41 protein-coding genes and 1 pseudogene are annotated in these 42,706 nt (G+C 70.5%); 17 read left to right on the top strand and 25 right to left on the bottom strand.

Annotated elements, in window-relative coordinates; translation table 11 throughout:
- The coding region (locus Q8S40_RS13720; protein ID WP_305670834.1) for an FAD/NAD(P)-binding protein at nt 1-471 on the bottom strand (471 nt) is incomplete at its 3' end.
- Between the two features lie 281 nt (nt 472-752).
- Between Q8S40_RS13720 and Q8S40_RS13715 the strand changes: the two genes are divergently transcribed.
- The 8 genes from Q8S40_RS13715 (at nt 753) to Q8S40_RS13680 (ending at nt 12,713) form a co-directional block, all read left to right on the top strand.
- Nucleotides 753-1,517, top strand: a complete 765-nt coding sequence (locus Q8S40_RS13715) for an ImuA family protein (protein ID WP_305670833.1) — start codon at nt 753-755, stop codon at nt 1,515-1,517.
- Between the two features lie 163 nt (nt 1,518-1,680).
- Nucleotides 1,681-3,180: a DNA polymerase Y family protein gene (locus Q8S40_RS13710; protein ID WP_305670832.1), complete on the top strand. Its 1,500-nt coding sequence runs from the start codon at nt 1,681-1,683 to the stop codon at nt 3,178-3,180.
- The gene (locus tag Q8S40_RS13705; protein WP_305670831.1) at nt 3,177-6,488 is read left to right on the top strand and encodes an error-prone DNA polymerase; all 3,312 of its coding nucleotides are present in this window, start codon (nt 3,177-3,179) and stop codon (nt 6,486-6,488) included. Before Q8S40_RS13710 ends, Q8S40_RS13705 begins: the two co-directional genes overlap by 4 nt.
- Before the next feature lie 99 nt (nt 6,489-6,587).
- Nucleotides 6,588-7,559 (top strand): tripartite tricarboxylate transporter substrate binding protein, encoded by a 972-nt coding sequence (locus Q8S40_RS13700; RefSeq protein WP_304814233.1) that lies wholly within the window; start codon nt 6,588-6,590, stop codon nt 7,557-7,559.
- Nucleotides 7,559-8,533: an NAD(P)-dependent oxidoreductase gene (locus Q8S40_RS13695; RefSeq protein ID WP_305670830.1), complete on the top strand. Its 975-nt coding sequence runs from the start codon at nt 7,559-7,561 to the stop codon at nt 8,531-8,533. Before Q8S40_RS13700 ends, Q8S40_RS13695 begins: the two co-directional genes overlap by 1 nt.
- A 416-nt stretch (nt 8,534-8,949) precedes the next feature.
- On the top strand, nt 8,950-9,468 hold the full coding sequence (locus tag Q8S40_RS13690) for a cold-shock protein (protein WP_304814235.1): 519 nt from the start codon (nt 8,950-8,952) through the stop codon (nt 9,466-9,468).
- A 169-nt stretch (nt 9,469-9,637) separates the two neighbouring features.
- Nucleotides 9,638-10,618, top strand: a complete 981-nt coding sequence (locus tag Q8S40_RS13685; RefSeq protein WP_305670829.1) for a tripartite tricarboxylate transporter substrate binding protein — start codon at nt 9,638-9,640, stop codon at nt 10,616-10,618.
- Between the two features lie 529 nt (nt 10,619-11,147).
- A complete protein-coding gene (locus Q8S40_RS13680) occupies nt 11,148-12,713 on the top strand; it encodes a LysM peptidoglycan-binding domain-containing protein (protein WP_305670828.1) in 1,566 nt (521 codons plus the stop codon).
- Here Q8S40_RS13680 and Q8S40_RS13675 read toward each other — a convergent pair.
- The gene (locus tag Q8S40_RS13675; RefSeq protein WP_305670827.1) at nt 12,626-13,072 is read right to left on the bottom strand and encodes a hypothetical protein; all 447 of its coding nucleotides are present in this window, start codon (nt 13,070-13,072) and stop codon (nt 12,626-12,628) included. The genes Q8S40_RS13680 and Q8S40_RS13675 overlap by 88 nt on opposite strands.
- 44 nt (nt 13,073-13,116) lie before the next feature.
- Between Q8S40_RS13675 and Q8S40_RS13670 the strand changes: the two genes are divergently transcribed.
- The 4 genes from Q8S40_RS13670 to Q8S40_RS13655 are packed head-to-tail and all read left to right on the top strand — an operon-like array spanning nt 13,117 to nt 15,452.
- The gene (locus tag Q8S40_RS13670) at nt 13,117-13,806 is read left to right on the top strand and encodes a phosphatidylserine decarboxylase (protein ID WP_304814513.1); all 690 of its coding nucleotides are present in this window, start codon (nt 13,117-13,119) and stop codon (nt 13,804-13,806) included.
- Nucleotides 13,803-14,684: a phosphatidylcholine/phosphatidylserine synthase gene (locus tag Q8S40_RS13665; protein WP_305670826.1), complete on the top strand. Its 882-nt coding sequence runs from the start codon at nt 13,803-13,805 to the stop codon at nt 14,682-14,684. Before Q8S40_RS13670 ends, Q8S40_RS13665 begins: the two co-directional genes overlap by 4 nt.
- 50 nt (nt 14,685-14,734) lie before the next feature.
- A complete protein-coding gene (locus Q8S40_RS13660; protein WP_305670825.1) occupies nt 14,735-15,019 on the top strand; it encodes a DUF427 domain-containing protein in 285 nt (94 codons plus the stop codon).
- 4 nt (nt 15,020-15,023) lie between these two features.
- Nucleotides 15,024-15,452 (top strand): tyrosine-protein phosphatase, encoded by a 429-nt coding sequence (locus Q8S40_RS13655; RefSeq protein ID WP_305670824.1) that lies wholly within the window; start codon nt 15,024-15,026, stop codon nt 15,450-15,452.
- Here the strand turns inward: Q8S40_RS13655 and Q8S40_RS13650 are convergent.
- The 5 genes from Q8S40_RS13650 to Q8S40_RS13630 all read right to left on the bottom strand — a co-directional run bounded on the left by Q8S40_RS13650 (nt 15,424) and on the right by Q8S40_RS13630 (nt 20,041).
- The gene (locus Q8S40_RS13650) at nt 15,424-16,338 is read right to left on the bottom strand and encodes a DMT family transporter (RefSeq protein ID WP_305670823.1); all 915 of its coding nucleotides are present in this window, start codon (nt 16,336-16,338) and stop codon (nt 15,424-15,426) included. The two genes, Q8S40_RS13655 and Q8S40_RS13650, sit on opposite strands and share 29 nt — an antisense overlap.
- A 119-nt stretch (nt 16,339-16,457) precedes the next feature.
- Nucleotides 16,458-16,988 (bottom strand): hypothetical protein, encoded by a 531-nt coding sequence (locus tag Q8S40_RS13645; protein WP_305670822.1) that lies wholly within the window; start codon nt 16,986-16,988, stop codon nt 16,458-16,460.
- A 2-nt stretch (nt 16,989-16,990) separates the two neighbouring features.
- Complete coding sequence (locus Q8S40_RS13640; RefSeq protein WP_305670821.1) at nt 16,991-18,226, bottom strand: CaiB/BaiF CoA-transferase family protein; 1,236 nt, start codon at nt 18,224-18,226, stop codon at nt 16,991-16,993.
- Entirely contained in the window at nt 18,223-19,032 is an 810-nt protein-coding gene (locus tag Q8S40_RS13635; RefSeq protein WP_305670820.1) for a CoA-transferase, read from the bottom strand. The genes Q8S40_RS13640 and Q8S40_RS13635 overlap by 4 nt, the downstream gene beginning before the upstream one ends.
- A 166-nt stretch (nt 19,033-19,198) precedes the next feature.
- On the bottom strand, nt 19,199-20,041 hold the full coding sequence (locus Q8S40_RS13630; protein ID WP_305670819.1) for a CoA transferase subunit A: 843 nt from the start codon (nt 20,039-20,041) through the stop codon (nt 19,199-19,201).
- Between the two features lie 93 nt (nt 20,042-20,134).
- Between Q8S40_RS13630 and Q8S40_RS13625 the strand changes: the two genes are divergently transcribed.
- The 3 genes from Q8S40_RS13625 (at nt 20,135) to Q8S40_RS13615 (ending at nt 22,001) form a co-directional block, all read left to right on the top strand.
- Nucleotides 20,135-20,686, top strand: coding sequence for a GNAT family N-acetyltransferase (locus Q8S40_RS13625; protein WP_305670818.1), 552 nt, complete (start codon nt 20,135-20,137; stop codon nt 20,684-20,686).
- A gap of 40 nt (nt 20,687-20,726) precedes the next feature.
- Complete coding sequence (locus Q8S40_RS13620; RefSeq protein WP_305670817.1) at nt 20,727-21,425, top strand: DUF3047 domain-containing protein; 699 nt, start codon at nt 20,727-20,729, stop codon at nt 21,423-21,425.
- A 72-nt stretch (nt 21,426-21,497) separates the two neighbouring features.
- Nucleotides 21,498-22,001 carry a flavin reductase gene (locus Q8S40_RS13615; protein WP_304814495.1) on the top strand — a complete coding sequence of 168 codons (504 nt, stop codon included), beginning with the start codon at nt 21,498-21,500 and terminating at the stop codon, nt 21,999-22,001.
- 68 nt (nt 22,002-22,069) lie between these two features.
- Here Q8S40_RS13615 and Q8S40_RS13610 read toward each other — a convergent pair whose 3' ends face one another.
- The 4 genes from Q8S40_RS13610 to Q8S40_RS13595 all read right to left on the bottom strand — a co-directional run bounded on the left by Q8S40_RS13610 (nt 22,070) and on the right by Q8S40_RS13595 (nt 26,747).
- Nucleotides 22,070-22,897: a carbohydrate ABC transporter permease gene (locus tag Q8S40_RS13610; protein ID WP_304814494.1), complete on the bottom strand. Its 828-nt coding sequence runs from the start codon at nt 22,895-22,897 to the stop codon at nt 22,070-22,072.
- On the bottom strand, nt 22,894-23,796 hold the full coding sequence (locus tag Q8S40_RS13605) for a carbohydrate ABC transporter permease (RefSeq protein WP_305670816.1): 903 nt from the start codon (nt 23,794-23,796) through the stop codon (nt 22,894-22,896). The genes Q8S40_RS13610 and Q8S40_RS13605 overlap by 4 nt, the downstream gene beginning before the upstream one ends.
- 17 nt (nt 23,797-23,813) lie before the next feature.
- Nucleotides 23,814-25,076 carry an ABC transporter substrate-binding protein gene (locus Q8S40_RS13600; protein ID WP_305670815.1) on the bottom strand — a complete coding sequence of 421 codons (1,263 nt, stop codon included), beginning with the start codon at nt 25,074-25,076 and terminating at the stop codon, nt 23,814-23,816.
- Between the two features lie 108 nt (nt 25,077-25,184).
- A complete protein-coding gene (locus tag Q8S40_RS13595) occupies nt 25,185-26,747 on the bottom strand; it encodes a sulfatase-like hydrolase/transferase (RefSeq protein ID WP_305670814.1) in 1,563 nt (520 codons plus the stop codon).
- Between the two features lie 65 nt (nt 26,748-26,812).
- Here Q8S40_RS13595 and Q8S40_RS13590 point away from each other — a divergent pair, with 65 nt between their 5' ends.
- Nucleotides 26,813-27,772 carry a tripartite tricarboxylate transporter substrate binding protein gene (locus Q8S40_RS13590; protein ID WP_305670813.1) on the top strand — a complete coding sequence of 320 codons (960 nt, stop codon included), beginning with the start codon at nt 26,813-26,815 and terminating at the stop codon, nt 27,770-27,772.
- Between the two features lie 31 nt (nt 27,773-27,803).
- On the opposite strand, the gene Q8S40_RS13585 is transcribed toward Q8S40_RS13590, so the two are convergent.
- The gene (locus tag Q8S40_RS13585; RefSeq protein ID WP_304814519.1) at nt 27,804-28,922 is read right to left on the bottom strand and encodes a branched-chain amino acid ABC transporter substrate-binding protein; all 1,119 of its coding nucleotides are present in this window, start codon (nt 28,920-28,922) and stop codon (nt 27,804-27,806) included.
- 82 nt (nt 28,923-29,004) lie between these two features.
- Nucleotides 29,005-29,307: a 4a-hydroxytetrahydrobiopterin dehydratase gene (locus tag Q8S40_RS13580; protein WP_305670812.1), complete on the bottom strand. Its 303-nt coding sequence runs from the start codon at nt 29,305-29,307 to the stop codon at nt 29,005-29,007.
- 59 nt (nt 29,308-29,366) lie between these two features.
- Between Q8S40_RS13580 and Q8S40_RS13575 the strand changes: the two genes are divergently transcribed.
- Nucleotides 29,367-29,768, top strand: coding sequence for a metallopeptidase family protein (locus Q8S40_RS13575; protein ID WP_304814485.1), 402 nt, complete (start codon nt 29,367-29,369; stop codon nt 29,766-29,768).
- 27 nt (nt 29,769-29,795) lie between these two features.
- On the opposite strand, the gene Q8S40_RS13570 is transcribed toward Q8S40_RS13575, so the two are convergent.
- The 12 genes and pseudogenes from Q8S40_RS13570 to Q8S40_RS13515 all read right to left on the bottom strand — a co-directional run.
- Nucleotides 29,796-30,878, bottom strand: a complete 1,083-nt coding sequence (locus tag Q8S40_RS13570; protein WP_304814483.1) for a branched-chain amino acid aminotransferase — start codon at nt 30,876-30,878, stop codon at nt 29,796-29,798.
- Nucleotides 30,879-31,046: 168 nt separating this feature from the next.
- On the bottom strand, nt 31,047-32,630 hold the full coding sequence (locus tag Q8S40_RS13565; protein ID WP_304814481.1) for an ABC transporter substrate-binding protein: 1,584 nt from the start codon (nt 32,628-32,630) through the stop codon (nt 31,047-31,049).
- Nucleotides 32,631-32,751: 121 nt separating this feature from the next.
- Nucleotides 32,752-33,261: a F0F1 ATP synthase subunit B gene (locus tag Q8S40_RS13560; protein WP_304814480.1), complete on the bottom strand. Its 510-nt coding sequence runs from the start codon at nt 33,259-33,261 to the stop codon at nt 32,752-32,754.
- 11 nt (nt 33,262-33,272) lie between these two features.
- A complete protein-coding gene (locus Q8S40_RS13555; protein WP_304814478.1) occupies nt 33,273-33,773 on the bottom strand; it encodes a F0F1 ATP synthase subunit B' in 501 nt (166 codons plus the stop codon).
- A gap of 92 nt (nt 33,774-33,865) precedes the next feature.
- Nucleotides 33,866-34,093, bottom strand: a complete 228-nt coding sequence (locus tag Q8S40_RS13550; RefSeq protein ID WP_304814477.1) for an ATP synthase subunit C family protein — start codon at nt 34,091-34,093, stop codon at nt 33,866-33,868.
- Nucleotides 34,094-34,175: 82 nt separating this feature from the next.
- Nucleotides 34,176-34,931 carry a F0F1 ATP synthase subunit A gene (locus Q8S40_RS13545; protein ID WP_304814475.1) on the bottom strand — a complete coding sequence of 252 codons (756 nt, stop codon included), beginning with the start codon at nt 34,929-34,931 and terminating at the stop codon, nt 34,176-34,178.
- A 58-nt stretch (nt 34,932-34,989) separates the two neighbouring features.
- Entirely contained in the window at nt 34,990-35,289 is a 300-nt protein-coding gene (locus Q8S40_RS13540; RefSeq protein ID WP_305670811.1) for an AtpZ/AtpI family protein, read from the bottom strand.
- Between the two features lie 119 nt (nt 35,290-35,408).
- A complete protein-coding gene (locus Q8S40_RS13535; protein ID WP_305670810.1) occupies nt 35,409-37,301 on the bottom strand; it encodes an ABC transporter ATP-binding protein in 1,893 nt (630 codons plus the stop codon).
- 169 nt (nt 37,302-37,470) lie between these two features.
- Nucleotides 37,471-38,457 carry a tripartite tricarboxylate transporter substrate binding protein gene (locus tag Q8S40_RS13530; protein WP_305670809.1) on the bottom strand — a complete coding sequence of 329 codons (987 nt, stop codon included), beginning with the start codon at nt 38,455-38,457 and terminating at the stop codon, nt 37,471-37,473.
- Nucleotides 38,458-38,527: 70 nt separating this feature from the next.
- Entirely contained in the window at nt 38,528-40,879 is a 2,352-nt protein-coding gene (locus tag Q8S40_RS13525; RefSeq protein WP_305670808.1) for a bifunctional diguanylate cyclase/phosphodiesterase, read from the bottom strand.
- 10 nt (nt 40,880-40,889) lie between these two features.
- Nucleotides 40,890-41,369, bottom strand: coding sequence for a molybdopterin-dependent oxidoreductase (locus Q8S40_RS13520; RefSeq protein WP_305670807.1), 480 nt, complete (start codon nt 41,367-41,369; stop codon nt 40,890-40,892).
- 106 nt (nt 41,370-41,475) lie between these two features.
- Nucleotides 41,476-42,706, bottom strand: a pseudogene (locus Q8S40_RS13515) (chromosome segregation protein SMC); the annotation flags it as partial.

Genomic DNA, 42,706 nt, shown 5'->3' with positions numbered 1-42,706 from the left:
CGCCACCAGCCCGTCCCGGCCACGGCGGATGCGCGTGGCGGTGACGCCGTTGGTGACCGGCAGCGCCAGCACGCGGCGCAGCCAGACCAGGTAGTCCTGCCACATCGCGCGCGGGATCTTGCCCAGCGCCTGCCAGCCCGGCTCGCCATGCTGCGCCGTGTACCAGGCGCGGAAGGTCAGCGAAGGGATGTCCTGCGCCGGCCCCACCAGGTGCTTGGGCGATCGCAGCGTCTGCATCCGGGCATAGGTGACCCACGGGCCTTCTCGCCCCGCCGGCGCCGCCTCCAGCACCCGGTGGTGGGTGATGCCGAGTCGCGTCAGCGCGAAGCTGGCGGACAGGCCGAGCATGCCGCCGCCGAGCACCAGCACATCCAGCGCCCCATCCGGCCGCGGCGGCACCCAATTGGCCGGCGGCAGGTTCAGCGTGGCGAGATCCTGGCGCAGGCGGGATTCGAGCTGGTCCAGCGACAAGGCGAATTCTCCAGGAGGTCGGGCACGGGGCCTTGCTGCACATAACGCAACGCCGGGCTTCCACCTGTCCAGTCTCACGCGCCCGGTTATGCGAAAATGGCATCGCAAATATATCCGGCCAGATGCGGGGTGGCGGGATGCGAGCGCTTTCAGAACCCTGCCCGCCATCCTGCAGGCCGCGCGCCAGCCAGGCCGGCGAAGCGGCGCTTTGCAGGGCTGTGTTGTTCTTGATTTGTTCGGGTCACTCGGCCATCGTCGCGCCGATGCAGCCCGCCCAGACCATGACACCGAACCAGTCTCCACTGGACCCGGCCCCGCTCGACCAAGCCACCGTCCTGGCCGCCCTGCGCGCGCGGGTGGCGCGGCTGGAAGGGCTGGGCCGCGCCCGGCATGGGATGGACCCGGTGCCGGTCGCCGCGGGCATTCCCCTGCCCGGCGGCGGCCTGGCGCGGGCGGCGATGCATGAGGTGGCGGCCATCTCCCCTGGCGCGGCGGCGGCCTTCTGCGCCGTGCTGCTGGCCCGCAGCGGCGGCACCGTGCTGTGGATTGCCAGTGGCGGGCCGGAGGGGTTGCAGGCCTGGCCCCCCGGCCTCGCCCGCTGTGGCCTGTCGCCCGCCAATCTCGTGCTGGTGCGGGCGGAGCGCTGGGCGGATGCGCTCTGGGCGATGGAGGAGGCGCTGCGCTGCCCCGCCGTCACCGGCGCGCTGCTGGCTGCGGAGGATGCGGCGCGGCTAGACCTGACCGCGACTCGCCGCCTGCAACTGGCGGCCGAGACCGGCGGCGCACTCGGCCTGCTGCTGCGGCCGGATGGGCCGAACCCGGACCCGAGCGCCGCGGCCAGCCATTGGCGGGTCGGGCCACTGCCCTCCGGCGGCGGCGGGCATGGGCTGGAGGATCCGCGCTGGCAGCTGGAATTGCTGCGCGCCCGCGGCGGCCGGCCGGGCGGCCCCTGGGCGGTGACCTGGCGGGCGGCCTCCGGCACGCTGGATCTGGAGGAGGCGGAGGTGCCGGTCGTGGAGACGCGGCGCGGCCAGCGCGGCCGATGATACCAAATCCCGCGGACCGTGACCGATCCGCCCTCAATCACTGCATAAGCGGCGGGCGCCATTCGGCGCCTTGGCCGGCGTCGTGCGTGGAGCACGCCTGCGCGTGCGTGGAGCACGCCTGCGCGGTGACGCCGGCCGCAGGTTCCGTTCCATGAAATTCGGCATGGCCCGCCGCTTCCTGGCGCTGCATCTGCCGGACCTCGCCACGGCGCGCATCCGCCGGGCGGAGCCGGGCCTGGGGGATTCGCCGCTCGCCACCTGGGAGGCCAGCGGCAGCCGGCGCCTGCTGGTGGCGGTGGATGCCGCCGCCGCGGCGCTCGGCCTGGCGCCTGGCCAGGCGCTGGCCGATGCGCAGGCGATCGCGCCCGGATTGCTGCTGCGCCCGGCGGACCGGGAGGGTGATGCGCGGGCCTTGCGCGGCCTGGCGCTCTGGGCCCGGCGCTACACGCCGCTGGCGGCGATCGACCCGCCGAAGGGGCTGATCCTCGACATCACCGGCTGCGACCACCTGTTCGGCGGCGAGGCCGCGCTGCTGGGCGATGCGCTGGACCGGCTGCGGCACAATGGGCTGGCCGTGCAGGGCGCCGTGGCCGGGGCGGCAGCCACCGCGGCGGCGCTGGCCCGGTCCCGCGCCGACCAGCCCATTGCGGTCTCCGGCATCGAGGCGGCGCTGGCCGCGCCCTTGCCGCTCGGCCCGGCGCTGCGGCTGGACGCCGCGGCGCTGGAGGCGCTGGCCCGGCTCGGCCTGCGCCGGGTCGGGGATCTGCTGGACCAGCCGCGCGGCCCGCTGGCGCGGCGTTTTGGCAAAGCGCTGCTGGATGGTCTGGACGCCGTCACCGGACGCCGCCCGCATGCCATCCAGCCGGTGCAGCCGCCGCCCGAGCTGGTCGAGTCGCTCGATCTGCTGGAGCCGCTGATCACCCGCCCGGCCATCGATGCCGCGCTGGACCGGCTGCTGGCAGGGCTGTGCACGAAGCTGCGCCTGGCGGGACTCGGGGCGCGGCGGCTGGCGCTGCTCGCCTGGCGGGTGGATGGCACGGTGCAGGAGGTGGCGATCGGCACCGGCCAGCCGAATCGCGACCCGGCACATCTGCGGCGCCTGTTCGCCGAGGGGCTGGGCGGGCTGCAACCCGATCTCGGCTTCGAACGCATGGCGCTGGAGGCCCGCGCCACGGACCGGATGGAAACCGGCGCCCAGACCAGCCTGGGTCTCGGCGCGCGGCAGGATCGGGCGGCGCTGGCGGAATTGCTGGACCGGCTCGGCCAGCGGGCGCGGGTACAGCGCGTGGCGCCGTTAGCGAGCCATTGGCCGGAACGCAGCGTCGCCGCGCTGGACCCGCAGGCGGTGCCGCCACCGCCGCCGCCCGGCTGGTCCCGGCCGGAGCAACCTTTGCTGCGCCTGCGCCGCCCGAAACCGCTGGAGGTGGTGGCCCTGCTGCCGGATGCGCCGCCCGCCAGCCTGCGCTGGCGCGGCGCTTCGCAGCGCGTGCTGCAGGCGGAAGGGCCGTTGCGGCTGGAGCCGGAATGGTGGCGCGCCCAGGGGCGTGATGCCGCTGGCGCGGAACGGCGCGATGCCTATCGGGTGGAGCTGCCCTGCGGCACGCGGCTACTGGTCTGCCGTGGTGGCACCTCCGGCTGGCGGCTGCATGGCTACCTGCCGTGAGCGGCGGCCGCCCCCAAGCCGAGTCCGGCTATGCGGAGCTGGCCGCGCGGTCGCATTTCTCCTTCCTCGACGGCGCTTCCCACCCCGCGGAGCTGGCGGCGACGGCGGCGGCGCTGGGGCTGGCGGGGCTGGGGATCTGCGACACCAACAGCCTGGCCGGCGTGGTGCGCGGCCATGTCGGCGCGAAGCAGGCAGGGCTGCGCTTCGCGGTCGGCTGCCGGCTGGTGCTGAACGACGGCAGCGCCTGGTATGCCTGGCCGACCGATCGCGCCAGCTATGGGCGGCTGACCGCGCTGCTGTCCCAAGGCCGCATGGCCGCACCAAAGGGCGCGTGCTGGCTCGATCGTGAAAACCTGTTCGCCGCCGCCGAGGGTTTTGTCCTGGCCGCGATTCCGCCGGCGGAACCCGATGGCCGGCAATGGCGTGCCGATGCCGCCGCCTTGCGCGACCGGCTCGCCTTGCCGCTGCTGCTGGCGGCTTCCTGCCCCTATCTCGGCCGCGACCAGCAGCGGCTGGATGAACTGGCGGCGATCGCGGGCGATGCGCTGCTCGCCACCGGCGATATCCGCTACCACCATCCGGATCGTCGCCGCCTGGCCGATGTGCTCAGCGCCATCCGGCTCCGCACCACCGTCGATGCGCTGGGCCATGACGCGGAGCCGAATGGCGAGCGCCACATCAAGCCGCCCGCTGAAATGGCGCGGCTTTTTGCGCGCCACCCGCAGGCGCTGGCCAATACGCTGCGTGTGCTGGACGCCACCGCCGGCTTCTCGCTCGACCAGCTGCGCTACGAATACCCCGACGAGGTCATGGAGCCGGGCCGCACGGCGCAGCAGACGCTGGAAGATCGCGTGGCGGAGGCGCTGGCCGCGCAGCCGCATGGCGTCACCGCCAATCTGCGCGGCCGCATCGACCATGAGCTGGAGCTGATCGGCCGCCTCGGCTACGCGCCGTATTTCCTGACGGTGCATGAGATCGTGCGCTTTGCCCGCAGCCAGGGGATTCTGTGCCAGGGGCGCGGCTCGGCGGCGAATTCCAGCGTCTGCTACGTGCTCGGCATCACCGCCGTCGATCCCGACAAGCACGACCTGCTGTTCGAACGCTTCGTCTCCGCCAGCCGCGGCGAGCCGCCCGACATCGACATCGATTTTGAGCATGAGCGGCGGGAGGAGGTGATCCAGCATCTGTACCACCGCTACGGCCGCCATCGCGCCGCGATCTGCGCCACCATCATCCGCTACCGCGCCCGCAGCGCGATCCGCGAGGTGGGCCGCGCCATGGGGTTGACGGAGGATGTCACCGCGCGGCTCGCCAAGGCCAGTTGGGGACCGGGGCGCGAGATCGGCTTGCAGCAACTGGCGGAAAGCGAAGGGCTGGATACCTCCGACCCGCGGCTCGCCATGACGCTGGAGCTGGCGGAGGAATTGCAGGATGTGCCGCGCCATGCGGCCACCCATGTCGGCGGCTTCGTCATCACCCGCGGCCCGCTGACGGAACTCGCGGTCGTCACCAATGCGGCGATGGAAGACCGCACGGTGCTGGAATGGGACAAGGACGATATCGAGGCGCTGGGCATCCTGAAGGTGGATGTGCTCGGCCTCGGCATGCTGTCCTGCATCCGCCGCGCCTTTGGCCTGATGCAGCAGCATCTGCACAAGGATCATACGCTGGCGACGCTGCCGAAGGATTGCGCGGAGACCTACGCCATGCTGCGCCGCGCGGATTCGGTGGGCGTGTTCCAGGTGGAAAGCCGGGCGCAGATGAACATGCTGCCGCGGCTGAAGCCGGACAAATTCTACGACCTGGTGGTGCAGGTGGCGATCGTGCGGCCGGGGCCGATCCAGGGCGACATGGTGCATCCCTATCTGCGCCGCCGGCAGGGCATCGAGCAGCCCGAATATCCTTCCCCAGGCCCGGAGCATCCGCAGGATGAACTGAAGAAAGTGCTGGAGAAGACGCTGGGCGTGCCGCTGTTCCAGGAACAGGCGATGAAGCTCGCCATCGTCGCCGCCGGATTTTCGCCGGATGAAGCCGATCTGCTGCGGCGGTCGATGGCGACCTTCAAGATGACGGGCGGCGTTTCGAAGTATCGCGACCGGCTGGTGCAGGGCATGGTGCAGCGCGGCTACAAGGCGGAATTCGCCGAGCGTGTGTTCAGCCAGATCGAGGGTTTCGGCAGCTACGGCTTTCCCGAAAGCCACGCCGCCAGCTTCGCGCATCTGGTCTATGCGTCGAGCTGGATCAAATGCCACCATCCGGCGGTCTTCGCCTGCGCCCTGCTGAACAGCCAGCCGATGGGCTTCTACGCCCCGGCGCAGATCGTGCGCGATGCGCGCGAGCATCAGGTGGAAGTGCGGCCCGTCGATGTGAATGCCAGCGACTGGGACTGCACGCTGGAGCCGGGTGCTACTGGCCTCGCGCTGCGCCTCGGCCTGCGGCTGGTGACCGGGCTGGCGGAGGCGGAAGCCCAGGCGATCGTCGCGGCGCGGGAGGCGCGCAATGGCGCGCCCTTCACCTCGGTGGAGGACCTCGCCTGGCGCAGCGGCGCCGGTAAGCGGGCGCTGGTCAACCTCGCCGCCGCGGATGCCTTCGCCCATGCCAGCCTCAACGGCGCCGGCCTGGCGCGGCGCGATGCGGCGTGGGAGGCGCGCGGCGTGCCCTCCGGCCCGCGCGACCTGCCGCTATTCGCCATCGCGCAGGATTCCGTCGCCGCCGCGCTGGCCGATGAGGCGCCGCTGCTGGCCGAGCCGCCGCCGCTTCTGCCCGCGCATACGGAAGGCGAGGCGGTGGTGGGCGACTACCTGGCCACCGGCCTGACGTTGCGCCAGCACCCGCTGGCGCTGCTGCGGCCTGAGCTTGCCGCGCGCGGCTGCGACGATACGCAACGCCTGGCCATCGCGCGGGCCGGCACGCGGCTGCGCCTGCCCGGCCTGGTGCTGATGCGCCAGCGGCCCGGCTCGGCCAAGGGCGTGGTCTTCCTGACCATCGAGGATGAGTTCGGCAACGCCAATATCGTGGTGTTCCAGGACATCTCCACCCGCGACCGCGCCGCCCTGGTGGCCGGCCGCCTGCTGCTGGTGGAAGGCGTGCTGGAACGGGAGGACCAGCATGCGGAGGTGCCGATCCTGCACGTCATCGCCCGCCGCCTGGTCGATTGGTCCGCCCTGCTGGACAGCCTGCCGCAACGCGAAGGCAGCTCCGCCTGGGCCGAACGTGCGCTGGGCCGCGCCGATGAGGTGCGGCGGCCCGATCCCGGCGCCCGCGCGCCGAAACGCGCCCGCCTGCCGCCCAGCCGCGACTTTCGGTAACCCCGCCGATGGCCGGCGGCCTTGCCGCCCCGCCGCAGCGGGCGCGATGATGCCACCACTTGGCCCGCGAGAGGCCGGAAATCGGGAGAAACCAAGGCCATGAAACGCCGCACCATCCTTCAGGCCGCCGCAGCGGCGCCGCTGCTTGCCGCGCCCGCCACCCTGCGGGCGCAGACCTTTACCCAGACGGTCCGCCTGATCGTCCCGTTCAACCCGGGCGGCACCAGCGACATCCTGGCCCGGCTGATTGCCCCCTCGCTCGGCCAGAAGATCGGCCAGTCGGTGGTGGTGGAGAACCGCGCCGGTGCCGGCGGCAATATCGGCGCCGACCTGGTGGCGAAAAGCCGGCCGGACGGGCACACCATGGTGCTGCTGGATATCTCCGTGCTCGCCACCAACCCGCATCTGTTCCCGCGCCTGCCCTTCGACAGCCTGCGCGACCTGGCGCCGGTGCAGATGGTGGTCTACGCGCCCTATATCCTGGCCGTGAACAACGAATTGCCGGTGCGGAACGCGCAGGAGCTTGCCGCCTACGCCAAGGCCAATTCGGGCAAGCTGAACGCCGCCAATTCCGGCACCGGCACGCTGACCCATCTGGTCGCCGCCTCGCTGGCCAATGCCTGGGGTGGGGAGGTGACCCACATCCCCTATCGCGGCGGCGCCCCGGCGCTGACCGCGCTGGTGACGAATGAGGCGAATCTCACCATGGCCGGCGCCACCCAGTCCCTGCCCTTCGTGGTGAACAACCAGATGCGCGGCGTCGCGGTGACCGGCAGCAAGCGCCTGGAGGCGCTGCCCAATTTGCCGACCTTCGCGGAACTCGGCTGGCCGGAGCCGCAATCCGGCACCTGGCAGGGCATCCTCGCCCAGGGCAGCACGCCCGCCCCCATGATCGCGCGGCTGGAGCGGGAGATCGCCGAGGTGCTGGCGGAGCCCAACATCGTCCGCCGCATCGGCGAGCTGGGCGGCGAGGTCCGTGCCGAGGGCGCCGCCACCTTCCGCCGCATCCTGACCGAGCAGACCGAAAGCTACGGCCGCATCATCCGCGCCAACAACATCCGGATCGAGTGATGCCGCCGACGCGCCTGCATGTGCAGGTCAACCCTGCCTCCTCCCTCGCCGCCGCCTTCACCGAGGCGCGCCTGCGCGCGGCGGCGGCCCCGGGGCAGGTGACCATCAGCTTCGGGCAGACGCCCGAGGCGCTGGAGGCGGGCCTGGCCGCGGCGGAGGTTCTGCTGCTGGCGGGCCAGTCGCCGCTGCACGACCTGCCCCGCCGCGCGCCGCATCTGCGCTGGATCAGCTACACCAGCGCCGGCGTGGAATGGCTGCTGCAAGCCGGGCTGCCCGAGGCCGTCACCCTGACCAATGCCAGCGGCACGCATATTCCGAAGGCGGCGGAATTCACGCTGCTCTCGGTGCTGATGCTGAACAACCAGATGCCGCACTTCGCCACCGCCCAGCGCGAACGCCGCTGGGCGCCGAAGCCGGCCGGCACGGTCGCGGGCAGGACGGCGCTGATCCTCGGCATGGGGGCGCTCGGCGGTGCCGCGGCGCAGGCACTGGCGGGCCAGGGCATGCGGATCATCGGCAACAGCCATTCCGGCCGGCCGCATCCGGATGTCGCGGTGATGACGCGCGGCGGGGATTTCCGCGCCTATCTGCCGGACACCGACGTGCTGATCATCACCCTGCCGCTGACACCGGCAACCCATGGCCTGATCGGCCGGGCGGAGCTGGACCTGCTGCCGCCACATGCCGGCGTGGTCAATCTCGGCCGCGGCGAGATCCTGGATGCGGACGCCCTGGCCGCCAAGCTGCGTGACGGCAGCCTGGCCGGCGCGGTGCTGGACGCGCTGCCCCAGGAACCGCTGCCGCCGGAAAGCCCGCTCTGGGACACGCCCAACCTCGTCATCACGCCGCATTGCGGCCTGTATGATCCGGGCGACTACGCGCCGCGCTGCCTCGATGCCTTCTTCGCCAATCTGGCGCGGTTCCGGGCAGGCGAGCCGCTGCACCAGGTGGTGGACCCGGCGCGCGGCTATTGATGCCGCGCCAGGGCGCGTTTGCCGGCCGCCAGACACGCGCGGGAGGTGAAACGGCCTAACCGGGACGCAATCGACCTGGAAAAGACCGTGAATCCTCAACACAATCCGCTTCCCGCGTTGAAGCCGGGCGTTCGTCGACTATACTGACCGTCAGGCCGGTGCGGGCCGCTCCACCTCCCCGGGCTCGAATCCACGAGACGGCGGGGTCGGACGTGCTCGCGGCCGAACAGGCGAGTCCAGAGATGACCAACACGCACGACTGGCGGCGAGACCGCAAAGCCCGCAGCAAGCGGGGTTTCGACGATGATATGCCCCAGGAGGGCGGATGGGCCCCTCCGCCCACGCCCAGTTACGCGCCCTCCTCGGCGCCGCGGCGGTCCTCCGCCCCGGTGGCGTCCGGGCCGGATGTCAGTGCGGTGGTCAAGCGCTTCGACCCGGAACGGGGCTTCGGCTTCGTCGCGGTCGATGGCGGTGGCGGCGATGCCTTCCTGCATATCAGCGTTCTGCAGCGCGCCGGCGCCGATACGGTGGCGCCCGGCACCAAGCTGCGCGTGCGCGTCGGCCAGGGTGAACGTGGCCCGCAGGTGGCCGAGGTGCTCGAGGTCGGGCCGGTGGGTGAGGTTCCCGCCTCCCCGCCGCGCGGCGCCATGGGCGGCGCCGGTCCGCGCCCCGGCGGTGGTGCCGGTGCCGGTGCGGGCTTCCGCGCCCCGCCGCCGCCCGGCTCGGGCGAGGAGATGCAGGGCACGGTGAAGTGGTACAGCGCCGAGAAGGGCTTCGGCTTCGTCACGCCGAGCGACGGCGGCAAGGATGTGTTCGTCCATGCCACGGCGCTCGAGCGCAGCGGGCTGCGTCCGCTGACCGAGGGCCAGGCCGTGACGCTGCGCGTCGTGCAGGGCAAGAAGGGGCCGGAAGCGGCCTCCGTCACCACGGCCTGATCCTGCCAAGGGATCGATTTCAGGGGCGGCAACCGCAGGGTTGCCGCCCTTTTTTATGCCGCCTGCCCAGTGGATGGCCCAACGGACGGCCGGGTGGACGGATGACACGGCAGCCGATAGGCAGAAGGCAGAGGCGGCCATCCGAGCCGCCGGATGGGGAGACCTCCGCATGCAACTGCGCCGCCGCGGCCTGATGGCCGCCGCCCTGACCCTCTCGGCCCCGGCCCTCGCAAGCCCGGCTTTCGCCCAGGGCTGGCCGGACCGGCCGGTTCGCATCATCGTGCCCTTCCCGCCGGGCGGGTCGAACGACATCATCGCCCGCCAATTGGCGGAGGCGCTGCGCGAGCTTCTGGGCCAGCCGGTGCTGGTGGAAAACCGCGCGGGCGCGGGCGGCAATGTGGGCGCCGACAGCGTGGCGAAGGCCGCGCCGGATGGGCTGACGCTGCTGCTGGCCGCCCCCGGCCCGCTGGCGATCAACGAGCATCTGTTCCGTACCATCCCCTTCAACCCGCAGCGCGATTTCGCGCCGGTGGCGCTGGTGGCCAGGGTGCCGATCGTGCTGATGGTGACCAAGGACCTGCCGGTTCAGTCGGTGGCGGACCTGGTGGCGATGGCGAAGCGCGATCCGGGCAAGCTGGCCTTCGGCTCCTCCGGCAATGGCAGCACCAACCATCTGGCCGGGGAATTGCTGAAGGCGCAGGCGGGGATCGACATCGTCCATGTGCCCTATCGTGGCGCCGCGCCGGCGATGACGGATCTGGTCGGCGGGCAGATCCAGATGATGTTCGACAACATGCCCGCGGCGCTGCCGCAGGTGCGTGGCGGACAGGTGCGCGGCCTGGCGGTGGCCGGCGCGACGCGGGCGGAGGCGCTGCCCGAGCTTCCCACCATCGCCGAATCGGGCGTGCCGGGCTTCGAGGCGGAAGCCTGGTTCGGCCTGGTCGCCCCCGCCGCCACGCCGGATGCGGCCCTGTCCCGGCTGCGGGAGGCCTGTGGCGCGGCGCTCGCCAATCCGACCTTGCGGGCCCGTTTCGCACAGGGCGGCGCGCAGCCCGGCGCCCTGCTTGGGGCCGATTTCGGTCGTTTCCTGGTGACGGAGCGGGAGAAGTGGGGCCGCGTGGTCGCAGCTTCCGGCGCCACCGTGAACTGAGCCGCCAAAGGCGGCGGCCAGGTGCGAGTCGCCGCCACATGCAAGCTCTCCAACCGCTTGTGCAGACAGGGCCTCACGGCCTAGTTACATCACCATGACGACGAGCAGGCGCGCCCTTTTGATCGTGGTCGTGGTCTGTGCGGGCCTCGCCACATTTCTTGCCAGCCGGTTCGTGACACACGGGCCGGGCGGGGATGCGGCGCCACGCCCGATCGGCACCGCCGAGCCGCGGCCGGCGCCGATGCAGGCCGCGGTGACCCCGCCGCCCCCCGGACAGCCGGCCGCCACCCGGCCAGCCCCAGCGCAGCCGGCGCCCGCGCAGCAGACCCCCGTGCCAACCGCGTCCACCGCACCTCGCACGGCGCCCGCGCCGGCCCAGGCCGCCCCAACTCAGGCCGCCCCGACTCAGGCAGCGCCAGCCCAGACCGCGCCAGTCCAGACCGCACCGGCTCCGGCACCACCAGCCGCGGTCGCAGCGGCGCCCGAGCCGCCGCGCTTCGACGTGGTGCGGGTCGGGGCAAGGGGCGGCGTGGTCGTCGCCGGCCGCGCCGCGGCGGGGGCGGAGGTGATCCTGCTGGAGGATGGCCGCGAGGTCGGTCGCGCCCGCGCCGATGCCCGGGGCGAGTGGGTGATCCTGCCGCCCGATCCGCTTCGCCCAGGCCCGTATCAGTTTTCGCTCCGCGCCCGCATCGGCGGGGCGGAGATCGCGGGGCCGGATGTTGTGCTTGTCGTGGTGCCCGATCCGGCGACGGCACTCGCCGAGGCCGCCGCGCGGGATGCCGCGGCGCGCGCCGAGGCACAGGCGGAAGCCACGGCCCGCGCCGCCGCGGAGTCGCGCCGCCTCGCCGCGCTGGAGGACGCGCGCCTGGCCGCCGCCGCGCGCGCCGAGGCTGAGGCCCGCTCGGCGGCGCAACGGGCCATGCAGGCGGAAGCGGAGCGCCAGCAGCGCACCGCGCAGCTGGCCGATGCCGAACGCGCGCTCAGCCAGGCCACCGACTCCCAGGCCCAGGCCCGAATCGAGGCCGAGGCCGAGGCCGCCGCAACAGCCGAGCGCGTGGCACGCGCCGCACAGATCGCCGCGACCGCTCAGGTCGCGGCCGGATCGGGTGAAGGCGCGGCCGCCGAGGCGGCTCAGGCCCCGGCGGAAGCCCAGCGCCAGCCGGCGCAGACCGCCGCTGCCGCCCAGGCCGCGGCCGCGGCCGACGAGGCACGGGACGCCGCAGCCCGCACGGAAGCGATGCTGCGCGCCGAGGCGCAGGCCGTGGCCGAGGCGCAGCGGCGCAGGGACGCGGCCCTGCAGGCGGTGCAGGAAGCCACACGCGCCGCGGCAGCGGCGGAACAGGCGGAAGCGGCCCGCCGCGACGCCGCGGCCCGCGATGCGCTGGCCCTGGCGGCCCAGGCCCAGGCAGCCCAGACCCAGGCAGCCCAGGCCCAGGCAGCCCAGGCCCAGGCAGCCCGTGACGAAGCGGCCCGCATCGCGGCCGCGCGCGCCGAGCCATCGGCAGCCGCCGCGCCAGCCCCGGCGCTGGTGGTCCTGGTGCCGCCCGCCGGTGCGGCGCCGGCCCGCGTGCTGCAGGGCGGCGCCGCCACCCATGCGCTAGGGCTGGAGGTCGTGGATTACGACGATTCCGGCAGCATCCGCTTTGCCGGCACCGCCCTGCCGGGTGCCGCGATCCGCATCTATGTCGATGACCGCCATGCCGGCGACGCCGAGGCCGATGCCGAGGGCCGCTGGGCCCTGGCGCCGCAACACGAGGTGACGATCGGCCGGCATCGCCTGCGGGTGGATCAGCTGGCGGCCAATGGCGCGGTCGCCGCGCGGATCGAACTGCCCTTCCAGCGCGACCAGCTTCCTGCCGACAGCGTGGCCGAGGGCCGGGTTGTGGTGCAGCCGGGCAATAATCTGTGGCGCCTTGCGCGCTCCGCCTATGGCCGCGGAATCCGCTACACCGTGATCTTCCAGGCCAACCGGGACCAGATTCGCAATCCGAACCTGATCTTCCCCGGTCAGGTCTTCACCATCCCCTCCGCCGCCAATTCGCCCGCCATCGGGGGCAACGCCGCCAGCCCGGCCAGTTCCAGCCGGTCCAGATAGGGGTCGAGCGCCAGGGCGAAGCGCACCATGGCGCTGACCAGGGCGATGGCCGTGGTATCGCCCTCCAGGTCGACATCCACCTCCAGCCGCACCCGGTGGTCCGGCATCAGCCGCAGCCGCCAGCCCTGCGGCAATTCGCCCGGCATGGCGCCAAGCGCCGCGAAGGCCCCCGGCCGTGCCCCCGGCTGTTCCGCCGTATAGGGTACCGCGCCGGCCTGCGCGGCCAGGCTGATCTGGCCATCGGACAGGGTGGCGACACATCCCCGGCCGCGCCAGGCGAAGCGCATCGCGGCGTCGCGGACCGGCCTCAGGGAACCGTCATTGCCGACGAGGAAAGGTCCGTGCGGGAGCTGCTGCATGGATGCATGTTGTCCGCGAAGGATGAACATACCATAAGCGCCCCATGAGCCTCATCTCCAGCATCCGCCTTGTCGTCGCCAAGCCGCATCCGGCCGGGCGCCCCTTCATTATCGGCGGCGCCGCCGTGGCCGTGGTGGGCGGCCTGCTGCTCGGCGGCTGGCTGTTCTGGCCGGGGGTGATCTTCACCCTGTTCTGCCTGTACTTCTTCCGCGATCCGGAACGGGTTCCGCCGCCCCGCGGCAATGTGGTGCTGGCACCCGCCGATGGCCGGGTGGTGATGGCCGGGCCCGCGGTGCCGCCGGTGGAGCTCGGCCTGGGCGATGCGCCGCGCTACCGGATCTGCATCTTCCTGTCCGTGCTGGATGTGCATGTGAACCGCATGCCGGTGGATGGCGTTGTCACGCGCATCTCCTACCGCAGCGGGGCCTTCCTGAATGCCAGCCTGGACAAGGCCAGCGTGGACAATGAACGCAATGCCCTGGCGATCCGCATGACGGATGGACGGGATATCGCGGTGGTGCAGATTGCGGGGCTGATCGCGCGGCGCATCCTGTGCCATGTGCGGGAAGGCGACCAGGTGCAGGCGGGCGACCGCTTCGGCATCATCCGCTTCGGCAGCCGCACCGATGTGTACCTGCCCGAGGGCGCCCGCCCGCTGGCCTCGGTCGGCCAGTTGATGATCGGCGGCGAGACGGTGGTGGCGGAATTGCTGCCGGTGGCCGCGTCCGCATGAGCGAGGAGCCGGAGGGCGCACGGCCGCGGCTGCAGCCGCTGCGCCGCCTCCATCGCCTGCGCCGCCGCACCCGGCCGCGCTTCGAGGGGCTGTCCTTCAACCGGCTGATCCCGAATATCCTGACCATGCTCGGCCTGTGTGCCGGGCTGGTGGCGATCCGCGCCGCCATCGAGGACCGTTTCGCCCTGGCCGCGGCGCTGATCGTGGTGGCCGCGGTGATCGATGGGCTGGATGGGCGGCTGGCCCGGCTGCTGAAGGCGACATCCCGCTTCGGCGCGGAATTCGACAGCCTGGCGGATTTCCTGTCCTTTGGCGTGGCACCCGCCATGGTGCTGTATCTGTGGTCGATGAAGGTGGTGGGCCCGCTCGGCTTCGTGCCCTGCCTGCTGTTCGCCGTGTGCTCCGCGCTGCGGCTGGCGCGGTTCAACGCCTCGCTGGATATCGGGCCGGCGCCGAAGCCGGCCTATGCGCACAGCTTCTTCACCGGCGTACCGGCGCCTGCCGGTGCCGGCTGCGCGCTGTTCCCGCTGTTCGGTGCGCTGGCCTTTTCCGGCTGGGGCTGGGTCGGCACCGGGGATGCCATCCGCCATCCGCTGCTGGTCGGCACGGTGCTGGTGGTGGTCGGCGTGCTGATGGTGAGCACGCTGCCGACCTGGTCCTTCAAGAATTTCCGCATTCCGCGCGCGGCGGTGCTGCCGATGCTGCTCGGCGCCGGGCTGTATGTGGCGCTGCTGGTCGCCGAGCCCTGGGCGGCGCTCGCGGCCGGCGGGCTGATCTATCTCGGCATGCTGCCCTTCTCGCTGCGGTCCTACATCATGCTGAAGCGGGAGGCCGAGGCGATGGACGAGCCGGAGGCCCCGACCGCCGGGCCGGCTTGACGCCAGCCCGCGCCGGGTCATCTGCCAGGGGCACAGAGGAGCTTCAGCGGATGGCACGGGCAATCTGGAATGGCGCGGTGATCGCGGAGAGCGACCGCTTCGAACTGGTCGAGGGCAATGTGTATTTTCCGCACGGATCGGTGCGGCCGGAATTGCTGCGGCCCTCCAGCCGCACCACCACCTGCCCCTGGAAGGGCACCGCGCAGTATCATGACGTGGTGGTGGACGGGCAGGTGAATGCCGCCGCCGCCTGGTACTACCCGGCGCCGAAGACGGCTGCCGCCAACATCAAGGATCACATCGCCTTCTGGCAGGGTGTGACGGTGGAGCGATAGACCCATGACCATCCGCGGCACCCTACCCCTGAATGTGGACGGAAAGGCGGTGACCATCACCGGCGGCCCGTTCGATTCCCTGCCCGACGGTGCCTTCGGCGTCTGCCTGGAGATGGCGGCGCAAAAGGCCGGGCTGGCCGAGGTGAAGCTGCCCACCGCGGATTTCGGCGTGCCGGACCCGGCTGCTCTGCGCCAGGCGGTGGATGTGGTGCTGCGGCAATTGCAGGCGGAGCCGGACCGGCCCGTGCATATCGGCTGCCGCGCCGGGGTGGGGCGCACCGGGCTGTTCATGGCCTGCCTGGTCCAGGCCGCCGGCGTCGAGGGCGACCCGCTGGCCTATGTCCGCGCGCATTACCTGCCGCATGCGGCGGAAACCCCGGCGCAGGAAGCCATGGTGCACGGCTTCACCTGGTCCCGGGTCGACGGGTCCTGAGCCACCGCAACGCGCGCCCATCGATCGCCAGCAGCCCCAGCCCGATCACCGCCATGCCCCCAAAATGCCGGGGCGCCAGCGCCTCATCCAAGGCCAGCGCGCCGAGCAGCAGGGCGGTGATGGGCACCAGCAGCGTCACCAGCATGGTGTTGGTGGCGCCCGCGCCGTGCAGGATGGCGAAGTACAGCGCATAGGCCAAAGCGGTCGCCAGCAGGCCGAGCGCCAGCAGCGCGCCTACCGCATCGGCACCCGGCGCGGGCAGCGCCCAGGGCCGGTCGAAGATCAGCACCAGCGGCAGCATCATCAGGCTCGACGCCAGGCATTGCCCGGTGGCCGCGGGCAGCGGTGCCAGCCCGGCCCGCTTCAGCCGCCGCGACCACACCCCCGACAGGCCGTAGGACAGGCAGGCGCCGAGGCACAGCGCAATGCCCAGCGCCTCCGCCGCCGCCCCCAGGCCGAAGGCCGCGGGGCCGGCCAGGATGGCGACGCCCAGCAGGCCGAGCAGCGTGCCGGCCAGGCGGTTCGGCGTCAGCCGCTCATCCGCCGCCAGCCAATGCGCCGCCAGCACGGCGAAAACGGGTGTGGCCGCATTCACCACGGCGGCGAGGCCGGAGGGGATGAATTGCTGGCCCACCACGATCAGCGTGAAGGGGATGGCGTTGTTCAGCAGCCCCATGCCGGCGCAGGCGAGCCAGGCCTCCCGCCCCCGCGGCAGGCGCAGCCCGAGCACCCGGCAGGCCAGAGCCAGGGCCGCGGCGGCCAGCGCCACGCGCACCAGCACGATGGTGAAGGGCGGAAAGCCCCGCAGGGCGACGGCCATGAAGAAGAAGGACCCACCCCAGATGACGGAGAGCGCCAGCAGCAGGGCCCAGAGCCGGGGGGTCATCGGGTTGGGCATGGGGCTGGATAGGGCCGGAGGGTGATGCCGCACCATCCGGTCGTTGCGCGGGCCTGACCCGTGCCGAAGCGCCGCCCTCCCCCCAGCCGGGCGAGGGCGGCGCTGTATCAGCTGAAGCCGAACTTCTCCGTCGCGGCGGTCTGCCGGGCCACGGCCTCCGCGGTCTGCTGGCGGATCAGCTCCGGCGTCGCGGTCAGGTCGGCCACGAACTGGTACAGCCGGCGTTCCGAGGGGGCGCCGCGATGCACGCCGGGAGTGACGTAGAAGGGCGCCTCCTCCGTCACCTGCGCGATCTCCACCGCGGTCAGCGAGGCATCGGCCGGGGCGCGCTTCACATACCATTGCCGCAGCAGCACGGGGCCGCCATCCAGAATGGCGAGTGCGCCCTGGTTGCCATGGTCCAGCCGCCAGCGGTCGGAGGTCACTTCCTCCAGGCAGATGTTCATGTCGAGGCCCGCGATCTTGGCCTGCCACAGCGTGCAGCCGGCCTTGCGGCCGGTGGCCGGCGGGCGCAGCCGGGGCTTGGCGCGGGCGGGGATGGATTTTTCATCGAAAGCGGCCACCCAGAGGGCCAGCAGCCTCTCGATCTCGGCCGGTTGTTCGATCGCGCGGAGGCTGCGCGGGGGGTCCTTGCTCATGCTCATGTCCGGCGTGCCGCCACCACTATCCCCTTGGTTTTCAACTCAGCAACCTCCTCCGCCGTGAATCCATGGCGGGCGAGAATGTCGTCGCCATGCTCATTGAAGCGGGGCGGGGCGGCGCGTGTGCCGCCCGGCGTCCGGCTCATCTTGATCGGCGTGCCCAGGCCCCGGTAGCTGCCAAGCTCCGTCACCATCTGGCGATGTGCGGTATGGGGCGCATTCATCGCCTCGTCCACATGCATAACCGGTCCGGCAGGTACGCCGGCCTTCAGCAGGCGGTCACACAGATCGTGCCCATCCTCCGCCGCCAGCCGCGCTTCCAGGATTTCGGTCAGCGAGTCGCGGTGCGTGAGACGGTCGCCATTGGTCCGAAACCGGGGATCATCGGGCAGATTGTCGAGCGACAGGAACTTGCAGACCTTGCGGAAGGTGGGGTCGTTGCCGACGGCCAGGAAGATCTCGCAGGTTTTCGTCCGGTACTTCGAATAGGGCGAAATATTCGGGTGCGGATTGCCCGTCGCCTTCGGGCGCTTGTCGTTCAGGAAATAATTGGCGGCCTGGGGGTGCAGCAGGGCCATGCCGCAATCATGCAGCGACATGTCCAGGAACTGGCCCTGGCCGCTGCGGGTGCGTTCCTGCAGCGCCATCAGGATGGCGATGGCCGAATACAGGCCGGTGGCGAGGTCCACGATCGGCGTGCCCATGCGCGTCGGGCCGCTATTCGGGTCGCCATTGATCGACATCAGCCCGACCATGGCCTGGATCACTGCGTCATAGCCGGGCAGCGCACCCAGCGGCCCGTCGGGGCCGAAGCCGGAGACGCGGCAATGCACCAATTGAGGAAAACGCTTCGACAGCACGTCCTCGTAGCCCATGCCCCATTTCTCCATGGCGCCGGGCTTGTAGTTCTCGATCAGCACATCGGCGCCGTCGAGCAGGCGCATCAGCACCTCCCGCCCCTCCGGCTTGCCGAGGTCGAGGGCGAGGGACTGCTTGTTGCGGTTGACGCCGATGAAGTAGCTGGCGGAACCCTCCACGAAGGGCGGGCCCCAGTCGCGCACCTCGTCGCCCTGCGGCGGCTCGATCTTCACCACCTCCGCCCCGTGATCCGACAGGATCATGGTGCAGTAGGGGCCGCCGAGGACGCGGGTGAGGTCGATGACCTTGAGGCCGGCGAGCGCGCCGGGGGACAGGGCCAGACCCTTCCCCTGGGTCATGGGAACAGCGTCATTCATGCAGCGAAATCCTTGGTAGAAGCCGGCCGATTCAGCCCCCCGGCCCCTTCGGGCCTCCGGCCATCGGACGGCCTGCCAAACACGCGGGCACAGAACTCCGGATAGGTTTCCAGCATCTCGTCGCAGATCGGGCCGCGCAGCAGGGCCAGCTCGGCCTCGGTGGGGTCGGGCGTCTGCGGCACGTCATCCGCCACGTCGAAATCAAAGCCGGTGGCGGCGCGGATGGTTTCGATGGTTTCGCCGGGATGGATGCTGGCGAGCGAGAAGCGCGCCTGGTCCGGGTGGAACGAAAACACGCATTTGCCGGTGACCAGCGCCTGCGCCGTGCCGCGGCGGAACACGCCGGGTTCGGAGACGCCGGGGGCGGAGATGTTGTCCACCTTCGGCACCAGCACGCGGGGCGAGTGCTCCTCGCGGAACAGGATCGTGCGCGGCGTCATGAAATACATGAAGGCGCTGCCGAAGCTGCCGGGAAAGCGCACGCCGGTCCCCGGCCATTCACCGGTGCCAACCAGGTTGAGGTTCGCCTGCCCGTCGATCTGCCCGCCGCCGAGGAAGAACAGGTCGATCCGCCCCTGCCCCGTCAGGTCAAACAATTCGCGCGAGCCTTCGCTGAACGGGTTGCCGCTGCGCTTGTGCAGCAGGGACAGGCGCACCGGATGGCCCTGCTTCTTCACCAGCCAGCAGGCCGCCGCCGGGATCGGGCTGGCTGCGCCCACCGCAATGTGCCGCGCCGGCGGCGCCGCCGGGTCCAGGATCAGCCGCGCGAGGGTGGCGGCGAGGCGTTCTTCGAGCTTGATGGTCATATGATCTTTGCCCTCAGTCGTGCCGCAGGCACGCCAGAGGCGTGACGGGCGCGGCCTCCGGCTTCGGAGCAGCGCCCCGAATGGCTCCGCGCCATTGGGCGCGGCGGCCATTCGGCCGCTCGGCCGGCAGATGCCGGCCGCAGGTCGGATGCTTGCTTCACAGTGGTCATTCGGCGGCCGCCTGCGCGCGGGTGTTGAACACGTAGCGGGCCAGATATTCGGCAAACCCCGCCTCGGTCTTCGCCAGCCTGGCGTATTCGGCGACATGCGCGGCGTCGAAGGCATATTCATCCAGCAGCGCCACCGGCCAGGCGCCGCGCTCGGCCACCGCCACCGCCTCGATATAGGTGCCGCTGATGAGGCCGGGCGCCAGGCGCTCATCCTCCAGCATGTCGCCCTGCACCAGCCGCTCCACCGTCGCCAGCACGCGCTTGCTGGCATGCGCCAGAGTGGCGCATTCGCGGCGGCGGCCGACCCAGACATTGCCGGCCTCATCCGCCATCACGCCATGAATCAGCGCCACATCGGGGGACAGCGCCGGCAGCAGCACGATGGGGTCGGAGACGCCATCCCCCATCGGGTTCGGCACAACGCGCCAGTCCGGGCGATTTCGCAAAATGTCGCTGCCGATCAATCCGCGCAGCGCCATGAAGGGGATGCCCTTCTCCGTCGCTTGCAGCATGGAATGGATCGCCGGGCAGGTGGCATCCCGCACCTTGATGGTGCCGGCCTTCAGCGCGGCGGAGAAGCGCGGCGCGAAGCCGGCCTCGCCGAGGGAAACGGCGCTGGTCTCGACCTCCGCCACGCAGCCGGCGCCGATCAGCAGATCCGTCGCGAAGCCGGAAACCGGCACGCCGAGCAGCCGCAGGTTCTTTGCCCCCCGCCTTATCAAAGCGCGGGCGAGCGCGACGGAGGGCAGCGAATTGTCGGGGGGAAGGGCCAGCAGCGCGCCATCCGGCACGGTCGCGGCCAGGCTGTCCGGGGTGTGCCCCGGGGTGTGAAGGGTCATGTGACGGTCCTCATGCACCCTACCTACGCCGGGATGCCGCGCGCGCGAAGGGGTTGCATGGCAAAGTGGCCGTGCCGGCGCTAGGTTGGCGTCATGTTCCTGCAAGGTCCCCGCCTCACCCTTCGCCCGCTGACCCCGGCGGATTGCGACGCCGTCTTCGCCATGAACGGCGATGCGACGGTCATGCGCCACTTTCCCGCACCGATGACGCGCGCCGAGAGCGATGCCTGGGTGGCGCGGCTGATGGCGCATCAGCAGGATCGCGGTTTCTCCTTCGGCGCGGTGGATCTGCCGGGCGCGGGCTGCATCGGCGTGGTCGGCTTGCTGGATGTGCCGTGGCAGGCGCCCTTCACGCCGGCCATCGAGATCGGATGGCGCATCGCCGCCGCCCACCATCGCCAGGGCCTGGCAGAGGAAGCGGCGCGGCTGGTGCTGGCGCATGGGTTCGGCCGGCTGCAACTGCCGCGCATCGTGGCCTTCACCCCGCCGGCGAATGAACCCTCCTGGCGGTTGATGGAGCGGCTGGGGATGCAGCGGCAGGGTGAATTCGGCCACCCAAGGCTGGCGCCGGACCACCGGCTGCATAGCCAGCTCTGGTACGAGTTGCGGCGCGAGGACTGGATGGCGGCCCGCCTGCCGGATTGAATCACTTGCCTGAAACCGGGCGCCGGCACACCTTGGTGGGATGAAGCGACCCGCCCTCGCGCTGGCCGTGGCCTGCGCCGCCCCGCTGCTTGCCGCCGCCATTTCCCCGGGCCGGACGCCTCCGGATCTGGAGCGGCTGGGCTGGCGCAAGGTGGAATGGCAGGGCATTCCGCCCGTCACCTTCAGCGCCACGCCCACTGGCGGGGTGCGAGTACAGGGCCAGGGCCAGGCCGGCTTCGTCTATCGCCCCATCCAGGGCGCGGCCGCCTGCCTGGCCTGGCGCTGGCGCGTCGATGCCGGGCCGCCGGCCACCGACCTGACCCGCAAGGGGGGCGATGACCGGGCCATCTCGCTCATCGTCGGCTTCACCGATTATGGACCCCAGGCCGGCTTCGGCGCCCGTGCGCAGATGGCGGTGGCGCAGGCCGTGGCGGGCGATCACCGCCTGCCGCGCAGCACGCTGTCCTATGTCTGGGGCGGTACGGGGCGCGAGGGGGCGGGCCAGTTCTTCACCAGCCCCTATGGCCCGGCGATTTCCCGTGTCCGCATCCTGCGCCCGGCCAGCGCGCCCCAGGGGCGCTGGGTGGAGGAGAAGGTGAACCTCGGCGACGACTGGCGCAGCGCCTTCGGCGGCGCCACCGTGCCGGCCTTGCAGGAGGTGGCGATCTCCACCGATGTGGATGACACCAACAGCCGCGTCGATGCGCGGGTGGAGGATATCCGGCTGGTGCCCTGCTGAACGGCTTCCCAATCCGGTGCCGGAGACCCATCTTGGCCGTCAGACACGCGCCTGATGGATGACGAAGACAGCATGACCGTAAGCCGGGACGAATTCCGCGATGCCATGGCGCGCCTGGGGGCTGCGGTGAATGTGGTGACCTCCGCCGGGCCGGCCGGCCGTGGCGGCTTTACCGCCAGCGCGGTGTGCAGCGTGACGGATGACCCGCCAACATTGCTGGTGTGCCTCAACCGGTCATCTTCCGGCAATGCGCTGTTCAAGGCGAATGGCGTGCTGTGCGTGAACGCGCTGGCTGCCGGCCAGCACGCGATCTCGGATGCCTTCGCCGGCCTCGGCGGGCTGAAGGGGGAACGCCGCTTCGATTTCGGCGCGTGGTCCACGTTGAGCACTGGCGCCCCGGTGCTGGAATCCGCCGCCGTGTCCTTCGATTGCCGCATCGCCGATGTGGTGGAGAAGGGCACGCATAGCGTGATCTTCGCGGAGATCGAGGCGATCCGTCAGGGCGCGCCGGGCCGCGCCTTGATCTGGTATGGCCGCGGCTACCACCCGGTCGGCCATGACGAGGCCGCCTTCTGATGCGCCGGCGCTGCGCCTGGCTCGCCGCCTAGGCGGCCTCGGCCGGCTTCACCAGCCGCGGTTTCCGCTCACCCCTTCACCGCCCCGGCGGTGAGGCCGGAGACGATGCGCCGCTGGAACACCAGCACCAGCGCGATCAGCGGCACGGTGACGATGACGCTGGCGGCCATGATGCGGCCCCAGGGCAGCTCGAAGCTGCTCGATCCGCTGATCAGCGCGATCGCGACGGGCACCGTCCGCATCTCATCCGTCAGGGTGAAGGTCAGCGCGAACAGGAACTCGTTCCAGGCGGCGATGAAGGCGAGCAGGCCGGTGGTCACCACGGCCGGGCCCATCAGCGGCAGGAAGATGCGGGTCAGCACCACGAAGGGGCTGGCGCCATCCATCACCGCCGCTTCCTCAAGCTCCACCGGCAATTCGCGCATGTAGGTGGTCAGCACCCAGACGGTGAAGGGCAGGGTGAAGATCAGGTAGCTCAGCGTCAGGCCGAACAGGTTGTTGTACAGGCCGAGCGCGCGGATCAGCTCGAACAGCCCGGACAGCACCGCCACCTGCGGGAACATCGACACGCCGAGGATCACCAGCAGCAGCGTGGCCCGTCCGCGGAACCGCACGCGACCCAGCGCGAAGGCGGCCGTGACGCCCAGGAACAGCGACAGCGCCACCACGGACCCGGCGACAAAGACGGAATTCAGGATGTTCCGGCCGAAGGGCTGTTCCTGGAACACCGCGACGTAGTTCGACCATTCCGGCGCGCTCGGCCAGGCTTCCACGCTGAACAGCGCGCTGCCGCCCTTCAGGGAGGAGACCACGGCCCAGTAGAAGGGAAATACCGTATAGGCGACGATCGCCAGCACCAGCAGGAAGAAGGCCGCACGGCCAGCCAGGCGTTTCATCGGCCCGGCTCCGCCCCCAGCCGCACCCGGCCGAAGGTGATGAACAGCGCGGTGACCAGCGCGATCACCAGGAACAGCCCGGTGGCGGCGGCGGAGCCGTAGCCGACATCCTGGAAATCCACCAATTGCTGCCGCGCATAGACGGACATGGACGCGGTGGCGCGGCTGTTGCCGGTCAGCACATACATCAGGTCGAACACCCGCAGCGCATCCAGCGTCCGGAAAATGATGGCGACCATCAGCGCCGGCCAGATCAGCGGCAGGGTGATGCGAAAGAAGCGGCCGACCGGGCCGAGGCCATCGATCTCCGCCGCCTCATGCAACTCCTCCGGCACCAGTTGCAGCGCGGCCAGGGTCAGCAGCGCCAGGAAGGGCGTGGTCTTCCACACATCCACGGCGATGACGGCCGCGAGCGCGGTGCCGTGGCCGGCCGTCCAGGCCACCGGTTCGGCGATCAGCCCGAGCCAGACCAGTATCTCGTTGATCACGCCATACTGGTCATGCAGCATCCAGCCCCACATCTGCGCCGAAACCACGGTGGGGATCGCCCAGGGAATCAGCATGGCCGCGCGCAGCATGCCGCGGCCACGCATCCGCGCATTCAGCACCAGGGCGATGATGATGCCGAGCAGCGTCTCCAGCGTGACCGATATGCCGGCGAAGACCAGCGTGTTCCGCACCGCCACCCACCAATCCGGGTCGGTCAGCAGGAACTGGTAATTCTCCAGGCCCACGAAGTCGAAACTGTCCAGTGCATCCAGCCGCGCGTCAGTCAGTGAGAACCAGATGGTCCGCGCCAGGGGCCAGCCGGCGATGCCGGCCAGCGTCAGCAGCACGGGCGCCAGGAACAGCCAGGCGGTGCGGCGCTTCTGCCGTGCGAGCGGCGAACTGACGACCAACGCCCGTTCCGGCGGGACTACCAACGCCCGTTCCGGCCGATCCTCCGCAGATTCCGGTCGAGCCGCGAAAGGGCCGCCGCCGGCTCCGACTGGCCCGACAGCACCGCATGCACGGCATTCCAGAATTCCGCCGAGACCTGGTTGTAGCGCCCGCCGGTGACGCCGGAAGGCCGCGCCACGGCGTTGACGAAAGTCTCATACAGATCGCCGAAGAACGGGTTGGCGGCGAGCACTTCGGCATCCTGATAGAGCGCGCTGATGGTCGGGTTGAAGCCGCCGGCAATCGCCCGGCGCTTCTGCTCCGCCTGGCTGGTGAGGTAGCGGACCAGCGCGACGGCTTCCTCCGGATGGCGGGAATAGCGCGAGACCGCCAGTTGCTCCCCGCCCAGCGTCGCCACGGGCCGTCCCTCCGCGCCGCCACGCGGCAGCACGGCAACCCCCACCTGGCCGCGCACGGCGCTGTCCTCGGCGTTCAGCAGCGGCCAGGCATAGGGCCAGTTCCGCATGTAGACGGCGTTGCCGGACTGGAAGGCGCCGCGCGCTTCCTCCTCGGCATAGTTCAGCACGCCGGGCGGGCTGATGGTGCCGATCCAGGACGCAGCCAGGGCCAGCGCCGCGGCCGCCTCGGGATTGTTGATGCTGACCTGGCCATCGGCTTCGACGATGCTGCCGCCGCCATGGCTCGCCACCCATTCCAGCGCATTGACCGTCAGCCCCTCATAGGCCCGGCCCTGGAACACATAGCCCCACATGCGCGTGTTCCCGGCCTCGCGTTCCGCCTGCATGATCAGCTGCGCGGTTTCCGCCAGATCGGCCCAGCTTTCCGGCACCGGGCGGTTGTGTCTCTCCAGCAGGTCGCGGCGGTAGTACAGGACGCCCGCATTGGTGAACCACGGCACCGCCACCAGCCGCCCCTCCACCGTGTTGTTGGCGATCAGCGCCGGAAACACGCCATCCGTATCGGCCCGCTCCTTGAGGTCGAGCAGATGGTTCGCCAGCGTGCCGGGCCAGACCACGTCGATCTGCAGCACGTCGATATCGGCGGACCGGGCCGACAGAAGCTGCTGGTACAGCGCCAGGCGTTCGGTGCTGCCGCTCGGGGTGGAGACCAGCGTGACCGTATTGCCGGTCTCCCGCGCCCAGGCCTCGGCGCCCTCGCGGCAGATCTGGAATTCCACGCCGACGGCGCCGCAGGAAATTGCCAGCGTCACCTGGGCACGGGCCGGATTGGCCGAGAAGGCCAGGATGGCGCCCAGCAGCACGGTTGCGATTTTTCTCATTGGGTGTCCTCCCCGGGCGCGGTTTTGGGTGGCGGGTTCGGGACACCAAACGCGAAGCGGGCGGCTGGCGCAACACGCGCTCGCCACATCCTGATCAGGTGGCGGGGGCTACCACTCCCCGTAGAACACGCCGGCGGCCTTGTGCCGGTCGGTCCGCAATTCCGCCTCCGCCCAGGTCAGCGTGGTGCGGCGCTTCAGGCCGGTGAACCAGGTCAGCAGCTTTTCGCGCATCGCCTGCCGCAGGTTTTCCAGCGCAGGATCGGCGCCAAGGTCGAAGAATTCCTCCGGATCGGATTGCAGGTCGAATAATTGCGGGCGGTAGCCGCTGGTCCAATGGATGTATTTCCACCGCGCATCGCGCAGCATCCAGGCATGGTGCTGGCCGGTCGGCAGGCCAAGCCGCCGCCGCGCGCCCCGGAAGGTCCAATCCAGTTCGGAGACCACCGCATCGCGCCAGCCCTCCGCGGTACCGCGCGTCAGGCCGAGCAGGGACCGCCCCTCCAGCAGATGCGGCGCCGCGGGCAGCGCCAGCGCATCGAGGAAGGTGGGCACCAAATCGATCGCCTCGACGAAGCGATCCTCCACCGTGCCGCGCGTGGCATCCGCGGCGGCGGAGGGGTCGTAGACCAGCATCGGCACGCGCTGCACGCAGTCGTGGAACAGCTCCTTCTCCCCCAGCCAATGGTCGCCGAGGTAGTCGCCATGATCGGAGCAGAACACCACCAGCGTGTCCTGCCAACGCCCCAGCCGCTCCAGCGCCTGCCAGACCCGGCCGAGATGATCGTCGAGCTGGGTGATCAGCCCCTGATAGGCCGGGCGGACGGTGGTGATGCAGTCATCCGCCTGGAAGCTCTGCGAGACCTCCTCATTCTGCCATTCGCGCAGCAGCGGATGCGCGCCCGCGTCGCGCTCATCCGGGTGGCGGGAGACGGGCAGGCATTGGTTGGGCGAATACATCGCGTGGTAGGGGGCCGGCGCGATGTAGGGCCAGTGCGGCTTCACATAGGACAGGTGCAGCACCCAGGGCGTCTCGCCCTGCTGCTCCATGAAGGCGATGCCCTGGTCGGTGGTGTAGGCGGTTTCGCTGTGCTCCTCCGCGACGCGTGCGGGCAGGCGGGCGTTGCGCATCTTCCAGCCGTTGTGCACCTGGCCCTGTTCGTCCTGCACGGCGATGACGTAGTCGGTCCAGGGATCCTTGCTATCGTAGCCCTTGCCTCGCAGCCATTCGGCATAGGCGCTGTCGGGTTCCGCGTGGTGGCCGTCATGGCGGTCCACCAGGGTGAACCAGCCCTCCTTCAGCAGCGCCGCCAGGTCATGCTGCCCATCCAGTTGCAGCCGCTTCATGCCATGCGCGTCCGGCAGCACATGCGTCTTGCCGGCCAGGGCGAGCGTCCGGCCAGCCTCCCGCAGATGCCAGCCCAGCGTCACCTCCCCCACCGAAAGCGGCACGCGGTTATGCGTGGCGCCGTGGGAGGAGACGTAGCGGCCGGTGTAGTAGGACATGCGCGACGGCCCGCAGATGCCCGACTGCACATAGGCCTGGGAAAACCGCACGCCGCGCGCGGCCAGCGCATCCAGGTTCGGCGTCTTCAGAAAGGGGTGGCCGGCGCAGCCCATATGGTCCCAGCGCAGCTGGTCGCACATGATGAACAGCACGTTCCGCACGGCCATGAGCCTTGTTCCCCCCGATTGATGCCGCCAGCATAGGCAGCAACGACAAGACTGGGGAGGATCGGATGACCATTTCCCGCCGCACGAGCCTTGCCGCCGCGCTCGCCCTGGCCGCATCGCCGGCGCTGGCGCAATCCGAGACGCTGCGGATCATCGCCGCCTTCCCGCCCGGCGCGGCGCTGGACGGCATCGCCCGGTTGCTGGCGGAGGCCGCACCGCGGCAGGGGCTCGGCAGCGCGATGGTGGACAACCGCCCGGGCGCCAATGGCAATATCGCCGCCGGCCTGACCAGCCGTGCGGCGCCGGATGGACGCACCCTGCTGCTGGCGATCGACAGCAGTTTCACGGTCAATCCGCATATCTATAGCAACCTGGGCTACGACCCGGCGGCGCTGCGGCCGGTGGCGGTGGCCGGCACCTATCCGGTGGTGCTGCTGGTGCATCCCTCCTCGGGGATCAACTCGCTGGCGGAACTCCTGGCCACGGCGCGGCGCCAGCCGGTGCAATACGCCTCCGCCGGCTATGGGTCCCCGGGACATCTGGCGATGGCGCATCTCGGCCACGCGCTCGGCCTGCCGGTGACGGCGCTGGAACACATCCCGTTCCGCGGCAATGCCCAGGCGGTGACGGAGCTGCTGGCCGGGCGCGTGCAGGCCGGCTTCATCGCCATCTCGGGCGGCGCGCAATTCGTGCAGGATGGCAGCCTGCGGGCGCTGGCGGTCTCCGGGCCGCAGCGCCTGCCCATGCTGCCGGATGTGCCGACGGTGGCCGAGCAGGGCCATGCCGGCTTCGACATCCGCTTCGCCTATCTGCTGATGGCGCCGAGGGACGTGCCGGAGGCCGCCCGCGAGGCCGCCGCGCGGCTGGTTGCCACGGTCTTCGCCGACCCTGCCGCGCAGGCCAGGCTGGCGAATTGGGCGGTGACGCCGGAGGCCGGCGATGGCGCTGCCGCGGAAGCCTGGGTGGCCCGCGCCTCCGCCAGGTGGCGGGAGGTGGTGCAGGCCACCGGGATGCGGGTGGATTGAGGGGGCGGGCGGCCCCCTCACCCGCCCGCCCTCACATCTCCGCGTAGGTGCCGTTGCGCCAGACGTAGAAGACGTAGTCCGGCACCGTCACATCGCCCTTCTGGTCGAAATTGATGTCGCCCAGCACGGTGGCCCAGGGGCCGCCCGACTTCAGCAGCGCCGCGAGGCGCCGCGGGTCCAGGCCATTCGCCCGCGCCGCCGCCGCGGCCCAGATCTGGATCGCGGCATAGGTATAAAGGACGTAGCCCTCGGGATCGATGTTGCGGGCCTGGAAGCGCTGCACCACCTGGGCTGCCGTGGGGCGCTTGCGGGGATCGCTGCTGAAGGTCATCAGCGTGCCCTCGCCGGCCGCGCCGGTGATCTGCCAGAATTCGTTGGTCACCAGCGCATCGCCGCCGATCAGGGTCAGGTTCATCCCGACCTCCTTCGCCTGGCGCAGGATCAGCCCGGATTCGGTGTGGTAGCCGCCGACATAGACCACGCCGATATTCGCCTGCTGGAGGCGGGAGACGATGGCGGAGTAGTCCCGCTCCCCCGGCGTGTAGGCGGAATACAGCGCCTCCGTCACGCCGGCCGCGTTCAGCGCCTTCTTGGTCTCCTCCGCCAGGCCACGGCCATAGGCGGTGTTGTCGTGCAGGATGGCGATGCGGCGGTCGCGCATGTTCTGGGCGATGTAGCGGCCGGCCACCAGGCCCTGCTGGTCGTCCCGGCCGCAGACGCGGAAGGTGTTCCAGTCGCCGCTATCGGTGAAGGCCGGGTTGGTGGAGGCCGGGCTGATCTGCAGCACGCCTTCCTCGGCATAGACCTTGCTGGCCGGGATCGAGCTGCCGGAGCAGAAATGCCCCGCCACCAGCGCCACGCGGCGGGAGGAAAGCTGGTTCGCGACGGACACCGCCTGGCGCGGGTCGCAGGCATCATCGCCGATCTCAAGCGCCAGCTGCCGCCCCAGCACGCCGCCGGCCGCGTTCAGATCCGCAATCGCCTGTTCGGCACCGGCGCGCATCTGGGTGCCGAAGGTGGCGTATTGCCCCGTCATCGGCCCGGCGGTGGCGACGCGGATCGGGCCGGAACCCTGGGCGAAGGCGCCACGGCCACCGGCCAGCAGCATCGGCGCTGCCAGCGTACTTCCCAGAATCGTCCTGCGCTTCATCATCCCGGCCTCTCCCTGCTTGCGGCGCCCTCGGCGCGATGACGAAAGGGTAAGCGAGAGCCGGGGGCGCTGACCAGCTTCCTTACAGGGGCGCACCGGTCGCGATTGCGTCGATCGCCTGCGCCATGGCGACATCGCGCTCGGACAGGCCGCCGGCGTCATGCGTGGTCAGCAGAATCTCCACGCGATTCCAGACATTGGACCATTCCGGATGATGGTCGAGCTTCTCCGCCAGCAGCGCCACGCGGCTCATGAAGCCCCAGGCGGCGGAGAAATCCGTGAAGCGGAAGCGGCACCGGATGGCGTCCCGCCCCTCCACCACCTGCCACCGGGGCAGGATATGCGGCAATTCGGCACGAGCGGCGGCATCGAGCGGGCGGATCATCGGGCTTCTCCGGAGTGTCGGGCCTTGACGGGGGGCGCGCCGACGGGAAGGAAGCGGCCATGACCCGCTTCAACCACCCCCCGACGCTGGAAGACATCGTCGAGATGGCCGAGCAGGCCTTTTCCGCCATCCCCAAGGAGCTGCGCGATCTGGTGCGCGGCACCGCGATTGTGGTCGAGGAGGTGGCGGATGACGAGACCGCGGCGGAACTCGGCTTCGAGAGCCCCTGGGCACTGACCGGCCTGTATCGTGGCACGCCGATGACGCAGAAAAGCGTCTTCGACGCGCCCGGCGACCCGGACACCATCACCTTGTATCGCGAACCCATCCTGCTGGAATGGGTGGAGACCGGGGAGGATCTGTTCCGCCTGGTCCGCAACGTGCTGATCCATGAGATCGCGCATCATTTCGGCTTCTCGGATGACGACATCGACCGGCTGGAGGGCGGGGACGAGGCTTAGCCAACCGTCCCCCCCGGCCCCGGTGTTTCAGGCCTCGACCGGCACCGGCACCGTGCTCATCCAGCCATGGGCGTCCGGCAGGCGGCCGTACTGGATGCCGATGATGCTGTCATACAGCTTCTGCGTCAGGCTGCCGGTGCTGCCATTGCCGATGCTGATCCGGTCGCCCTTGTAGCCCAGCTCGCCGACCGGGGAGACCACGGCGGCGGTGCCGGTGCCCCACATCTCGACCAGCTTGCCCTCCCGCCCGGCCTGCATCACCTCCTCGATGCTGATGCGGCGTTCGGAGACGGTGTGGCCCCAGTCGCGCAGCAGGGTCAGGATGGAATTGCGGGTCACGCCATCCAGGATGGTGCCGGCCAGCGGCGGGGTCACCACCTCATCGCCGATCTTCATCATGATGTTCATGGTGCCGACCTCGTCGATCCAGCGGCGCTCCACCCCATCCAGCCACAGCACCTGGGTGAAGCCCTGGCGCTCCGCCTCCTGCTGCGCGGACAGCGAGGCGGCGTAGTTGGCGGCGGCCTTGGATTCGCCCAGGCCGCCCTGCACGGCGCGCACATGCGTATCCGTCGCCAGGATCCGCACCGGCTTCACGCCTTCCTTGTAATAGGCCCCCACGGGCGAGCAGATGACGAAATAGGTGTAGCTGTGCGACGGGTGCACGCCGAGCATCACATCGGTCGCGATCACGGTCGGTCGGATATACAGGCTGGTGCCCTCCGTCCGCGGCACCCAGTCATGGTCCACGCCGACAATCGCCTCGAAGCTCTGCCGCACCAGGTCTGCCGGGATCGGCGGGATGCAGAGGCCGGCGCAGGATTTGCCGAGGCGTTCGGCATGGCGCTGGGCGCGGAACAGCCGGATGGTGCCGTCGGCGCCACGATAGGCCTTCAGCCCGTCGAACACCGCCTGGGCGTAGTGCAGCACCGTGGTCGCCGGGTCCATGCTGAGCGGGCCGTAGGGGACGATGCGCGGGTCATGCCAGCCCTTCCCCTCCTCATAGTCCATCAGGAACATGTGGTCGGTGAAGGTCTTGCCGAAAGCCAGCGCGGCATCCGGCTGGCGCGGCTTCGGGCTGCGGGTCAGGGTGGTGGGAAACTGGGTCATGGCGTCTGTCGCTCTCGGTTTTTATTGCGTGTGGGCCGATGCTATCGCAACAGCCATGCGCCCGGGAGCCACCAAAGCTAACATTGCACCCATGCGCCCCAGGCATAAAAGGTAAGGTTCGCTGCCGTAGTGGATGGGGGCGCCATATGGCGGCGCCCCCATGGAGGCTCAGTTGCCGACGCGGACGAAGCGCATCGGGAACCAGTTGTCGGCCAGCTGCTGCAGCTGGATGTTGCTGCGCGCCGCCCAGATCACCGTCTGCTGGTGCAACGGCACATGGCCCGCCTGTTCGGTGTGGATCCGCAGCGCCTCCTCGATCATGCCGGCGCGACGGGTGGCATCGGTTTCCGTCGCCATCTGGCCGACCAGCTCATCAAAGCGGGCGTTGTTGAAGCCGCCGACATTGAACATGCCGCGGTTGCCCTCACGCGACGCCATCAGGTTGAAGAAGGCGTTGTGCGCGTCGTAGGTGTTGGGGGTCCAGCCCAGCATGTAGAAGCTGGTGTTGTAGCGCGGGCCCAGGATCTCGGCGAAGTAGCGGGCGCGGGTCTGCGCGTTCAGCGTGACGCGCACGCCGATGCGGGCGAGCATGGAAACCGCCGCGGTGCAGATCGCCTCGTCATTCACATAACGGTCGTTCGGGCAGTCCAGCGTCACGCCGAAGCCGTTCGGGTAGCCGGCCTCGGTCATCAGGCGCCGGGCGAGGTCCGGGTTGTATTCCGGGATCTGGTCGCGCGCATCCGTGTGGCCGTTGACGCCCGGGCCGATCATCAGCCCGGTGGCGCGGCCCTGGCCGCGCATGACGGTGCGGACGATGCTGGCACGGTCGATCGCGTGGTTGAAGGCGCGGCGCACCCGCACATCCTGGAACGGGTTGCGGCCGCGCACATCGGATTTCAGCAACTCATCCCGGCTCTGGTCGAAGCCGAAATAGATGGTCCGCAGTTCCGCCTGCTGGTGGATGGTGATGCCATTGGTCCGCGACAGGCGCTGCGTGTCCTGCGGCGGCACGGTGTAGACCATGTCCACCTCGCCCGAGAGCAGGGCGGCAACGCGCGTCGCGTCATTGGCGATGACGTTGAACTCGACGCGAGTCAGGTTGTGCTCCGGCCGGTCCCACCAGCCGGGATTGGGCGCGAGGACGGTGCGGCGATCCGGCTCCCGGCTCACCAGGCGGAAGGGGCCGGTGCCCATGGCGTTGCGCGTCGCGAAGTTCTCGGCGCCCGTGGTCAGGTCGGCGCTGCGGGTGGCGTTGTTCGCCTCCGCCCAGCGCCGGGACATGATGCCGATGCCGGTGATCTCCTCCAGGAAGATCGGGTTCGGCGCCGTGGTCTCGATCTCCAGCGTGTGGCTGTCGATGGCGCGCGCTTCCTTCACGCTGGCCAGGCTGCCGCCCACATTGCTGCCCTGCGCCTTGGCCCGGGTGTAGGAGAAGACGACATCTTCCGCCGTGAAGGGCGTGCCATCCTCGAAGGTCACGCCGCGGCGCAGATGGAAGCGCCAGACGGTCGGGCTGGGCTGTTCCCAGCGCTCGGCCAGCGCGGCCTCGACCTGCAACTGCCGGTTCCGGCGCACCAGCGGCTCATAGATGTTGCCGTTGAACATCAGCAGGAAGGTTTCCTGCCGGGCATAGGGGTCCATAGAATTGACGTCGCCGTCATTGGCCCAGCGGAAGAGATTGGCCTGGGCAGTGACGGGCATGGACAAGGCGGTGCCCGCAAAAAGGGCTGCGGCCAGAATATGTCGGCGCACGAAGATCTCCTGAGGAATCCGTGCGGCCAGACTAAGGGTGAACGACCGAAAAGCAAAACGGGGACCCCGAAAGATCCCCGTCAAAACGCGCAGGATGAAGCGTATGAGAGCGCGGAAGGCGTCAGGCCGCGCGGAGCGCGCGAGGCAGATCGGCCACTGCGCGGTCGATCAGCACCGCGTCCTTCTCGGCGTCCATGGTCTGCGCCAGCACGTCCCGCGCCGCGGCAGCCGCGACGTCGGCGGCGGCGTTGCGCACTTCCGCCAGCGCGCTGGCCTCGGCGGCGGCGATGCGGTCCAGCGCCATGCGTTCACGCCGCTTGGCGGTTTGCTCGGCTTCCAGCGCCGCGGCCTCGGCCACGCGGCCGGCCTCGACGCGGGCGCGGGCGATCATGTCCTCGGCTTCCGCCAGCGCGGCGGCACGGTCGGCCTCGGCCTGCTTGCGCATCGCCTCCGCCTCGACGCGCAGGCGCGCGGCCTGGGTCAGTTCGGATTCGATGCGGGCGCCGCGGGCGTCCAGCATCGCCGTGATGCGGCTCCATGCCAGCTTGCCGAACAGCAGCACGAACAGCACGAAGGACATGGCGACCCAGAACTTCGGGTCCTGCCAGAAATATGCATAACCGTAGGACATGTCGGCGCTCCTCAGCCCAGGCCGCGGGCGGCGAGGGCGCGATCGACGGCGGGCCCCACGGCGGCCTGCTCGGATTGGCCGGTCAGGCGCTGCAGCAGCGCCTCCGTGGTGTCGGTGGAGACCTGGCGCAGCGCACCCATGGCCGAATCACGCGCCGTGGCGATCCGGGCCTCGGCGGCGTTAATCTGTTCGGCCAGGCGCGCGGCCAGCGCCTCGGACCGCTGCGCGGCCTCGAGCTGGGCCGATTGCATGGCGGCGGCAATGGCCGCCTGGGCTTCCGCCCGTGCCTTGCTGGTCGCCGCATGATGCGCGGCGATGGCGGCATCGGCTTCCGCCTTCGCAGCCTGCGCGGCCTCGAGGTCACCCTCGATCCGGCGCCGGCGATCCTCCAGCACCGCCTCCACGCGCGGCAGCGCGTAGGTGGCGAGCACGTAGTAGAGGACTCCGAAGATGATCAGCAACCAGACGATCTGGGCGATCATCAGCGGGTTGCCGAAATCGAGCTGCGGCATGGTGTTCCCCGTCAACGTCCCTGATGCGCGCCAACCCCCCTTGGGCGGCGCGCCCTATCGCAGAACCCGGCCGGCAGGTGCCGGCACGGGATTTAGGCGAACAGGATCAGGAAGGCGATCAGCAGTGCGAACAGCGCCACGGCTTCCGTCAGGGCGAAGCCCAGGATGCCGATCGGGAACACCACGTCGCGCGCCGCCGGGTTGCGGGCCACGGAGGCGATCAGCGTGGAGAAGATGTTGCCGAGCGCCAGGCCCACGCCGAACAGGGCGAGGACAGCGATGCCGGCACCGATCGCCTTCGCAGCAAGCACGATTTCCATGAAAGTGATCCTTTTCGATGTCTTAAAAGGGTTGGGTCTCAGGGTCCGGCGCGCGATGCGCCCGCTTCTGGGCCGGCTGGGCTCAGTGCAGGTGCACCGCGTCGTGGAGGTAGATGCTGGTCAGGATCGCGAAGACATAGGCCTGGAGGAAGGCCACCAGGATCTCGAACCCGATCAGCAGCACGTTCACCGCCAGCGGCAGCGTGGCCACGAAGGGCCCCACCGCGCCGAGCGCCCCGAGCATGACCACGAAGGTGGCGAACACCTTCAGCAGCACGTGGCCGGCGACCATGTTGGCGAACAGACGGACCGAGAGGCTCACCGGGCGCGAGAGGTAGGACACCACCTCGACCGGCACGATGATCGGCGCCAGCCACAGCGGCGCACCCTCGGGGAAAAAGTAGCCGAAGAACTTCCGGCCATGCAGCGCCAGCGCCACCGCGGTGATCACCACGAAAACGATCAGCGCCAGGCCGAAGGTCACCGCGAGATGGCTGGTATAGGTGAAGGCGTAGGGGAACAGGCCCAGCATGTTGCCGAACAGCACGAACATGAACAGCGTGAAGACGAAGGGGAAGAAGCGCTTGCCGCCATGCCCCACCTGGCTGTCCACGATGCCATAGACGAATTCGTAGGAGGCTTCGGCCAGCGACTGCAGGCGCCCCGGCACCACCGCACGGGCGGCCATGCCGAACATGATCAGCGCCGTGATCAGGCCGGCGGCCAGCAGCATATGCGCGTTGGACTGCGAAAACCCGACAGCGGCGCCGATCGGCCCGAAGACGGGGGTCAGCTGAAACTGGCTCAGCGCGTCGATCGATCCGGATTCGGCGGCCACTCGCAATCTCCCGTCCCCCTACGCACGGGGAACCTCATGTGCCGCGATGCGGCAGCCTCTAATCCTGCTTCCCGGCACCGCGCCGCGGGCTGAACAGACGAAACACGTTCAAAACGCCAGCAACGCTGCCGAACACGAAGAACAGCAGGAAAAGCCACGGCCAGGTGCCAAGCCAGCGATCCAGGTACCAGCCAAGGGCCACGCCCACGACCAGCGCCGAAACCACTTCGACACCGGCACGGAAACCGACACTCGCGCTACTGCCCGACAAGGGACCGATCGGGCTCGGCTTGGGGTCCATACCCTGCCTTGCCCGGGCCTGCCGGAGCCTTTGCTCGAAGCCGTCGTCTTCCGCCACCCGTCGCTCTCCCCCGCGGTCGCCCCGCCCGGAAGGCGGCCCGCTCCTACGGCTTAGGGGCAGGAGTGTCAAGGTGATGAACGCGCTGCAACATGGTTAGCACGAAAGCTGGCGCGGCCTCATTCACCAATGAATCCCCCCGATTGCCGCTGCCAGAGCCGCGCATAGACCCCGCCGGCGGCCAGCAACTGGGCGTGGCTGCCCTGTTCGGCCACGCCCCCCTCATGCAGCACCACCAGCCGGTCCATCCGCGCCAGGGTGGACAGGCGGTGCGCCACGGCGATCACGGTCTTGCCGGCCATCAGCCGTTCCAGGCTGGCCTGGATCGCCGCCTCCACCTCCGAGTCGAGCGCACTCGTCGCCTCATCCAGCAGCAGGATGGGCGCGTCCTTTAGCAGCACGCGGGCGATCGCCACGCGCTGGCGCTGGCCGCCCGAGAGCTTCACCCCGCGTTCGCCCACATGCGCGTCGTACCCCGTGCGGCCGCGCCAATCGGACAGCGCCATGATGAAATCATGCGCCTCCGCCCGCTTCGCCGCCTCCACCACCTCCGCCGGACTGGCATCGGGCCGGCCATAGCGGATGTTCTCCAGAATCGAGCGGTGCAGCAGCGCCGTGTCCTGCGTCACCACGCCGATCGAGGTCCGCAGGCTTTCCTGGGTGACCCCGGCGATGTCCTGGCCATCCACCAGGATGCGCCCGCCTTCCGGGGTGAAAAAGCGCAGCAGCAGGTTGATGGCCGTGGTTTTGCCCGCCCCCGAATGGCCAACCAGCCCGACGCGTTCCCCCGGCGCGATGTCCAGGTTGAAATCATGCAACACGGCACCGCGCGAGGGCAAACCGGGTGCCCCGACGCGGCCATAGCCGAAGCGCACATCCTCGAACCGGATGGCGCCTTGCGGCACCACCAGCGTGCGCGCATCCGGCGCATCCGGCGCCGTGCGCGGCACCGCGATGCTGCCCATGGCTTCCTGCACCACGCCGATATTCTCGAAGATGCCCGCCACGTTGAAGGCCACCCAGCCGGAGATGTTGGCGATCTGCCAGGCCATCGGCAAAGCGGAAGCCACCACCGCCAGCGGGATCTCGCCCTGCGACCACAGCCAGATCGAAAGCCCGGCGGTGGAGGTCAGCATGCAGGCATTCAGCGTGGACAGCAGGAAGCCGTTCAGCGTCACCAGCCGCGTCTGCCTCGCAAAGTCGCGGTTGAGCTGTTCCACCCCCTCCCGCACCCAGGCATCCTCCTGCTCGGCCCGGGCGAACAGCTTGACGGTGACGATGTTGGTGTAGCTGTCCACCACACGGCCGGTCAGCAGGCTGCGCGCCTCGCTGGCCTTGCGGGCGCGGTCGCGCATCCGCGGCACGATCAGCCGCAGCAGCGTGGCATACAATGCGAACCAGACCAGGATCGGGATGGCGAGGCGCCAGTCAGTGGCCGAAAGCACCAGCACCGCCCCGGTGCCGTAGACCAGGATGTACCAGACGGCATTCACCGACTGCACCACGCTTTCCCGCAGCGCCGGGCCGGCCTGCATCACCCGGTTGGCGATACGCCCCGCAAAATCCTCCTGGAAGAAAGCCCAGCCCTGGCGGATCACCTGCCAATGGCTCTGCCAGCGGATCATGGAGGTGACGGCCGGGATGATCGCCTGCTGCGTCACCAGGTTCTGGCACAGGATGGCCGCCGGCCGGGCCAGCAGCAGCACCGCCGCCATGCCGGCCAGGGTCCAGCCCGCATCTTCCCAGATCAGCGCCGGTCCATGCGCCTCCAGCAGCCCCACCACCCGGCCGATGAAGATCGGGATCAGCAGGTCGAGCAGCGCGACGGTCAGCCCGGTGGCGAATAGCAGCCCGAACAGGGCCCGCGCCTGGCGGGCGAAATGCCAGTAGAAGCCGACCAGATTGGCAGGCGGCGGGGTCTCCGGCACCGGCCGGCCCAGCCACCTTGCGGCAGGACGGCCCGGCGGGGCGACGGGGTCGACGGCGGTCTCGAAGAATCGGAACAGACGCATGCAGCCAACACGCGCCCGCCGGCCGCTGCCGTCAACCGGCGCGGCGGTGAACTTGCCGCGCCAGTCCATCAGCCCTGTTCGCGACAGAATGGCGCGACCTGCGCCCGCTGGAGGCGGGCGAGCGGCCGGATGGCCGCCGCGGCCTGTGCCGCGCCGCTAAGCGATGGCTTCAGCCATCCAGCCGCACATTCGCCGCCCGCGCCACTTCCCGCCACTTGGCGATCTCCGCCCGGATGAAGGCGCCGTATTCCTCCGGCGTGCCGGGGTCCGGGAAGCCGCCGAGCTGGACCATGCGCGCGGCGATCGCCGGGTCGCGCAGGATCGCCACCGCATCGGCGTTGACCTTGCGGATGATCGCCGCCGGCGTCCCGGCCGGGGCGACGATGCCGGACCAGCCGAGTGCCTGGAAACCCGGCGAGACGGTCTCGGCCACCGTCGGCACCTCCGGCATCTGCGGCGCGCGGCTGCTGCCGGTGACGCCCAGCGCCTTGATCCGCCCGGCCTGCACATGCGGCAGGGCGGAGGCCAGGCTGTCCACCATCACCTTGACGTTGCCGCCCAGCAGATCCGCCATGGCCGGGCCGCTGCCGCGATAGGGCACATGCTGCATCCGCAGGCCCAGCCGGTGCGCCAGCATCTCCGCCGTCATGTGCTGCGCCGTGCCCGGCCCGGCGGAGGCGTATTGCACCATCCCCGGCTGCGCCTTCGCCAGCGCCACCAGGCCTGCCATGTCATTCGCCTCGAAGCTTGGATGCGCGACGAAGACGAGCGGCAGGGTGAAAATGTTGGTGATCGCGGCGAAATCCTTCTCCGCGTCATAGGGCAGCCGCGACATGACGGACGGATTGACCCCCAGCGTGCCCGAGGTGCCGATGCCCAGCGTGTAGCCATCCGGCGTGGCGCGCGCCACGGCATCCATGCCGATGGCCCCGGCGCCGCCGGCGCGGTTTTCCACCACCACGCGCTGCGGCCAGCGCTTCGAGAGTTCCTCCGCCATGACACGGGCGAACAAATCGGCCGCCTGGCCCGGCGGGAAGGGCACCACCATGCGGACCGGGCGTTCCGGCCAGGCTTCCTGCGCCCGGGCGCCGGACAAAGCGGGCAGCGCCAGCGCGGCGCCGAGCAGGACGCGACGTGTCGTCAGACATTTCGTCATGAATTGGTTTCCCCCATGCACTGGCGGTTGGCCCGCCTTCGCGCACTGTCGCGGGCGGCGGCCGGCCGGGTCAAGCGGCGCTGCGGCCCAGCATCGGGTCCGGCGGTTGGCGCGCCAGCACCGCCAGGGTTTCGGCCGCAACCGGCCGGCCGAGCAGGAAGCCCTGCACATGGTCGCAGCCCAGTTCACGCAGCACGGCCAGCTGGCCCTGCGTCTCCACGCCCTCGGCTACCACCTCCGCACCCAGGCCATGCGCCAGCCGCAGGATGGCATCGACGATACGCCGCCCGGCGCCAGGGGCGCTGCGCGCCTGCTGCTCCAGCCCCGCGATGAAGGTGCGGTCCACCTTGATGACATCGAAGGGCAGGTGCTGGAGGTAGCCGAGCGAGGAATAGCCGGTGCCGAAATCATCCAGCGCCACCCGCACACCCATCGTCCGCAAGGCCTGGAAGCTGCGGGTCGCCGCCTCCGCGCTGCGCAGGAAGACGCCTTCCGTCACCTCCACCTCCAGCAGCGCCGGGTCGCAGCCGGTGGCCGACAGCGCCTGCTGCACCAGCCGCACGCCCTGCTCGGCGCCGAAATGCCCAGCCGAGAGGTTCACCGCCACCGGCACCTCCAACCCCTGCGCCCGCCACGCCATGGCCTGGCGGCAGGCCAGGTCGAGCACGAGCTGGGTGATCGGGTGGATCAGCCCTGTTTCCTCCGCCACCGGGATGAACAAGCCAGGGGAAATCAGGCCCCGCTCCGGATGGTTCCAGCGCAGCAGCGCCTCGCAGCCCTTCATCAGCCCGGTGGCAAGGACGAATTTCGGCTGGAACACCAGCGAGAGCTGGCCCAGCGCCAGGGCCTGGCGCAGATCCTCCTCCATCTGCCGGCGCTCCCGCAGGCCTTCTTCCTGTTCCATGCTGAAGACCGTGGCGCGGCCGCGGCCCGCCGCCTTGGCGCGGTACAGCGCGATGTCGGCGCGGCTGAGAAGGCTTTCCACCGTCACGCCGTGCTGCGGCGCGATCGCGGTGCCGATGCTGGCCCCGGCGCGCAGCGTGTAGCCCTGCAGCCGGTAGGGCTGGCCGAGCACCGCCACCAGCCGTTCCGCCAGCAGCCGCGCCTCGGACCCGTTGGCGAGGCCCGGCTGGATCACGGCGAATTCGTCACCGCCGAGCCGCGCCAGCAGGTCGCCCTGGCGCATCGCCGCCCGCATGCGCGCGGAGGCGGCGAGCAGCAGCTGGTCGCCCACCGGGTGGCCCAGGCTGTCATTCACTTCCTTGAAGTGGTCGAGGTCGATGCAATGCACCGCCACCATCCGCCCCTCCGCCGCATGGCCGAGCTGCGCCTTCAACCGGGTGCCGAACAACAGGCGGTTCGGCAGGTCGGTCAGTGCGTCATGCTCCGCCAGGTGGCGGATGCGGCGGTCGGCCTCGCGCTGTTCCGTGACATCCAGCGCCACGCGCACCACACGCACCAGATTGCCGCCGGCGCCGAAAACCGGCGCGGAGGACACCAGCAGGGTGCGCTCGGTGCCGTCGCGATGGATCAGGCGGCTTTCCCGGGGCGGCAGGGCAACCCGCTGCGCCACCACCCGCGCCACATCGGCATCCGCCGCGGGGTTGCCGCCGATTTCGCTGGCCCGCCGGCCCAGCGCATCCTCCTCCCGGTTCAGCCGGGCCAGGGCCAGGCCGGTCTCGTTCATCAGCACCAGCCGGCCTTCCGGGTCGAAGGCGGCGATGCCGATGGGCAGCGAATCCACCAGCACGCGCAAGGTTCGTTCCGCCTCCGCCGCCCGGCGGGCGCTGCGCGCGATCAGCAGCAGCAGCAGCAGCGCACCCAGCAGCAGCCCGGCCAGGCTGACCACGAAGAACACCCCGAGGCGGCGCGCGCTGGCCCGTGCCTCCTCCACCGCCAGGCGCCGTTCCGTGTGCAGCGCCAGGTTCAGGCCGGTCAGCAGCAGGTCCGCCTCATCCGCCACCGCCTCGATACGGGCCCGCAGGGCGATATCGCCAGGTGACATGCCGAGGATATCCGGCTCCACCTGCTCCAGCGCCGCCTGCAGCCCGACGATAATGTCGCGGCGATCCTGGATGGAATGGGTTCGCGCTTCCTCCGCATCCTGCAGCAGCGGCAGGCGGCTCAGCAGAATCTCGTAGCGTTCCGAAAGCCGGTCGCGGTCCCAGCCCGGCTCCTCGCGATCGAAGCGCAGCAGCGCCGTGCGGAAGCGGTGCAGTTCCACCAGCGCCTGGGTGCTGAACCAGATGGAGACGCGCTGGCTGCCGGCTTCGAGGCGGAATTGTTCCCGCGCCTGCTGCAGGGACGCGCCGATCGACAGCACGAACAGCACGCCCGCGCCCAGCAGGAGAGCGAAGGTCGCACGGCGGCGGGCGAGGCGCGCCAGCCTTGCCCGCCACGTCCCGCCAGCATGAATTTTCATCGCGCGGCGCTCAGGCCACGTCGATCTGCCGGATCTGCCAGATGGCCCGGTCGCGGAAGACCGGCGCATCAAGTTCCGGCCGCGCGCTCCAGGGATAGATCAGCCAGATCGGGCCGCGGTCCCGGATGCGCAGCGGCGCCCCGCCTTGCCGGGTCGCCAGCAGCGCCGCATTGTCATGCGCATCCGCGACCGGCACGTTCACCGCATAATCGTTCAGCGCATGAATGTGCAGCGACTGGCCCGTGGCGCCGCAGGCGCGCAGCAGGGTGGCAAGCGGCACGCCGCTGAACTGCAGCAGCTCCGGCCCCGTCCAGGTGGTGCGGGTGGCCATATCCACCATGCCCAGCGCTTCCAGCGCCGCCAGGCTGAAATCGCGCGCGTCGCCGTCAATGCGGCCGGTAACGCGAAGGACGGGGCGAGGCTGCGCCCGGGCTTCGGCACCGGCCAGCGCCGCGACGATCGGAAGGGCAGCCAGGGCGCGACGTCGCATGCGGACCCTCGGGAGCGTTGAGGTGCGCGCGAATCTTTCGCGGCGGGTGCCCATCCTGCGACAACATGATCACGATTTCGTTAACCGCACCAGACAGCGCCTCGCCTCAGGCGGGCGCGCCCTCGACCATCTCCACCGCGCGCTGCAAATCCACGCTCAGCAGGCGGGAGACGCCGCGTTCCTGCATGGTCACGCCATACAGGCGGTGCATCCGCGCCATGGTCAGCGGATGGTGGGTGACGATCAGGAAACGCGTACCACCCAAGCCTTTCGCATCGGGCCCCTCGGCATCGCCGGCCGCCATCACCTCCAGCAGGTCGCACAGCCGTTCCACATTGGCGTCGTCCAGCGGTGCATCCACCTCGTCCAGCACGCAGACCGGGGCGGGGTTGCAGCGGAACACGGCAAACACCAGGGACAGCGCCGTCAGCGCCTGTTCGCCGCCCGAGAGCAGGTTCAGCGAGGACAGCTTCTTGCCCGGCGGCTCCGCGAAAATCTCCAGCCCCGCCTCCAGCGGGTCGTCGGAGCCGGTGAGCGCCAGATGCGCGCGGCCGCCACCGAACAGGCGGGTGAACAAGGCGCGGAATTCCGTATCCACCTTGTCGAAGACCACGCGCAGCCGCTCGCGGCCCTCCCGGTTCAGATGGCCGATGACGCCGCGCAGCTTGGCGATGGCGGTGGCCACTTCCTGCCGCTCCGATTCGATCCGCGCGCGCGTCGCGTCGAGGTCGTTCAACTCCGCCTCGGCGCGCAGATTGACCGGCCCCATCTCCTCCCGCTCGCGGGTCAGCCGCTCCATCTTGCGGCGGGCTTTTTCTTCCGTCTGGTCGGTCAGTTCCGCCTCAGTCTCGGGCAGCGGTGGGTGGCCCTCGCCGAGCCGTTCGACGATGCGTTCCTCCACCGCCAGCGCCGCCGCCTCGGCCTGGCCGGCGGCACCCTCGGCGCGCAGCTGTGCTTCCCGCGCCTGGGCGAAGGCGGCATCGGCGCTGCGGCGGGCGAGCGCCGAGTCGCGGTCCTCGGTCTCGGCGGCGGTCAGCGCGGCGGCGGCGGCGGCATGCGCTGCCTCGGCCTCGGCCAGCGCCCTTCCGGCGGTGGCGCGTTGCGCCGCGGCGGTCTCCGGCGCCTCGGCCAGGGCGTCGCGTTCGGCGGCGGCGGCGGCGGCGCGGCTGGCCAGGTCCTGGCGGCGACCGGCGGCTTCCGCCTTGCGGCGTGCCCATTCGGCGCGTTCCGGGCCAATCGCGGCCTGGCGCTGGTCGATGCGCCCGGCCTCGGCCGCCAGGGTGGCGCGGCTGTCGCGGCAGCCGGCTTCAGTGGCGCGGGCCTGGGCCAGGGTGGCG

Source organism: Falsiroseomonas sp. (genome assembly GCF_030695085.1).
Classification (GTDB): Bacteria; Pseudomonadota; Alphaproteobacteria; order Acetobacterales; family Acetobacteraceae; genus Falsiroseomonas.
Note: the sequence above shows the minus strand (reverse complement) of the source record. Positions and strands in the feature narration are given on the sequence as shown.

Bases quoted from the DNA above. Each gene is read 5' to 3' on its own strand.
- Q8S40_RS13585 (WP_304814519.1), bottom strand. From the start codon at position 28,922: ATGAAGCGCAGGACGATTCTGGGAAGTACGCTGGCAGCGCCGATGCTG.
- Q8S40_RS13650 (WP_305670823.1), bottom strand. From the start codon at position 16,338: ATGACCCCCCGGCTCTGGGCCCTGCTGCTGGCGCTCTCCGTCATCTGG.
- Q8S40_RS13645 (WP_305670822.1), bottom strand. From the start codon at position 16,988: ATGAGCAAGGACCCCCCGCGCAGCCTCCGCGCGATCGAACAACCGGCC.
- Q8S40_RS13590 (WP_305670813.1), top strand. From the start codon at position 26,813: ATGACCATTTCCCGCCGCACGAGCCTTGCCGCCGCGCTCGCCCTGGCC.
- Q8S40_RS13535 (WP_305670810.1), bottom strand. From the start codon at position 37,301: ATGCGTCTGTTCCGATTCTTCGAGACCGCCGTCGACCCCGTCGCCCCG.
- Q8S40_RS13655 (WP_305670824.1), top strand. From the start codon at position 15,024: ATGACCATCCGCGGCACCCTACCCCTGAATGTGGACGGAAAGGCGGTG.
- Q8S40_RS13575 (WP_304814485.1), top strand. From the start codon at position 29,367: ATGACCCGCTTCAACCACCCCCCGACGCTGGAAGACATCGTCGAGATG.
- Q8S40_RS13600 (WP_305670815.1), bottom strand. From the start codon at position 25,076: ATGAGAAAAATCGCAACCGTGCTGCTGGGCGCCATCCTGGCCTTCTCG.
- Q8S40_RS13660 (WP_305670825.1), top strand. From the start codon at position 14,735: ATGGCACGGGCAATCTGGAATGGCGCGGTGATCGCGGAGAGCGACCGC.
- Q8S40_RS13630 (WP_305670819.1), bottom strand. From the start codon at position 20,041: ATGACCCTTCACACCCCGGGGCACACCCCGGACAGCCTGGCCGCGACC.
- Q8S40_RS13530 (WP_305670809.1), bottom strand. From the start codon at position 38,457: ATGACGAAATGTCTGACGACACGTCGCGTCCTGCTCGGCGCCGCGCTG.
- Q8S40_RS13595 (WP_305670814.1), bottom strand. From the start codon at position 26,747: ATGGCCGTGCGGAACGTGCTGTTCATCATGTGCGACCAGCTGCGCTGG.
- Q8S40_RS13620 (WP_305670817.1), top strand. From the start codon at position 20,727: ATGAAGCGACCCGCCCTCGCGCTGGCCGTGGCCTGCGCCGCCCCGCTG.
- Q8S40_RS13675 (WP_305670827.1), bottom strand. From the start codon at position 13,072: ATGCAGCAGCTCCCGCACGGACCTTTCCTCGTCGGCAATGACGGTTCC.
- Q8S40_RS13570 (WP_304814483.1), bottom strand. From the start codon at position 30,878: ATGACCCAGTTTCCCACCACCCTGACCCGCAGCCCGAAGCCGCGCCAG.
- Q8S40_RS13560 (WP_304814480.1), bottom strand. From the start codon at position 33,261: ATGTCCTACGGTTATGCATATTTCTGGCAGGACCCGAAGTTCTGGGTC.
- Q8S40_RS13525 (WP_305670808.1), bottom strand. From the start codon at position 40,879: ATGAAAATTCATGCTGGCGGGACGTGGCGGGCAAGGCTGGCGCGCCTC.
- Q8S40_RS13610 (WP_304814494.1), bottom strand. From the start codon at position 22,897: ATGAAACGCCTGGCTGGCCGTGCGGCCTTCTTCCTGCTGGTGCTGGCG.
- Q8S40_RS13685 (WP_305670829.1), top strand. From the start codon at position 9,638: ATGCAACTGCGCCGCCGCGGCCTGATGGCCGCCGCCCTGACCCTCTCG.
- Q8S40_RS13635 (WP_305670820.1), bottom strand. From the start codon at position 19,032: ATGACCATCAAGCTCGAAGAACGCCTCGCCGCCACCCTCGCGCGGCTG.
- Q8S40_RS13550 (WP_304814477.1), bottom strand. From the start codon at position 34,093: ATGGAAATCGTGCTTGCTGCGAAGGCGATCGGTGCCGGCATCGCTGTC.
- Q8S40_RS13715 (WP_305670833.1), top strand. From the start codon at position 753: ATGACACCGAACCAGTCTCCACTGGACCCGGCCCCGCTCGACCAAGCC.
- Q8S40_RS13665 (WP_305670826.1), top strand. From the start codon at position 13,803: ATGAGCGAGGAGCCGGAGGGCGCACGGCCGCGGCTGCAGCCGCTGCGC.
- Q8S40_RS13695 (WP_305670830.1), top strand. From the start codon at position 7,559: ATGCCGCCGACGCGCCTGCATGTGCAGGTCAACCCTGCCTCCTCCCTC.
- Q8S40_RS13700 (WP_304814233.1), top strand. From the start codon at position 6,588: ATGAAACGCCGCACCATCCTTCAGGCCGCCGCAGCGGCGCCGCTGCTT.
- Q8S40_RS13710 (WP_305670832.1), top strand. From the start codon at position 1,681: ATGGCCCGCCGCTTCCTGGCGCTGCATCTGCCGGACCTCGCCACGGCG.
- Q8S40_RS13580 (WP_305670812.1), bottom strand. From the start codon at position 29,307: ATGATCCGCCCGCTCGATGCCGCCGCTCGTGCCGAATTGCCGCATATC.
- Q8S40_RS13555 (WP_304814478.1), bottom strand. From the start codon at position 33,773: ATGCCGCAGCTCGATTTCGGCAACCCGCTGATGATCGCCCAGATCGTC.
- Q8S40_RS13640 (WP_305670821.1), bottom strand. From the start codon at position 18,226: ATGAATGACGCTGTTCCCATGACCCAGGGGAAGGGTCTGGCCCTGTCC.
- Q8S40_RS13625 (WP_305670818.1), top strand. From the start codon at position 20,135: ATGTTCCTGCAAGGTCCCCGCCTCACCCTTCGCCCGCTGACCCCGGCG.
- Q8S40_RS13520 (WP_305670807.1), bottom strand. From the start codon at position 41,369: ATGCGACGTCGCGCCCTGGCTGCCCTTCCGATCGTCGCGGCGCTGGCC.
- Q8S40_RS13670 (WP_304814513.1), top strand. From the start codon at position 13,117: ATGAGCCTCATCTCCAGCATCCGCCTTGTCGTCGCCAAGCCGCATCCG.
- Q8S40_RS13615 (WP_304814495.1), top strand. From the start codon at position 21,498: ATGACCGTAAGCCGGGACGAATTCCGCGATGCCATGGCGCGCCTGGGG.